Genomic DNA, 57,370 nt, shown 5'->3' with positions numbered 1-57,370 from the left:
TCCGAGCACGCTGCTCGATGCGGGGCTGGGACGGGGTCGCGCTAATGCTCTGCGCACATGCCTCGTCACCCGGGTGTCTCAGCCGCCGACGGCCCTGATCCGCTTCGTTCTCGGACCCGACGGCACCGTGGTGCCCGACTTGCGGGCCCGCTTGCCCGGCCGCGGCGCCTGGCTCACGCCGACCCGCGCCGTGGTCGACGCGGCGGTGAAGCGGCGCGCCTTCCAGCGCGCCTTCAGGACCAAGGACGCAGACGCGAGCGACCTCGCCGACAAGATCGCGGAGGGCCTTCGAGCCGACCTGCGCCAGTCGCTGTCGCTGGCCAACAAGGCCGGCTGCGTCGTGGCGGGCTTTGCCAAGGTCGAGTCCGCCATCGGCGACAAGGCGGGCGTGGCGGCGGTGATCCAGGCCTCCGACGGAAGCGCGGACGGCCGGCGCAAGATCGTCGCGGCATTGCACCGGCGGCATGGCAGTGCCATATCGTGCATACCCGTCATCGATGACCTATCCAACGAAGAATTGGACATGGCCTTGGGTCGGGATCATGTGATACATGCGGCTCTCGTCGCAGGAGTCGGAGCTTCCGGCTGCCTTGCGCGTTGGCGTCGGCTCCGCTCCTTCGAAGGTTTGGCGACGACGGCCGAGGAGGCCGGCTCCGCCCGCAATGGGCAGGCCGTTTCCGATCTGCACGACGATTGAAGTGACGGATCTACCCGGCGCACAGCAGTTTGCCGGTTCACGGGACGATGGAAACCCTCAGGGTTTGGACTGAATGAGCGATACGAACAATCCGGGCGACAAGACGCAGGCGAGACCCCCTTCGAAGCCGCTGTCCTTGAAGCGTCCGATCGAGCAGGGAACGGTGCGTCAGAGCTTCTCCCATGGCCGCTCCAAGCAGGTCGTGGTCGAGACGGTGAAGCGCCGTGTCATCGGCGCGGCTCCGGCCACCCCCGCGCGGGAGACGACGCCGGTTGCCCCTGCGACGCGGGTGGCTCCGCCCCCGCCGCCGGCCGCGCCGCGGCAGGCTCAGCGGTCCGCCAGCGGCGTCGTGCTGCGCACCTTGAGCGAGCAGGAGAGCAACGCCCGCGCGGCCGCCCTCGCCGACGCCAAGCGCCGTGAGGCCGAGGCGCAGAAGCGTGCCGAGGCGGAAGCCGCCGCCGAGCGCGAGCGCCTGGCCGCCGAGCAGCGCGAGCGCGAAGCCGCCGAGGCGAAGAAGCGCGAGGAAGACGCCCGCCGCCGCAAGGAGGAAGAGGAGCGCCGCACCGCCGAGGAGGCGCGCCGCGCAGCCGAGGCCGCCGCGCAGGATGCGGCGAAGGCCGAGGCTGCACCGGCTGCCGCTCCGACCGTGTCGAAGACTGCCCCGATGCCGGCGGCCCCGACCATCGTCCGCTCGGCGCCCCCCGTCGCCGCCGAGCCCGCCGCGGAGCGCCCCGCTCCGGCCGCCGCACCGGCCCGGCCTGCCGCTCCCGCGGCGCCGGCCCGTCCGGCTGCGCGTCCGCCGCTGACGGCACGGCCCGCCACGGCTGAGCCGCGCAAGACCATCACGGCCGACGTGCGCAAGCCGCGCGACCTGAACTTCATGGCTCGTCCTGCTCCGGCGCCAGAGCCGGAGCCCACCGCACCGACCGCGGCCACCGCCGCGCGTCCGGCCGGCGGCGCCGCGCCGGCCCGCACCGCCGGCCGGCCGCAGGCTGCCGAGGAGGAGAGCGAGCAGAAGCGCGTCATCCGCCGTCCCGGCATGCCGCTCAAGATCATCACGCCGCCCAAGACCCCGAAGCAGCCGGGCGGCGACCGCAACCGCGGCCGTCTCACGATCGCTACCGCCACCTCGGGCGAGGACGAGCGCACGCGCTCCGTCGCCTCGTTCCGCCGCCGCCAGCAGCGCATGAGCGGCAACCGACAGGTGGAGCAGAAGGAGAAGCTCTCCCGCGAGGTCACGATCCCGGAGACGATCACGATCCAGGAGCTCGCCAACCGCATGTCGGAGCGGGCGGTGGACGTCATCCGTCTGCTGATGAAGCAGGGCCAGATCCACAAGATCACCGACGTGATCGATTCGGATTCGGCGCAGCTCATCGCCGAGGAACTCGGCCATACCGTGCGCCGCGTCGCGGAGTCGGACGTCGAGGAAGGCCTGTTCAGCGACGAGCCGGAGCTGGAGGAGGATCTCGATCCGCGTCCCCCGGTCGTCACGATCATGGGCCACGTCGACCACGGCAAGACCTCGCTCCTCGACGCGATCCGCAAGACCACCGTGGTCTCCGGCGAGGCCGGCGGCATCACGCAGCACATCGGCGCCTACCAGGTCGCGGCGCCCAGCGGCGACATGGTCACCTTCATCGACACCCCAGGCCACGCCGCCTTCACCTCCATGCGCGCCCGCGGCGCCAAGGTGACGGATATCGTCGTGCTCGTGGTGGCGGCCGATGACGGCGTCATGCCCCAGACGGTCGAGGCGATTTCCCACGCCAAGGCCGCCGGTGTGCCGCTGATCCTGGCGATCAACAAGATCGACAAGCCCGAGGCGAACCCCCAGCGGGTCCGCACCGAGCTTCTGCAGCACGATATCCAGGTCGAGTCCATGGGCGGCGAGACCCTCGAGTTCGAGGTTTCGGCCAAGACGGGTGACGGTCTCGAGGAACTGCTCGACGGCTTGCAGCTCCAGGCAGAGATCATGAACCTGCGCGCCAACGAGACGCGCGACGGCGAGGGCACGGTCATCGAGGCCAAGCTCGATCGCGGTCGCGGCCCGGTGGCCACGGTCCTGGTCCAGCGCGGCACCCTGTTCACCGGCGACATCGTGGTCGCCGGCGCCGAGTGGGGCCGCGTGCGCGCCCTCATCGACGACAAGGGCGAGAACGTGCCCTACGCCGGGCCGTCGGTCCCGGTCGAGGTGCTCGGCTTCAACGGCACCCCGGATGCGGGCGACCGCGTCGTGGTCGTTCCGAACGAGGCCCGAGCCCGCGAGGTCACGGAGTATCGTGCCCGCCAGAAGCGCGAGCGCATCGCCGCCCGCACCGGCGGCGCGAACCGCTCGCTCGTGGACATGATGCGCGACCTCAAGGAGGGCGCCGGCCGCAAGGAACTGGCTCTCGTCGTCAAGGGCGACGTGCAGGGCTCGGTCGAGGCCATCAACGGCGCGCTGGAGAAGCTCGGCAACGACGAGGTGTCGGCGCGCATCCTGCTCGCGGGCGTCGGCGGCATCACCGAGTCCGACATCACCCTGGCGGAGGCATCGAAGGCCGTCGTCATCGGCTTCAACGTGCGGGCCCACAAGGAAGCGCGCGAGTCGGCCGAGCGGAACGGTGTCGAGATCCGCTACTACAACATCATCTACGACCTCGTGGATGACATTAAGTCGACCCTGTCGGGCATGCTTCCGCCGACGCTGCGCGAGGAGCGTCTCGGCGAAGCCCAGATCCTGCAGATCTTCGACGTGTCGAAGGTCGGCAAGATCGCCGGCTGCCGCATCACCGACGGTGTGGTCCAGCGCGGTGCCCATGTCCGCCTGATTCGCGACAGCGTGGTCATCCACGAGGGCAAGCTCGCCCAGCTGAAGCGCCTGAAGGACGATGCGAAGGAAGTCACCGCCGGCTACGAGTGCGGCATGTCCTTCGAGAACTTCCAGGACATGCGGGCCGGCGACACCATCGAGTGCTACCGGGTCGAGGAGATCCGCCGGACGCTCTGAGCGGATGATTCGGTTCGGAATACCAGCGGGGTCGCGACGAGGTCGCGGCCCCGCTCCCGTTTCGGCGTGGTGGTGCGCCTGCGGACGGACACCGATCGGGGTAAAACCCGCACGACAGGCCTATGTCCCGGCGGACGATCTGCGCTAAGAGGGTCGCCTTCGACGTCCGCTTCGTTCCCGCCGGCCCGGCGTCTCGCGTGCGGCGGACCCTCGATGTTCCAACTCAGCGACGTCTCGTCCGCGGCTCCGGCGCGCGGGTGCCGAACCGCTTCGCCGACAAGACGATCAGAATTCTTCATGGCCCAGAAACAGACCTCCACCGGACCCTCGCAGCGCCAGCAGCGCGTCGCCGAGCTGATCCGCCACGCCATCGCCGAGGTTCTCCAGCGCGGAGACATCCAGGACGCGGTGCTGAGCGCGCACGTCATCACGGTGCCGGAGGTGCGGATGTCGCCGGACCTGAAGCTCGCCACCGCCTACATCATGCCGCTCGGCGGCCTCGACGAGGCGCCGGTCCTCGCGGCCTTGGCGCGCAACAAGAAGGCGCTGCGCCAGGAGGTCGCCCGCCGGGTGAACCTGAAATACGCGCCCGACCTGCGCTTCCTGCGCGACGAGACCTTCGACGAGGCCGACCGGATCGACGCCCTGCTGCGGACTGATAAGGTGCGCCGTGATCTCGAATCACCGGCCGTGGAGACAGAGGACGGCGCGTCGGACCCCGACGCGGCCTGACGCCCACCGCGCGGAAGCGGTGCAGACTCTCCGGCCCGAGGCGGCGGAGACATCGAACAGCGTACCCCGAACGGGACGGAGGACGGCGCAGGCGTGCCGCCCGGCCCCTATGATCATCGACCGAGGACCCCCATGATCAACGAACCGACCGTCGAGCGCACCGAGGGCTCAGCGCCGCCGAACCCGGCGGACCGACCCGTGGCCGCCGAGGGCCGTCGTCCGCCGCGGGGCGCGCCGCGCCCGGACCGGCCGAAGCGCCGCGACGTCAACGGCTGGGTGATCCTCGACAAGGGCGTCGGCATGACCTCGACCCACGCGGTCGCGGTGGTGAAGCGCGCCTTCAACGCCAAGAAGGCGGGCCATGCCGGCACCCTCGACCCGCTGGCCTCCGGCATCCTGCCGATCGCCCTCGGCGAGGCGACCAAGACGGTCCCCTTCGTGATGGACGGGCGCAAGGCCTACGTCTTCACGGTGACCTGGGGCATCGAGACCGACACCGACGACGCCGAGGGCCGGCCGGTGGCCACCAGCGAGGCGCGCCCGACCCGGGAGGCCGTGGAGGCGGCGCTGCCGACCTTCATCGGTGCCATCGAGCAGGTGCCGCCGCGCTACTCGGCGATCAAGATCGCGGGCGAGCGCGCCTACGACCTCGCCCGCGACGGCGAGGAGGTGGTGTTGGTGGCCCGCCCGGTGCAGATCGACCATCTCGCGGTGGTCGAGCACAGTCCCGAGCGCACCGTGATCGAGGCCGCCTGCGGCAAGGGCACCTATGTCCGCGCCATCGCCCGCGACCTCGGCCGCCTGCTCGGCTGCTACGGCCACGTCTCGGCCCTGCGCCGCACCCGCGTCGGCCCCTTCACGGAGGCCGATTCCTGCCAGGTCGCCGCCCTCGAGGAAGCCGGGCCGGACGGCAATGCCGGCCATCTCCATCCGGTCGAGACCGCCCTCGACGCGGTGCCGTCGGTGCCGGTCTCCCGCGACATGGCCCTGCGCCTGATGCGCGGCCAGCCGGTGATCCTGCGCGGACGGGACGCCCCGGTGGAGGGCAAGGCCTTCGCCACCTGCGGCGGCATCCTGGTGGCGGTGGGCGACGTCGAGCGCGGCGAACTGGTGCCGCACCGGGTGTTCCATCTCGGCGGAACGGCCAACCGCCCGGCCTGATTTCCCCCTGTGTCTGAGGTCATGAATCTCCGGCTCTTGGATTTGGAGTCCAAGAGCCTCGATACGGCCAAGCAACCGAAGCGGAAGATCTCGGATCCGCTTCGGTTGTTACTCACGCTGAATCCGGCATCTTCTGAGAGCTCATCTTAAGCGTTTTGTAAATTTTCGACGCCACAGGTCGTGGCATGCTTCAGCCCACGACTCGTTCGCGCTGCAACATCTTCCGACGCTTCCGCGATGACCGAAACGGTGCCATCGCGCTGATCTTCGCTCTCGCCGCGATCCCGCTCCTGATGTTCGCCGGCACCGTGATCGACTTCGGCGTGAAGTCGATGAACCGTCAGGCGGCGCAGGACGTCACCGACGCGACGGTTCTCTCGCTTGCCAAGCTGCCGACGACATCGACCGACGCGGAGCTGGCGAGCAAGGCCGATGCGCAGGTGCGGGCCGCCCTGAAGAAGACCCCCATCGACGACCTCCTGGTCCGGGCGAGGCGCAACGGGGACGACATCACCGTCACGGCCACCGGCACCTCGCCGACGAGCCTGACCCGGCTGGTCGGGCTCACCGGCATGCCAATCTCGGTGAGCAGCACCGGGCGCCGCGCCTCGGGCAATCTGGAGATCGCCCTCGTCCTCGACAACACGGGCTCGATGGAAGGCGCGAAGCTCACGAACCTCAAGGCCGCGGCCAAGGACCTCGTCTCGACCCTGTTCAAGGAGGTCGATCCGGCGAAGCCGAACGCCCTGCGGATCGGCATCGTCCCGTTCTCGATGACGGTGAATGTCGGCCCGGGCAACGCGGGCGCGGCCTGGATCGACAAGGACGCCCGGTCCTCGGTCCATTCGCAGATCTTCGTCTCGGCGGCGAACCGGCTGACCCTGTTCCAGCAGATGGGCGTCGCCTGGGGCGGCTGCGTCGAGGGCCGGCCGATGCCCTACGACGTGCAGGAGACGCCGCCGAGCGCGAGTTCGCCCGACACGCTGTTCGTGCCCTACTTCGCCCCGGACGAGGCCGACACGGAATCGTCCCGGACGCCGATGTGGAACAGCTACATGGCGGACGGCGTGAGTTCGGGCACCCTGCGCAACCGTCAGGGTCAGGTGTCCAAGTACCGGACCGGCGGGATCCAGCGGACGGGCCGGATCGACAAGGACAGCGACAACTATCTCTACGGTCCGAATTCGGGGTGCGAGCTGCAGCCGATCACCCGCCTGACGACGTCCCAGTCCGGCCTCAACGCCGCGGTCGACGCGATGACGGTCCGGGGCGACACCAACATCCCGATCGGGCTGGTCTGGGGCTGGCACGTCCTCTCGCCCAGCGGTCCCTTCGCGGAAGGGGCGGCCTACACCGACAGGACCACCCGCAAGTTCGTGGTGCTGATGACCGATGGACAGAACCAGTCGGCGACCCGCTCCTACAGCTCGAACGCCTCGTATTACTCGGGCATCGGCTACATCTGGCAGAACCGGATCGGCACGACCTCGGACGATTCCACGGCGCGGCGCAACGCGATCGATGGCCGGCTCGCGACGCTCTGCACCAACATGAAGAGCGCGGGCATCGCGATCTTCACCGTCCGCGTCGAGGTCTCCGAGGGCACCAGCGACATCCTGAAGAACTGCGCCTCCGGCAGCGACAAGTTCTACGACGTCCAGAACGCCTCCGACCTGACGGACGCCTTCAAGGCCATAGCCGCCCAGATCAGCGAATTGCGGATCGCGCGATGAGGCCGGGCGCGGAACATCGCTTCGCGACGCTGCGCCGGCTCGGGACGCTGCGCCGGCTCGGGCGGGACACGCGCGGGGTCGCGGCGGTGGAGTTCGGCCTCGTGGCGGTGCCCTTCATGCTGCTCCTCGGCGCGATCATCGAGGCGGCCCTGCTGATCCTGGCCCAGCAGCTCCTCGACGACGCCCTCGACCGGGGCGGCCGGGCGGTCTTCACCGGCGTGTACCAGGACGGGGCCGGCACCAAGCCCCCGGCCGCCCGGCTGGTGGCGGAGATGTGCAACGGCCCGGTGCTGTTCGACTGCACGAAGCTGAAGGTCGAGATGACCACCGCCGCGACCTTCAGCGCGAACTCCGCCGCCGCGCCCTACGACCCGAAGACCGGCGCGGCCTCGCCGAGCTTCGGCACGCGCTTCGCCTGCCCGCAGGGCAGCGACATCGTCACCATCCGCGCCGCGGTGGTGATCCCCCGCTTCTTCGGCTTCACGGGGCTCGCGGCGGCGCCGATCTCGGCGAGCGAGCAGATGATCACCGCGACCACGGTGTTCCGGGCGGAGCCCTATCCGGCGGGGACATGCTAAGGCTGCGCCGCCCCCTGCGCGCCTTCGCGCGGGACCGCCGCGGCGTCAGCGCGGTGGAATTCGCGCTCGTGGCGCCGATCATGATCGTCGTCTTCATGGGCACGATCGAGCTGCCGCGCGCCTACGCGACGAAGCAGCGCCTCGTCCGCGCGACCCGCGCCATGGCCGACCTGATCTCGCGGGGCAGCCTGACCAGCGTCGACGACATCTACGCGGCGGGCCGGGCGGTGATGTACCCGACGGATGCGAGCGGGTCCGGCATCGTCCTGACGGCGGCGGGCGTCTACCAGCTCTCCAACAAGGCCTACCAGGCGCGGGTCTGCTCCAGCACCGCCGACAAGGCGACGAGGCGCGCGGTCAATTCGATCCTCGGCGACCCGCCGCCCTCGGAGGCCGCGGTCAACGCGCGCTACATGATGGCGGAGATGACCGTGCGCTACGTGCCGGTCTTCAACCTGTTCCCGGCCCTGACCAACCTGACCCTGTCCCAGACCACGACCTGGCCGGTCCGCTCGGTGACCGGCGCAGCGGTGATCCTGCCCGGCGGCGCGGCCTGCCCGTGAGCCGCGGGCAGGCCTAGTCGCGGATCGGCAGACCGGTCTCGATCACCCGCGCCCAGAGGGAGGCCCCGTAGGGCGCGGCGGCGTCGTTGAAGTCGTAGTCGGGGTGGTGCAGGCCGGCGCTGTCGCCGTTGCCGAGGAAGATGTAGGCGCCGGGGCGGTGGGCGAGCATGTAGGAGAAATCCTCGGCCGCCATCAGGGGCGCCACGGCCCGGTCGATGCCGGCCTCGCCGACGAGTTCCGCCGCCACGCCGGCGATGAAGTCCGTCTCCGCCGGATGGTTCTCGGTGACGGGGTAGCCGCTGTTGAAGTCGATGGTGCCCGCGGCGCCGAAGCCCCGCGGGACATGGGTGACGATCGCGGTGATCCGGTCCTGGATCAGGCTGCGCATCGGCTTCGAGAGCGCCCGCATGGTGCCCCGCAGGACCACGCATTGCGGCAGCACGTTGAAGGCCTCCCCCGCCTCCAGGGCGCAGACCGAGACCACCGCGCTCTCCAGGGGATCGACGGCGCGCGACACCACCGATTGCAGCGCCGTGATCACGTGGCTCGCCACCAGCACGCTGTCGACGGCGTTGTGCGGCTGGGCGGCGTGCCCGCCCCGGCCCGCGATGGTGATGGTGAAGCGGTCGGTGGAGGCCATGATCGGGCCCGGCCGGATGGCGAAGGTCCCCAGGGCCTGGCCCGGGATGTTGTGCATGCCGTAGACGGTCTCGACGCCGAAGCGCTCCATCAGCCCGTCCCGGACCATGGCCTCGCCGCCGCCGCCGCCCTCCTCGGCCGGCTGGAAGATCAGCACCGCCGTGCCGTCGAAGTCGCGGGTCTCGGCGAGATACTTCGCGGCCCCCAGCAGCATCGCGGTGTGCCCGTCATGCCCGCAGGCATGCATCTTCCCCGGCACCGTCGAGCGGTAGGGCAGGTCGCGCGCCTCGTGGATCGGCAGGGCGTCCATGTCGGCCCGCAGGCCGATGGCCCGGTTCGAGCCGTGGGCGCAGCCCCGGATCACGCCGACGACGCCGGTGCGGCCGATGCCGGTGGCGACCGTGTCGCAGCCGAAGGCCCGCAGCTTGTCGGCGACGAAGCCGGCGGTGCGGTGGACGTCGTATTGCAGTTCCGGGTGCGCGTGGAGATCGTGGCGCCAGGCGGCGATCTCGTCCGCGAAGGCGGCGATCCGGTCGAGGACGGGCATGGACAGCGACTTTCGAGAGGCGACGGCTCTCAAGGGGACGCGCCGGGGTTGCGACGCCGCTCGCGCAGCAAACAAGAGGCCAGGGACGCGGTCAACGCTCGCCGCGCGGCGAAGGCGACGCTTCGGGATCGTGCTCCCCCTGCCGCGGTGTCGCGGCGGACGCGTCCTGGGGACCGGATGGCGCGTCCGGTCGACCGGCGGCGAGATCGTCGAGGATCGGGCAGTCGGGCCGGGCATCGCCGCCGCAATGGGCGGCGAGATCCTCCAGAATGCGCGCCATGCCCTCCAGCGCGTCGATCCGGCGGCGCAGGTCCGCCACGTGGTCGAGGGCGAGACGCCGCACCTGGGCGCTCGCCCGCGCGCGGTCGTGCCAGAGGGCGAGCAGGGCGCGGATGTCCTCCAGGGTGAAGCCGAGGTCGCGGGCCCGGCGCACGAAGCGCAGGGCGTGCAGGTCGGCCGCGGTGTAGAGGCGATAGCCGCCCGCGGTGCGCCCGGCCGGCGCCAGCAGGCCGGTCTCCTCGTAGTAGCGGATCATCTTGGCCGAGACGCCGGTGGCGCGGGCGGCCTCGCCGATGGTGACGGCGCCCGCGCTCACGTCGCTGCCCGCGCTGCGCCGCCGGCCCGGCGCAGGCGCAGGGCGTTGGCGAGGACGAAGACGCTCGACAGCGCCATGGCGCCGGCCGCGAGCACCGGCGAGAGCAGCGGGCCGCCCAACGCGTGGAGCAGGCCCGCCGCCACCGGGATCAGTGCCACGTTGTAGGCGAAGGCCCAGAACAGGTTCTGGCGGATGTTGCGCATCACCGCCCGCGAGAGCCGGATGGCGGCGACGAGGCCCGAGAGCGCCCCCGACATCAGCACCACGTCGGCCGATTCCACCGCGATGTCGGTCCCGGTGCCGATGGCGATCCCGACATCCGCCTCGGCGAGGGCGGGGGCGTCGTTGATGCCGTCGCCCACGAAGGCCGCCGCGCCGTGGCGGGCGCGCAGGGCCTGCACCGCCGCGACCTTGCCGCCGGGCAGGATCTCGGCGGACACGGTGGCGATGCCCAGGCTCCGCGCCACCGCCTCGGCCGCCGCGCGGCCGTCGCCGGTGACCATGGCCACCGCGAGGCCGCGGGCCTGCAGGGCCGCCACGGCCTCCGCCGCCCCGGGCTTGACCGGATCCGCCACCGCGACCAGGGCGGCGAGGCGCCCGTCGACGGCGATGCAGAGCGGCGTGCGGCCCTCCCGGCCGAGGCGGGCCGCCTCGGCGTCGAGCGCCCCGGCGGGGATTCCGAGGCGGTCGAGGAAGCGGCGCGCGCCGACGACGACGGCGCGGCCGTCGACGGTGCCGGCGATGCCGTAGCCGGGCGCCGCCTCGAAGTCCGTCACGGCCCCGAGCGCCAGGCCCCTGTCCGCGGCCGCCGCCACGATGCTGCGGGCGACGGGGTGCTCGGAGCGCGATTCGAGGCTCGCGGCGAGGCGCAGGGCCTCGTCCGCCGCGCAGCCCGGCGCGGCGACGAGGTCGGTCAGGGTCGGGCGGCCCAGGGTCAGCGTGCCGGTCTTGTCGAGGGCGACGACGCGCACCGCGCGCAGGCGCTGGAGCGCGCCGCCGTCGCGGAACAGCACGCCGAGCTCGGCCGCGCGGCCGGTGCCGACCATGATCGAGGTCGGGGTGGCGAGGCCCATGGCGCAGGGACAGGCGATGATCAGCACCGCGATGGCGTTGACCAGGGCGAGGCCGAGGGACGGGCTCGGGCCGAAGGCGAGCCAGCCCGCGAAGGTCGCCGAGGCCGCCGCGATGACGGCGGGCACGAACCAGCCCGTCACCCGGTCGACCAGGGCCTGGATCGGCAGCTTGGCGCCCTGCGCCGCCTCGACCATGCGGACGATCCGGGCCAGCACCGTGTCGCCCCCGACGGAGGACACCCGCAGGTCGAAGCTGCCATGGGTGTTCAGGGTGCCGCCCACCGCCCCGTCGCCGGGCGCCTTGGCCACCGGCACCGGCTCGCCGGTGATCATGCTCTCGTCGACGTAGCTCGACCCGGAGACCAGGATCCCGTCGGCGGCGATGCGCTCGCCCGGGCGCACCCGGACCACGTCCCCGATCCGCAGGCTGGCCTGCGCCACCTCCGTCTCGGCGCCGTCGCGGATCACCCGGGCGGTGGCGGGGGCGAGACCGATCAGGCGCGCGATGGCCTCGCCGGTGCGCCCCTTGGCGCGGGCCTCCAGGGTCCGGCCGAGGAGGATCAGCGTGACGATGAGGGTCGCGGCCTCGAAGTAGAGATGCGCCGTGCCGGGCGGGAGCCGGTCCGGTGCCAGGACGGAGACGAGGGAGTAGAGGTAGGCGGCGCCCGACCCGAGGGCCACGAGGGCGTTCATGTCCGGATGGAAGCGGACCAGGGCGGGCAGGCCCTGACGGAAGAAGCGGGCGCCGGGTCCGGCGAGCACCAGGGTGGCGAGCCCGGCCTGGAGCCATCCGGCCCAGGCCCCGAGCGCGCCGTGGACCGCGTGCGCGAAGGCCGGCACGAGGTGCCCGCCCATGTCGAGGACGACGACCGGTGCCGACAGCACGGCCGCCGCGACGAGGTCGCGCCGCAGGGCCTCGCCCTCCCGCGCCCGGCGGGTCTCGCCGGCCGCGGCCGGCGCTTCGGCCGGGGCCTGCACGGCGTAGCCGACCTTCGCCACGGCCGCTTCCAGCTCGGCCCGCGCGACCAGCCCCTCGGGGTGACGCACGTCGGCCCGGCCGGTGGCGAGGTTGACCGTGGCCGCCGTGACGGCCGGGACGGCCGCGAGGGCGCGCTCGACCCGCCCGACGCAGGAGGCGCAGGACAATCCGTCGATCGCCAGGGTGGTGACCGCCTCCGGCACGCCGTAGCCCGCCCGCGCGACGGCCTCGACCGCCGCTTCGCCCGGTCCCGGAAGCCGCAGCTCGGCCCGCCCGGTGGCGAGGTTGACCGAGACCTCCGAGGCTCCGGGCAGCGCCCGGAGCGCGCGCTCGACCCGCCCGACGCAGGCGGCGCAGGACAGCCCCTCCACCGGAAAGCCGAGGCGGCGGCCGGGTGCGGGGAGCGTGGCGTCGAGGGTCGGGCGCTTGTCCATGTCCCCCATGTGGGGCTTCCCATGGTGGGAAGGTCAAGGGGGTCGGCGGAGGCATTCCGGGCCGGTCCCGGGCCTCGCGCCACCGCGGCGAGACGAACGGCCGCTAGGCCGAAGCGCGCGACGACAGGTTCAGGTCCCGGTACCAGGCGTCCATGCGATCGACCCTCAGATCCTGCGCGTTCGTGCCGGCCGCTCCGCGAAGTTCGCCCCGAAGCCGGTTCGGCGCGACACCGTAGAAATCCTTGAAGACGCGCGAGCAGTGACTCATGCTCGCAAAGCCGAAATCGAAAGCCAGGGCCTTCATCGGGCGTCCCTCATACGGCGTCAGGAGCGCCGACCTCAGCCGGGCGACGCGGCGCCGAATGATCTCGCGCTCGATCCCTCCGGACCTCTGGAACGTCCGATACAAGGCACTCCGCGACAGGCCGATGCCGCGCGCCACGGCCTCCACGTCGAGGTCCTGGCGGCCCAGGTTGGCGTCGATGAACAGTTCCGCCCGGAGCCGCCGGGATCGGTCCATCTCACCTTCGTCGACGCGCCCCTGGCCGGTCAGCCCGGTGGTTCCGACCAATCCTGCCAGCAGATCCGCGATCATCAGCGCGCTCTCGGCGCTCGGATCGACCCCGAGGCCGGACGCCTGGCGCGCCAGGGACAGGACGGCCGCCCCCAGGGGGCCGGAATCCCGCGGCAGGATCCGCCCGTGCAGGCGTCGGGCGTCGGGGAGCACGGCATCGAGGAGTTCACGCGGCAGGGTCACGGTGACGTAATCGGCATCCTCCACCAAGGTCCGTTGCGGCAGTGTCGCATCGAACAGGATGGCGTCCCCCGGCGCGAGCTTGCGCTCCTCGGCCAAGGGGCCGCCGGCCATGCGGCCCGACCGTAGAACCTGCAGGTGGAAGTGCTCGAAACCGTCGCGCCGGATCTGCGCGGGGTCGCGTCGGTGCTCGACCCCGATCAGCTGACGGTCGAACAGCGTGCAGCGGGGAAAGCTGTAGGCCGTCACCGCGGATTGGAACGTGTCGCCCAGCCGGTAGGTGGTCGAGCCGCTTGCCCGGACGAGGTCGTGGTAGGTCCCGAAGGCGTTTGGAACGTCCTTCATCAGAACCGTCCGGTGCGGCACGATCGGGACGGCAGCCTCTGGAATCGACCTGTCTTCCCTGATCAAAACGTCCGCCCCCCGCAGATCCGCACGGAACCGCCTGCGAGATGCGACCCACATCCGTTCGCGAGTGAGCCTCGAGATAGGCCATCGACGGCGCGGTGCAACCACGGGACCGAAACTCAGGCCCGCTGGCGCACAGCCTCCCCCTACCGCCGCCGGCCCCAGATGCCGGCGCGCTCGGAGCGGGCCTGCTCCTCGGCGGCGAGGAGGTCGGCCGGCGCGTCCTCCGCGGCGCGGGCGCCGCCGGCCGTGAGGATCAGGGAGGCGAGGTCGTCGCCGTCGATCTGGCAGCGGAGTTGCTCGGCGGCGGCATCGGCCCCGGCCGGCGGCGCGCAGGTCACCTCGCGGCGGCGCAGGTAGCGGGCGAGCTGCCGGGCCAGCGCCCCGCCCTCCCCCTCCACCCCGAGGAGGCGGACGGTGCGGCCCCGGAAGGCCAGGGTGCCGGTATCGACCACCTCCGGCACGCCGCGCAGGCCGGGGGCCGCGGCGTTGGTGGCGACCTCGCGGGCGGGCGCCGGCTCGGCCCTGGCGGCGGAGGGGCGCTTGCGGCCCTTGGCCAGCTGCGCCGTCGCCCGCTGGACGAAGTCGTGGAAGATGCTCGCCGGAAGGTCGCCGCCGCCGACCCGGTTCATGGAGGCATTGTCGTCGTTGCCGACCCAGACGCCGACGACGAGGTCCGGGGTCATGCCGATGAACCAGGCATCGCGATAATCCTGGGTCGTCCCGGTCTTGCCGCCCACCGGCAGGCCGGCGACCCGCGCACCCTTGCCGGTGCCGCCATCCACCACGGCCTGGAGGGAATCGAGCATCATCGCGCGGGCCTCGGTGGGAATCGCGGTGCCGCCCTTCGTCTCGGCGCGGAGGTAGAGCGGCTGCGGCTGGGCGCCCCGGATGGCGTGGACGCTGTGCGCGTCCACCGGGGCGGCCCCGGCCAGCACCCCCGCATAGGCGCGGGTCATCTCCAGGAGCGTCACCTCGGCCGAGCCCAGGGCCAGGCTCGGCACGTTGGGCAGGTCCGAGGTCACGCCCATCCGGTGGGCGGTGGCGATCACGGCCGGGATGCCGACCTCGTCGGCGAGCTGGGCCGCCACGGTGTTGATCGACTGCGCGAAGGCGCTGCGCAGGGGCACCGCGCCCTTGAACCGGCCGGTGGAATTCTGCGGCTCCCAGTCGCCGATCTGGATCGGCCGGTCGACCAGCACCGTGTCGGGGTTGAAGCCGTTCTCGTAGGCCGTCAGGTAGACGAAGAGCTTGAACAGCGAGCCGGGCTGGCGCTTGGCCTGGGTGGCGCGGTTGAACTGGCTGTCCTCGTAGTCGCGCCCGCCCACCATGGCGAGGATCGCACCCTCCTTGTTGAGCACCACCATGGCGCCCTGCCCGGCCTTCTTCTTGGCCCCTTCGGCATCGAGGCGGCGGGCGACGACCCCCTCGGCGAGGCTCTGCAGGTCGAGGTTGAGGGTGGTGCGCACGGTGACGTCGCCCGGCGCGTCGGCGAGCTTCTTCGATTCCGCCGAGACCATGTCGAGGAAGTAGTTGGTGCCCGGCGGGGTCTCGGGGGGCGTGCGCAGCGTGATGGTCTGGGCGCGGGCCTTGTCGGCCTCGGCCGCGGTGATGGCGCCGGTCTCGACCATGGCCTGCAGCACCACGTCGGCCCGTTCCTTGGCGCCGCCGAAGTTCCGGGTCGGGGCGAGCTGCGAGGGCGCGCGCACGAGGCCGGCCAGCATCGCGGCCTCGGGCAGGGTCAGGGCCTTCGCGCCCTTCCCGAAATAGCGCCGTGCGGCGGCGTCGACGCCGTAGGCCCCGGCCCCGAAATAGGCGGTGTTGAGGTAGCCGAGCAGGATCTCGTCCTTCGACATCGTCGCCTCGACGCGCAGGGCCAGGAACGCCTCCTGGATCTTGCGGCGCAGGGACTTCTCCTGGTTCAGGGAGATCAGCCGGGCATATTGCTGGGTGATGGTGGAGCCGCCCTCGCGCACGCCCCCGCCGACGGCGTTGCGGTAGACGGCGCGCAGGAGGCCGCGCGGGTCGATGCCCCAGTGCGACCGGAAGCGCCGGTCCTCGATGGCGATGATGGCCTGTCCCAGATGGGGCGGCATCTCCGCCGCCGTCAGCTTCTGGCCCTGGAACGCCCCGCGGGTCGCGAAGACCCGGCCGTCATCGGCCTCGACGGTCAGCGCCCGCTGGCCCGCCTCCGGCGCCACGCCGCCCAGGGGCGGCAGGGTGGCGAAGCTGTAGAGGACGAGCCCGGCCAGGAACAGCGTCGGCAGCAGGACGGCCGCCAGGGCGGCGGCCAGCCAGGGATGGCGGCGCAGGCGCGCCGGCAGGCCGGTGGCACGCGGTGCGGCCCCGCCCGTGATCCCGCCGGCGGGCATCGGCCCCTCCGCGGACGGCGCGGGCGCGGGCGCGTCGGTCGGCGCGCGTGGGCGGATGCGGGCGGCCCAGCCCTGCCAGGCGGGTCCCGCCGCCCGCGCCGCGCCGGCGGCCCGGCGCCCGGCCCCCCGCGCCGCCCCCAGGGCGAGCACGCCGAGCTGGCGCCCGAGGATCCGGGCCGCCGCCGCGGCTTCCCGCGCCGCGGCGCGCGTGTCCTCGGTATCCGGCCCGCCGGCGGGCCGTGGCTCGGGGGCCGGCTGGGGCGGGTCGACCCGCTCGGGGCGCGGGCGGTCCGGGTCGGGGGAGGTCATCGCGGGCCATGGTCACGGGGGGCGGCGCTCAGCAGGCGAGCGCCGCGCGGTGTCCGATCGGTTCTAGACCATCTCCCGCGGGCAAAGCTACGCCGTTCCGGGACGCCCCAGGGGACCGGGCCGGCCCGCTTCCGCGTGGCGGCCGCGCAGGCGGAAGGCCAGGATCACCAGCAGGAGCCCGAAGACCATCGTGTAGCTGCCGACCCACCAGGCCAGGACCAGCGCCGACATCCCGGGATCGATCAGCAGCGCGATTCCCAGCAGGATCGAGACGCCGCCGCCGAGCACCAGCCACCAGCGCCCGTAATGGGCATGCAGGCGGAAGCCCGCCGCGACCATCAGGCCGCCGGTGACGAGGGCCCAGAACGCCACGAGGTAGACGAAGGCCCAGACGGCCGCCGCCGGCACGAGCACCGCCGCGACGCCGACGACGATGTCGAGGAGGCCTTCGAGGAGGAGGAAGCCCCAGCGCTCGTGGCGCTGCGCCGCCCGCACCGAGGCGACGATCCCGACGATGCCGTCGACCAGCATGTAGGCGGCGAAGAACAGCACCAGCGACAGCACGAAGGCCCCCGGCGCCACGAAGGCGATCACCCCGAACAGGATCGCGACCGCGCCGCGCAGGGCCATCAACCACCAGTTGCGGGCCAGCACCATGCTCATCGCGTCGAGGCGATCGATGCCGCCCGGACCGGCGGCACCCGGTGGGATCAGGGGAGAACCGGCCGACATACGCACCTCCTGTCGCTCGCGGACAGACCGGATCCCGTCCGGCACGCCCGAGAACGCGCAGCGGATTTCCGGCGTTCCGTCCGGCCGCGGAGGGTGCCCGCAAACGTGATCCACGCCGGGAACAATCGCCCGCGCTACTTCTTGTTGTCGCCGAGGCGGGAGTTTCGGGCGGCGCGGTCTCCGATCGCGCGGCCCCTGGATGCGTGCGGACGATCAGTCGATGCTTCAGGATCAGCAGACCGTGGGTCGCCGGACCGCACGCGATGATGCGGCGCGGCCCCTCGACCCCCAGGATCAGGTCCCCGCCGCGGAGGCCGAGTCTTCCGGCGACGGAACGTCCCCGGACGATCGGGGCTCGGACGGCCCGTCGGAGAAGAAGCCGAACGTCCTGCGCCGGCATCCGGTCTGGGCGCTCGGCATCGCGGTCGCGGTGGTCGCCGTGGCGGCCGGCGCCTACGTCTACTGGCTGACCCGCCTGCACCCCTTCGAATCCACCGACGACGCCTTCGTCGATGCGCGGCAATTCTCCATCGCGCCGAAGGTCGCCGGCTACATCGTCGACGTGCCGGTCACCGACAACCAGCATGTCGAGACCGGGGCGGTCCTGTTCCAGATCGACCGGCGCGACTACGAGGTGGCCCTGGCGCAGGCCCGGGCGCAGGTCGCCTCGGCCGAAGCCTCGATCCGCAACTTCGAGGCGCAGATCGAGGGCCAGAAGGCTCAGGTGGCCGCCTCCGAGGCGGAGGTGACGCAGGCCGAGGCGTCCCTGAAATTCGCCCGCGAGGACGCGGCCCGCTACCGGGACCTCGCCGAGAAGGGCGCCGGCACGATCCAGCGCTCGCAATCCTCGTCCTCGACCCTCGACCAGCAGCAGGCCGCCTACGACCGGGCGAAGGCGACGCTCGTCGCGGCGCGCACCCAGGTCGGCGCCCTGGCCGCGCAGAAGGCGGGCGCCGAGGCCAGCCTCGCCACCGGCCAGGCGCAGGTGGCGCAGGCCGAGCTCAACCTCGGCTACACCACCGTGACGGCGGCCCAACCGGGCCGGGTCGTGCAGCTCTCGGGCGCCAAGGGTCAGTTCGCCCAGGCCGGGCAGACGCTGTCGACCTTCGTGCCCGACGACATCTGGGTGATCGCGAACTACAAGGAGACGCAGATCACCGACATGCGGCCGGGCCAGCACGCCGACATCGAGATCGACGCCTACCCGGAGCGCAAGATCACCGGGCACGTGGATTCCGTGCAGCCCGGCTCCGGCACCGCCTTCAGCCTGCTCCCGGCCCAGAACGCCACCGGCAACTACGTGAAGGTGGTCCAGCGCATCCCGGTGAAGATCGTCGTCGACCAGTGGCCGACCGACGTCGCCATCGGACCCGGCATGTCGATCGTGCCCCGGGTGCACGTCCGGTGAGCGCCGCCGCCGCGAAGGCGCCGGGCGGGCACAATCCCTGGGCCATCGCCCTCGTCGTCTCGCTGGCGACCTTCATGGAGGTGCTCGACACCACCATCGCCAACGTGGCCCTGCGCTACATCTCCGGCGGCCTCGCGGTCGGCCCCGACGAGGCCGCCTGGGTGGTGACGAGCTACCTCGTCGCCAACGCCATCGTGCTCACCGCCTCGAGCTTCCTCGCCAAGCGATTCGGTCGCAAGGCCTTCTTCATGTGGAGCATCGCGCTCTTCACCGTGGCCTCGGTGCTGTGCGGCTTCGCCTGGAACCTCGAATCGCTCCTGGTCTTCCGGGTCCTCCAGGGCCTGGGCGGGGGCGGCATGGCGCCGCTGGCCCAGTCGATCCTGGCCGATTCGTTTCCGCCGGCGAAGCGGGGCCAGGCCTTCGCCCTCTACGGCCTCGCCGTGGTGGTGGCGCCCGTGATCGGGCCGACCCTCGGCGGCTGGCTCTCTGACAACGTCTCCTGGCACTGGTGCTTCCTCATCAACGGCCCGATAGGCCTGATCGCGCTCGGACTGATGCACGTGCTGCTGGAGGATCCGCCGGGAGCGGTAGCGGAGCGCCGGCGCCTGCGCCGCGAGGGCGTGCGCTTCGACCTGATCGGCTTCCTCCTCGTCGCCACCTTCCTCGGGTCGCTCGAGGTCGTCCTCGACGAGGGCCAGCGCAAGGACTGGTTCGGCTCGACCTTCATCATCGTGTTCGCGGTGATCTGCGCCGTCGCCTTCGTGGCGATGATCCCCTGGGAGCTCACCCGGAAGAACCCGGTGGTGGATCTCCGGCTCCTGGGCAGCCGCCAGTTCGGGGCGTGCTTCCTCGTGATGATGGCCACCGGCGCGATCCTGATCGCCACGACGCAGTTCGTGCCGCAGCTGGTGCAGGAATATTACGGCTACACCGCCACGCTGGCGGGCCTCGTCCTGGCGCCGGGGGGCCTCGTCACCGTCTTCATGATGCTGGTGATCGGCCGCATCTCGGGCAAGGTCCAGCCGAAATACCTGATCGCTCTCGGCGCCGCGATCGTCTCCGCGGCGATGTACGACCTCACCCGGCTCTACGGCGACACCAGCTTCTGGTTCTTCGCCTGGTCGCGCATCTACATCGGCATCGGCCTGCCGATGATCTTCATCTCCATCACCGCGGCCTCCTACGAGGGCATCGACAAGTCGCAGACCGACCAGGCCTCGGCGCTGATCAACGTCGCCCGCAACGTCGGCGGCTCGATGGGCGTGTGCCTCGCCCAGAACGTGCTGGCCTACCGGCAGCAATTCCACCAGAGCCGGCTCGGCGAGAGCATCTCCAGCGCCAACCCGAACTACCAGGAGACCCTGCGGGCGGCGACGCAGTACTTCCAGGCCCATGGGGCGTCCGGCGTCGAGGCGCAGAACCAGGCCATGGCCTGGATCGGCCAGCAGCTCCAGACCCAGGTGGCGTACTGGGGCTACATCGACGTGTTCTGGTCGCTCTGCCTCGTCTCGGGGGCGGCGGTGCCGCTCGCGATGATCCTCAGCAAGGTCAAGCTCGGCGGCGGCGCGCCGGCCGGGCACTGAGTCACTCGGCCGGGGCGGTCGCCTCGGTGACCTGGACGCGCCCGGCCTGCGCCGGGACGGGGGCCGCGTCGGTCTCGATCTCCGTGAGGGTGACCTCCGACTTCAGCTCCGGCGCCGCGAGGGCGGCGACGCCCTCGTACCGGTCGAGGCGACGGTCGATCATCCCGCCGATCTTCTCGCGGACCTCGGCGACGGTGAGGCTGCGGCGGCCCTTGCCGGCCTTCTCGGTGAACAGGCTGCGGTTCGCCTTGGCCGCGGCCTTGAAGACCTGCTTGGCGACCTGGCCCGGCTTCTCGGCGGTGAGCTCGAGGAAGCGGCCGGCGCTGGCGGTGCCGAGGAAATGCGCGAAGTAGAGCTCGGCGGTGGAGAGGTCCCGGCCGATGCGCTGCTCGATCCGGCCCTTGTCGCGGTTGATGAGCTCGCCCGCCATCAGGGCGGCCACGTAGGGATCCTGGCGCAGGCGGAGCACGCGGGTGCGCATCGCCTCGTCGGCGATCGTGATGGCGCTGCCGCGCCCCTTCACCGCTCCGGCTTCTTCCGCGAGCCCGTGGCGGGCGCCGTAGGTGCGGATGAGTTCGAACCAGGTGCCCGACAGGAACTGGAACAGGCCCTCGGCGGAGGAGGTGGACGCCTTCACCGTGGTGGAGAAGCTCGATTCCTTGTCGGCCAGCGCCATCATGTAGACCGGGTCGACGCCCGTTTCGGTGGCGGCGCGAAGGATGGTGTCGACGATCTCGCGCGGGACGGCCATGTCGCCGAAGCGCAGGCGCTCGGCGCCGGAGGCGTCGCGGCTCGGGGCGAGGGAGGCGAGGTCGCTCTCGATGAGCGACAGGGTCGCGGGCTCCTGCTCGACCACCGGAACCCCGGCCCAGTCGGACGCGTTGGGAATCTCGGAGATGGGCGCGGACTGATCCCGGACGAGGGCCTGCGCCGTCAGGGCGCGCTCGTCGATCCGGTCATGGGCCGCCGCGGCGGGCGCCAGGGCGTTCTGCGGCAGGGCGCCGCCCAGCAGCGCGCCCGTCACGAGGGTCGCGAGGGTGCGGCGGCGAAGGGTGGCGAAGGTCCGGCGCGTCCGGCGCTCGGTCCGCGGCAGCCACGCCACGGTCTGGTCTACGTCGAAGGTCTCGTTGGGCACGAGACGGCTCACGTCGTCGGCGCAGAGCGCCGGCTCCGGGAAAACCCCCATCATTGGTCCTTGTTCGTACCGCTGCCTTCGTCGGGCGCGGCTTCGTTGTCGTTCAGCGAGGGGACGTCTCGCCGGTCGCTGTGACCAGAATGGGACAGCTCCGTGATTCAACGATGGCAGGCTTAACGATGGGTTAAGCCATTGTATTTACGAAATTTTAACACTTCGTTCGGACGCCGTTCAGGCCCGCCGCGTCAAAAAGGCGTCCTGGCCAGGGTTGGAACGCAACCCCGGAAGCCCAGTTAGTGAGGGCTGAGCGGAACGGCCCCCAGGTTGGGACAGGCTCCCGTTCGCCTGAAGAAGGAAGCCGTTTTCCAATGAGCATGCAGACCGGTCGCCGAGTCGGCGTTGCGTTCGTTGGCATGGGAGGCGCAGTCGCCACCACCGCCATCGCAGGCATCGAGATGATCAAATCCGGCTCGAACCGCCTCGATGGCCTCCCCCTCGCGGGCGTCTCCGTCCCGGGAATGGCCGATTACAAGGACCTCGTGTTCGGCGGATGGGACCTGAACGACGATGACCTCGGCTCCGCCGCCACCGGTCACGGCGTCCTCACCGCCCAGGACATCGAGAACGGCGCCCAGGTCCTCAAGGGCATCAAGCCCTGGCCGGCCGTCGGCAGCGCCAAGTTCTGCAAGAACATCGAGGGTGCCAACCGCATCGTCGCCAAGGACCACCGCGAGGCGGTCTCGGTCATCGCCAACGACCTCCGGCGCTTCAAGGCCGAGAGCAACCTCGACGAGGTCGTGGTGATCAACCTCGCCTCCACCGAGCGCTGGCCCAACCTGTCCGACCCGACCCTGAACTCGACGGCCGCCTTCGAGAAGGGCCTGGACAGCAGCGACGAGTCGATCAGCCCGGCGATGCTCTACGCCTATGCGGCGATCAAGAGCGGCGTGCCCTACGCGAACTTCACCCCGAGCGTGGCCGCCGACGTGCCGGCCCTGCTGGAACTTGCCAGGGAGATGAACGTCCCCGTGGCGGGCAAGGACGGCAAGACCGGCCAGACCATGATGAAGACGGTGTTGGCCCCGGCGCTCAAGGCCCGCGCCCTGCACGTGGACGGCTGGTTCTCGACCAACATCCTCGGCAACCGCGACGGACTCGCCCTGAACGACAAGGACTCGCTCCAGTCCAAGCTGAACACCAAGGGCACGGTGCTCGACTCGATCCTCGGCTACCCGGTCGAGGACCACCTCGTGCACATCCACTATTACCGGCCGCGCGGTGACGACAAGGAAGCCTGGGACAACATCGACGTCACCGGCTTCCTGGGTCAGCGGATGCAGATCAAGGTCAACTTCCTCTGCAAGGACTCGATCCTGGCGGCTCCCCTCGTCATCGAGATCGCCCGCGTCCTCGATCTGGCCAAGAAGCGCGGCGACGGCGGCCCCCAGGAGCAGCTCTCGAGCTTCTTCAAGGCCCCGATGGTCAAGAACGGCCACGGCCCCGAGCACGATTTCGGCAAGCAGCAGACCATGCTGCTCGATTGGCTCGGCGGCACGCACTGATGTCGTCGCAGACGGAGGGCGCCGGTCCCGCGGCCCCGCTGGCGCTTCGCGCCCTCCTCGTCGAGGTCAACGACCTCAAGCGCGTGCACGCCGCCGGGCGGACCGGCTCCATCGCCGAGCGCCTGTTCGCACAAGGCTGGGGTGCCCTCACCGGGGGTGCCGCGCCCGAGGCCGTCGCCCTCGACATCACCGCCAAGGCGCTCGCCGCCGCCCGCCTCTGCGATCTCGACGCCGCGTTCCTCGCCGCCGCCGGGCTCGACGAGCGGACGACGGCCGACATCCTGGTCTCGGGCTTCGATGCCGTCTCCGACAGCGTCGAGCCCGGTCTGCGGGACCGGTTGCGCGCGGCCCTGCGCCGGCCGGCGACATTCGAGCCGGGTCCCCTGCCCGGCTTCGTCGCCGCCCTGGCGCATCAGCCCCGCGCGGGCGTCACCTGCCCCGGCAAGCCCCGGATCCTGCTGGAGCCGCCGGAGAACCACGCCGAGCATTGCCTGATGGTGGCGGTCTACGGCGCCGTGCTCAGCCCGTTCTACCGGGCCGATCCGACCCTGGTCTTCCTCGCCGCCATGGCGCACCACGTCCACAACGCGGCCATGCCGGATGCCGGCTTCACCGGCGAGATGCTGCTCGGCGACCACCTCCTGCCGATCATGGCGCGCACCACGCAATGGGCGCTCGACGAACTCGACCCGGTCCTGCGCGAGACGGTGGAGCGGGCACGCGCCGTCCTGCCCGACGACGCCACGGCGGAGGGCCGGGCCTTCCATGCCGCCGACTGCATCGACCGCGTGCTCCAGATCGCCCAGCACCTGCGGGCCGCGACCCTGACCATGGGCACCGTCCTCGACGAGATGGAGCTCGTGCATGCGGGTCCGGTGAAGGGCTTCCACGACCGCGTGCTCAAGGACATGCAGATCCCGTGAACCCACCTCGCGACCGCGCGGGCGCCCCGTCATGATCCCCTTCGATCTTCGCTCGCCGGAGACCGGCGAGCCCCTCAAGGCCGACACCGCGCATTCGCTCCGCGAGGCCCAGAGCGGTGCGCGCTGGCCGGTGATCGACGGCATTCCCTACCTGCGGACCAACCGCGCCGACCTCGTCGGGCAGACGCTCAAGCTGCTGGATTCCGGCCAGGCGGACCTCGCCCTCGAAGGGCTCCTCGCCGACCAGGACGATTGGTGGACCGGCCCGTCGGCCGACCCCCTCGCGCTGCACGAACTCGTGCGCGAGCGGGACAGGCGCACGCTGCGCGACGCGGTCCGGCTCCTCGGCTGGGGCCGGGTCGGCGACTACTTCCTGCATCGCTGGACCGATCCGACGTTCCTGGCCGGCCTCACCCTCCTCGAGGCACACTGGAACGACCCGATCTGCGTCTTCGAGTTCGCCTGCGGCATCGGCCACTACCTGCGCGAATTCCAGACGCGCGGCGTCAAGGTGGCGGGCGCGGACGTCGTCTTCGCCAAGCTCTGGGTCGCCCGGCACTGGGTGGTCGGCAAATCGGCGCAGCTCGTCTGCTTCGACGCCAATTCGCCCCATTGGCCGATCCCGGACGCGCCGGTCGACCTCGTCGTCTGCAACGACGCCTTCTACTTCCTCGACCGCAAGGCCGAGGTGCTGGAAAATCTGCGCCAGAACGCCGGCGACGACGGCTGGCTCGCCCTCAGCCACATCCACAACAGCGACTGCCCGGGCTTCTCGGCGGGGCGGGCCGTCTCGGCGGCCGAGATCGACGAACTCTTCCCCGACGGCCTCGTCTACGACGACGACGACCTGACCAGGGCGATGCTGGATCGGCGCGCGCCCTCCCCCCGCAAGCCCCACGACCTGACGCGCTGCGAGGCCTTCTCGGTGGTGGCGGGCCCCGGCATGCGCCCGGCCCCCCGCCCCGTGATCGACGGCATCACCGTGCCGCGCCCCGGCCGGATGCTCCGTCTCAACCCGCTCTACGTGACCGAGAGGAATGACCGGCACGCGATCCGCTGGCCGTCCGAGCGCTACGAGGCGGAATATGCGGGGCGGGCCACCTATCCGCCGAGCTTCACCGGGCCGGGCACCCTCGACTGGAAGGGCGACCTCGACGCGCCCGAGGCCGACCGGGTCCGCGACCGGACCTATGTCGACCTGCCGGAGCGCTGGTGATGGCCCCGCCGGATCGGGCGCCCGTCGCCTGGGGCATCGTCGGCTACGGCTGGGTCGCACGCGACTACATGGCGCCGGGCATCCGCGCGGCGGGGCACCGGCTGGTCGCCGTCGCCGATCCGGGCGAGGCCTCGCGCGCGGCGGCGCAGGCCGAGGGCGCCCGGGCCTATGCGCGGCTCGCCGACCTCGTGGACGACCCGGAGGTCGAGGCGGTCTACGTCGCCACGCCGAACCACCTGCACCGGGAGGCGATCGAGGCACTGGCCGGCTCCGGCAAGGCGATCCTGTGCGAGAAGCCGATGGCGGCCTCCCTCGACGACGCCGAGGCGATGGTGGCGGCCCTGGCGCGCGGCGACAGCTTCTACGGCACCGCCTTCGACCAGCGCCATCACCCGGCCCACCGGGCCATGCGGGCCTTCATCCGCGCGGGGCGGCTCGGCACCGTCACGGCGATCCGCATCGTCTACGCCTGCTGGCTGCCGCGCGCCTGGACCTCGTTCAGTGGCCAGGACAACTGGCGGATCGACCCGGCCAAGGCCGGCGGCGGCGCCCTGATGGATCTCGCGCCGCACGGCCTCGACCTCGTCGACTTCCTCCTCGACGAATCGATCCACGATCTCGCCGCCCTGACCCAGACCCGGGCGCAGGACTACGCCGTCGACGACGGCGCCCTCCTGATCGGCCGCACGCCCTCCGGCATCCTCGCCAACCTGCACGTCGCCTACAATTGCCCCGACGCCCTGCCGCGGCGGCGTCTCGAAGTGACCGGCACGAAGGGCCTGCTCACGGCGGTCGACACGATGGGCCAGGTGGCCGGCGGCACCCTGTCGTTCACCGACGGGTCAACCGGCATATCGGACACTCTGCCCTTCGACGGGGAGGCCTCGCCCTTCCTCGAACAGGTGAAGGCCTTCGGCTCGGCGCTGCGCCGGCCGGCGGAGCGCGACGCCTACAGCGCGACGCGCGACCTTCACACCATGCGCTTGCTGGCCCGCGCCTACGCCGCGTTGCCCTGAGGAACGGAACACCACGACCGTGAACGAGCAGGACCAGGACGACCGCGCCCGCCACAGCCGGATCAAGGCGCCGCGCGCCTACACCCACGCCACCCCCCGCCGGATCGAGGGCCTGCCCTCCGCCCTGCCCGAGCCGGTGCGCGCCTATCTCGACATCCTGCCGGAGGGCCGCATCGTCGGCTTCCCTCTGGCGCCCCTCGACCGCACCGGCATCCCGGTCTGGTTCGTGTCCCTGTTCCTCGACGATCCGTTCTTCGTCGGCGCCATGCCGAGCGGGATCGGCTACGGCGCCACCGACGACGAGGCCCTCATCGGTGCGGTGGCGGAGATCGCCGAGAACCTGATGCCGTCGCTGGCGGTGATGCCGCGCAAGAAGGAGCGCGCCAGCTACGACGACCTCGTGCGGGTCTACGGCGCCGGCGCGGTCGCCGATCCCCTGACGCTGTGCCTGCCGGCCGGCAGCCCGGTGGGCCGTGCCACCACCCTCGAATGGACGCCGGCCATCCGCGCCCGCACCGGCGAGACGGTGCTGATGCCGCTCGACATCGCCGCCACCGACTATTTCGAGCTGTCGGAGGGCTACAAGCCCTTCACCAACCTCATCACCAACGGTCTCGGCGCCGGGCCGGACGTGGACTTCGCGCTCGGCCACGGCCTGCTCGAACTCCTGCAGCGGGACGGCAACGGCCTGCTGTTCCGCGCCCTCGACCAGGGGGTGACGCTCGACCTCTCGGAGGGGCTCGGCCCCGAGACGCGCGGCATGCTCGACCGGCTGGACTCCCTCGGGATCAAGGCCCTGCCGAAATTCGCCACCGACCAGTTCGGCCTGACCAACCTCTACGTCGTCGGCTACGACCGCAATCTCGCCGACACGCCGGTGCCGATCGCGCTCTCCGCTTGTGGCGAAGCCTGCGATCCGGACCGCGAGCGGGCGCTGCGCAAGGCGCTCCTCGAATTCCAGGCCGCCCGCGTGCGCAAGGCCTTCGGCCACGGCCCGCTGGCCTTCGCCGAACGGGTCACGCCCCCGGGCTACGTCAAGGCCTTCATCGACAAGGCGCTGCCGAGCCTCGATCTCGAGGAGAGCCGCGCCCTGAAGGCGATGCTCGAATGGATCGTGCAGCCGCCGGAGGGCATCGCCGCGACCTTGCGCGACACCGTCTATTCCGAGCGCTCCACCAAGCGCTTCTCGGAATTGCCGACCACGGACGCGCCGGACGGGCATGCCCGGGGCCGCATCGCCCGCGAAAGGCTGGAAGACGCCGGCTTCGACGTCCTCTACGTCGATTGCTCGCCGCCCGGCGGCTCCGTCGGCGTGGTCAAGGCCATCGTGCCGGGCCTCGAGGTCGAGACCATGAGCTATCACCGCATCGGCGAACGCAACACGCGGAAACTCATCGACCGCGACCATCCGCTGATCCGCTTCGGCGAGGCCACCGACACCCTGAAGCCCGTGCGCCTCACCCCCGAGGCGATCGAGCGCTTCGGCGGGCAGCCGCTGTTCGACACCGCGCTCGCCGACCGGATCGTCGGCTCGCACTACCCGCTCTACCGGGAGCCGGAATCGCACCACGCGCCGTTCCGTTTGGCGCAGCAGGGACGCGCCGCATGAGCCTGCGCTTCGCCTACAACACCAACGGCACCGCCAACCACCGCCTCGACGACGCGATCGACCTCATCGCTGAGGCCGGCTACCAGGGCGTGGCGCTGACCCTCGACATCCACCACCTCGACCCCTTCGCCGAGACCTGGCGGCAGGAGGCGCAGCGGGTGTCGAGCCGGCTGCAGCGCCTGGGCCTCGGCTCGGTGATCGAGACCGGCGCGCGCTTCCTCCTCGACCCCAAGGCCAAGCACGAGCCGACCCTGGTGAGCGCCGACGCCTCCGGCCGGGCGCGCCGGATCGGCTTTCTCAAGCGGGCGATCGACATCGCGGCGATCCTGCATTCCGAGGCGGTCTCGTTCTGGGCCGGCGTGCCGAAGCCCGGCATCGATGCCGGGGAGGCCCGGGGCTGGCTGCGCGAGGGCCTGGCCGAAATCGTCGCCTACGCCGCCGAGCAGAAGGTGGTCGCCTGCCTGGAGCCCGAGCCCGGCATGCTGATCGAGACCCTGGACGACTACGCCGCCCTCGACATGCCCGGCCTGAAGCTCGCCCTCGACACCGGCCACTGCCTCGTCACCGGCGAGCGCGACCCGGCCGCGGCCGTGACCGAGTTCGCCGACCGCATCGGCACCGTGGCCATCGAGGACATGGCGCGGGGCGTCCACATCCACCTGCCCTTCGGCGAGGGCGACATGGACGTGCCGGGCGTGCTCGCCGCCCTCGACGCGATCCGGTTCGACCGGCTGGTCTGCGTCGAGCTCTCGCGCGAGAGTCACCGGGCCGACCTGATGGTGCCGGCCTCGCTGCGATACCTGCGCGACTGCCGCAATCCGAACCCGGGAGCCTCCGCGTGAGGATCTGCTTCGTCTCGCGCCGCTACTTCCCGGCGATCTCCGGCATGAGCGTCTACGCGCAGAACCTCCTGCGCGAGCTCGTCGAGGCCGGCCACGACGTCACGATGATCTCCCAGTACCGCGGCGACGCCTTCGGCACCCGCGTCTATGGCGGCGGCCCGCCGCCCGCCGTGCCGGGCGTCACCGTCATCGGCCTGGAGCAGCTCGGCGAGCAGGAGAGCGGCGATTTCGAGCGCGACATCGACACGATGGTGGCGACGATCGAGGCTGAGCACGGCCGGAAGCCCTTCGACATCCTGCACGCGCAGTACGGCTATCCCACGGGCTGGGCGACGCTGCTGGCCTCGCGCCGGATCGGCGTGCCGAACGTGGTCTCGATCCAGGGCGGCGACGGCCACTGGGTCGGCTCGTGCTGCGAGACGCACCGGGTCGCCATGTGCGAGGTGCTGGCCCATGCCAACGCCCTGCTGATCGGCGGCGCCTCCTTCGTCGAGGAGGTCTGCGACCGGCTCGGCTCGGACCCCGCGCGCTTCACCATCGTACCCGGCGCCGTCGACACCGCGCGCTTCACGCCCGGCCCCGGCGACCATCCCGGCCCGGTGCGCCTGTTCTATCACGGCCGCGTCGACCGCCGGAAAGGCGTGCTCGACTTCATCGACGCCCTCGCGCGGGTGCGTGCCCGTGCCATCCCGTTCGAGGCGATCATCTCGGGCATCGGGCCGGACGTGGAGTCGTCGAAGGCCCGCGCGGCGGAACTGAACTTCTCCGAAGCCGAGATCCGCTTCACCGGCTACGCCGATTACGACACCGTGCCGGACCTCTACCGGGCGGCGGACGTCTTCGTGTCGCCGACCTACGCGGAAGGGTTCTCCAACACCATCCTGGAGGCGATGGCGGCCGGCCTCGCGGTGGTCTCGACCCACTCGGTCGGCGTCTCCGACTGCCTGCGCGACGGCGAGAACGGCCTCCTCGTCCAGCCGGGCGACGTGCCGGCCCTGGCCGACGCGCTGGCCCGGGTAATCGAGGACGTGCCCCTGCGGCGGCGCCTCGCCGCGGACGGCCTGGCCGAGTGCCGCCGGGTCTATTCCTGGCGCGCGGTCGGCCAGCAGATCATGGACGCCTACGCCGCCGTGGCCCAGGCGCGGCCCGCCACCGGCTTCCCGACGGTGCTGCCGCACGATCCGTCCTGCCGCTTCCGCGCCGAACCGCACCTGCTCTGAGCCGATGCCCACCGCGCTCGCCCTGTCGCCCCATCTCGACGACGCCGCCTTCTCCTGCGGCGGCTTCCTCCACGCCCTCGGCGCGGCGGGCTGGGACGTGGCGACCGTCACGGTGTTCACCGGCTCGGTGGCGAACCCGACCGGCTTCGCCCTCGCCTGCCAGACCGACAAGGGGCTGGGACCCGAGCTCGACTACATGGATCTGCGCCGGTCCGAGGACGCGGCGGCGATCCGGGCACTCGGGCTGGCGCCCCCGCGCCACCTGCCCTTCCGCGAGGCGCCCCATCGCGGCTACGCCTCGGCGGCGGAGCTCTTTCGCGATGTCCGGGCCGATGACGGGATCGTGCCCGACCTGACCGGCGCGTTCCGGGCGCTCCTGTCCGAGACGGCGCCCGACCTGATCCTGGCGCCCCAGGCCATCGGCGGCCATGTCGACCACGTCCAGGTGGTCCGCGCCCTCGATGCGGCCGGACCCACGGCGCCGATCCTGTGGTGGCGCGACTTTCCCTACACGGTACGCGACCAGAGCCCGAAGGAGCCCCTGCGCGCGCGCTTCGCCGACCTGCCGGAGGCGGAGATCTGCTGCGGCCCCGAGGGGCGCGCGGCCAAGGCCGTGGCCTGCGCCGCCTACGCGACGCAGCTCGGATTCCAGTTCGGCGGCCCGGAAGGCCTCGCCCGGCGCCTGGCGCAGGAGGGCGGCGTCGAGCGCTTCCGCCGGCAGGGCAGCCTGCCGGACAACCTGGGCCGCCTGTTCGCCGATGCCGGCTGAGGCGCCGCCCGCCGAACCGAAGAGCCTGCGCGACCCGGGCGTCCTCGCCGCGCGCAAGGCCCTGCTGGACAGCCCCCACATCGCTCCGATCCGCGCCCTCGCCCGGCAGATCGCGCAGGCCCGCGGCGCCGAGGTTCCCGATCCCGATCCCCTCGACGGCGGCATCGAGGCCCGCCTGCTGCTGCTCCTGGAGACACCGGGGCCGAGCATCCGCGGCACCGGCTTCGTCTCGCGCGACAACCCCACGGGGACCGCCGCCAACCTGTTCCGCTTCCTCGCCGAGGCCGGGATCGCCCGCCGCGACAGCCTGATCTGGAACACGATCCCGTGGGTGATCCACGCGCCTGGCGCCTCGAACCGCGCCCCGCGCCGGTCCGAGGTGACGCAGGCCTTGCCCTGCCTGGCACCGCTCCTCGCCTGCCTGCCGCGGCTCGGCGTCGTCGTGCTGTCCGGGCGGGTCGCCGGCCTGGCGCGGAATGCGCTGGAGACCCTGCGTCCGGACCTCACGGTGATCGCGGTGCCGCATCCGAGCCCGACCTATGTCTGCACCGCGCCGAGCGTCGCCGAGCGCATCCGGGCGGGCCTGGCCGAGGCGCAGGCTTGCATCGCCGGTGGGCATTGCGCCCCTCTCGCTGGCAATTGCCGGCCGATGCCCCTAAATGCGGGCGACGGGCCGTGGTCCGGCACAAGCTCGGGTTGACCCATGCCGCCGATGCGGCCGTACGCGGGGAGCCCGGCGGAGGCGGACGCCGACACGATGAACTTTGCGGGACAGCAGAAGCAGATCGAGACGGCCGAGGCGCTCGCGCCCGAGGCGTCTCCGATCGACGCGGCGGAGGCGGCACCGCCGAAATCCGGCCTGCGCGGACGCTACGCCTGGCTCGGCACCATCGCCAGCCTCGCCATCCTGGCGGGCTCGCTGTTCGTGCTGTGGAAGCTCGTCGAGACGGTGACCTGGGCCGAGATGCATGCCGCCTTCACCGGCGCATCGGCCGAACAGCTCACGTTCGCCTTCCTGTTCGTGGGGCTGAGCTACCTCTTCCTCACCTGCTACGACGCCCTGGCGCTCCGGCAGCTCAAGCTGAAGGTGCCCTATCGAACGACGGCCCTGGCCTCGTTCACCAGCTACGCGGTCAGCTTCACCCTCGGTTTCCCGCTCCTGACGGCCGGGACGATCCGCTACTGGATCTACTCCGGCAAGGGCCTGGGGCCGGCCAAGATCGCCGCCCTGACGGTGATCGCCGGCTTCACCTTCTGGCTCGGGATGGGCGTGGTCCTCGGCCTCAGCCTGATCGTGGAGGCGGGCCAGCTCGCCGCCCTCACCTTCACCAGCATCGCCCTGAACCAGGGCGTCGGCTTCGGGGCGCTTCTCGCCGTCGTGGCCTACTTGCTCTGGGTCTCGCTGAAGCGCCGCCACGTGCGGGTGAAGAGCTGGCGGCTCGAACTGCCCGGCGCCTCGGTCTCCCTGAGCCAGATGGTGGTGGGCATCGGCGACGTCTGCGCGGCGGCGGCCACGCTCTACGTGCTCCTGCCGGCGGGCACCTCCATCGCCTTCACCACCTTCGTGGCGATCTATGTCCTGGCGGCCATGCTGGGCATCGCCTCGAACGCGCCGGGCGGCATCGGGGTGTTCGAGGCGACGATCCTGCTCGCGCTGTCGAGCCTGCCCCGCGACCAGGTGCTCGGATCGCTGCTGCTGTTCCGGGTCTGCTACTACCTGGTGCCCTTTGTCATCGCACTGGTCATGTTGACCGTGTACGAGGTCGTCAAGCGCAGCCGGGGCGCCAGGACCTCGGGCGCGCCGTAGAGCCGGGAGGGTTCGCATGGCACGGGGCGCGCGCCGATCATCCTGGACCGCCGCCGCCGTCGCGACCCTGGGCCTCGGCGTGTTCGCCGCCGGCCGGGGCACCCTCGACGGCCCGATGATCGCGGCCTCCCTCGTCGTCCTCTGCCTCGGCGGCTTCATCGGCAGCCTCGGCCGCTCCCGCATCGTGCGCACGCCCGAGAGCCCCGGGACCGGCCGCCACTCCGTGGCGGAGGCCTTGCTCGCCAACATTCCCGACCCCGTCATCCTGGTCGATCGCCGCGCGGTGGTGATCGAGGTCAACCCCGCCGCCCGCGCCCTGCTGCCGACCCTGAAGCTGCGCCACCCGCTCTCCTTCGCCCTGCGCGCACCGGACGTCCTCGACGGGATCGAGGAAGTGCTGCGCACCGGCGCCGCGCTCAAGACCCTCTACACCACGCGCGTGCCCACCGAGCGTGCCTTCGAGGTGCAGATCGGCGCCCTGCCGATGCCGGACGGGGTCGTGGGCGGGCAGCCCAACGTCGTGCTGTTCCTGCGCGACCTCACCTCGGCGCGGCGCCTGGAGGCGATGCGCGTCGATTTCGTCGCCAATGCCAGCCACGAGCTGCGCACGCCGCTGGCTTCGCTCCTCGGCTTCATCGAGACGCTGCAGGGCCCCGCCCGCAACGATCCGCCGGCGCGCGAGCGCTTCCTCGGCATCATGAAGACCCAGGCGCAGCGGATGGCGCGCCTCGTGGACGACCTCCTGTCCCTGTCGCGGATCGAGCTGCGCGAGCACGTCCCGCCGACGCGGCCCGTCGACCTGACCCGGATCGCGCGGCAGATGGTGGACACGCAGGGGCCGCTGGCCCGCGACCGCGGGGTCGCCCTGAGCGTCGCGGCCGAGGGCGCCTTCCCCGTCCTCGGCGAGCGCGACGAGCTGCTGCGCGTGGTCGAGAACCTGATCGAGAACGCGGTGAAGTACGGCGGCAGCGGCGGGCGCGTGGAGGTCGCGCTTCGCCGCCAGACCGATGCCGCGAGCGGGCGGGCGGGCGTCGAACTCGCCGTGCGCGACTACGGGCCGGGCATCGCGGCCGAGCACATCCCGCGCCTGACCGAGCGGTTCTACCGGGTCGACGTCGCCTCGAGCCGCGACCAGGGCGGGACCGGCCTCGGCCTCGCCATCGTCAAGCACATCGTCAACCGGCACCGGGGCCGCCTGATCATCGAGAGCGTGCCCGACGCGGGCACCACCGTGCGGGCGATCTTTCCGGAATTCGAGACCGCCGGGACCCGGGAGGCCCTGGCCGAGCCGGCGTGACGGCGGGCCGCTACCGGAACGGCGGCTCGTCGAAGCTGCGCAGCTTGCGCGAATGCAGGCCGTGGCGCTCGGCGCGCAGGTTGTCGAGGGCGGCGAGCCCGATGAGCAGGTGCTCGGCCACCGCGCGCTCGTAGAACGCGTTGGCCGCGCCCGGCAGCTTGATCTCGCCGTGGAGCGGCTTGTCGGAGACGCAGAGCAGGGTGCCGTAGGGCACCCGCAGGCGGTAGCCCTGGGCCGCGATGGTGCCGCTCTCCATGTCGACGCCGATGGCGCGGGAGAGGTTGATGCGCCGCCGCTCCTGGCTGAAGCGGAGCTCCCAGTTGCGGTCGTCGTAGGTGACGACCGTGCCCGTCCGGAGGCGGCGCTTGAGGGCCTCGCTCTGCTCGCCGGTGACGTGGGCGGCCGCCGCCTGGAGGGCGAGCTGCACCTCGGCCAAAGCCGGCACCGGCACGTCGGGGGGCACCAACTCGTCGAGGATGCGGTCGCGGCGCAGGTAGCCGTGGGCGAGGACGTAGTCGCCGATGGTCTGCGACTGGCGCAGGCCGCCGCAATGGCCGACCATCAGCCAGCAATGCGGGCGCAGGACCGCGAGGTGGTCGGTGATCGTCTTCGCGTTGGAAGGACCGACGCCGATGTTCACCAGGGTGGTGCCCTGCTGGCTGCCGTCGGGTCCGCGCGCCACGAGGTGGTAGGCCGGCATCTGGTACTTGTGCCAGGGCGAGGCGGCGATCAGCGCCGCCGGATCGACGGAAGCCGCCTCCGCCCGCGAGACGGTGACGCCGCCCGGCAGGATCATCCGCTCGAAGCCTGCGTCGCCGCGCTTCAGGCGCTCGAGGCCGTGGCGGATGAAGCCGTCGACGTAGCGGTGGTAGTTCGTCAGCAGGATCCAGGGCTGCACGTCGCCCCAGTCGCTGCCCGTGTAGTGCACGAGGCGGCGCAGCGAGTAGTCGGTGCGGATCGCGTCGAAGAGGGCGAGCGGGCGCGGCGCGTCGGGCAGGTCGTGCCAGAGCCCGTCCGCGATCTCGTCGCCCACCACCGAGAGCAGCGGCACGGGGAAGTAGGTGGCGAGGTCCCGCGGGGTGACGCCGCTGCGGCCGAGATCGGCGCCCGGCTCGATGACGTAGGGATAGGGGATCTCCTGGGCGCTGAGGCCGACCTCGAGGGTGACGGCGTAGTCCCGCACCAGGGGGCGCAGCTGCTCCAGCAGGTAGCTGCGGAAATGGCCGGGCTGGGTCACGGTGGTGGCGTAGGCCCCCGGCGCCTGGAGCTTGGCCGTGGCGCGGGACACCTGCGGCATCGGCCCGGCGGGCTGGTAGGTGACGCGCAACTCCGGGTAGCGGAACTGCAGCCGCTCCGTCGCGTCCGGCGGCGGCCCGCCGTCGAGGTAGCGCGCGAGGGCCGAACGCAGCGCCTCGATCGCCCCCGCATGCAGGGCCGCCAGGCGGTCCACGGCGGTCTCGGGGTCGGAGACGGACTCCATCGGTCGCAACTCGTCGCGGATCACGGTGCCTCCTGGCCAAGTCCTCGGTCCCCAGCGTCTTACACCTCGGGAACCGGAGAGGCGAACCCGTGCGATCGGGGGCGTCCGGGGAGTCGCGCGGCGCCGGCCCTCCCGAATTCCCTGTCGGAATTGTCCCTCGGTTCCGATCAGGCCATTCCACTGCGCCTATGATTCCATTAACATATGCAAGGCATCCATTCCGTCCCACGAAAACGAAGACTGGGTCCACGGACTGGCATAAGCGACGACGACAGGGGAAACACAGCGTCGATGCTCACCGTCATGGGTTGTTTCCTTGCCGAGAATGACCCGTGGCTGATGGCGCTCGCCGGGATCATTTGCATCCTGGCAGCGACGTCTACGATCGCGCTCCTGCATCATGCGCGGCAGACCCGGGTCGGCTGGCGCGGCGGATGGGTCGCGGTCGCGGCGGTCGCCGGCGGCTCGGGCATCTGGGCCACGCATTTCCTCAGCATGCTGGCCTTCGATCCCGGCCTCGTCGCGGCCTACGCGGTCGGCCTGACCGTGCTGTCGCTGGTGCTCGCCATCCTGGTGAGCGGGGCCGGCCTCGCGACCGCGGTGTTCTGGGGCGCCCGCGGCGCCCCGCTGGCGGGCGGCGCCATCGTCGGGCTCGGCATCGCGGCGATGCACTACACCGGCATGGCGGCCTATCAGGTCGCCGGCCGCATGGATTGGCATCCCGGCCTGGTCGCGCTCTCCATCGTCGCCGGCATCGGGCTCGCCATGGCCGCCCTCGGGGTGGGCCTGACCAGCCGGCGGACGCCGGGCCGCATCGTCGGCGCAGCCCTCCTCGCCGCCGCGATCTGGGCCCACCATGTCCTCGGCATGACCGCCCTGACGATGGTGCCGGACCCGCGCGTGCTCGTTCCCGAGGAGACGGTTCCGCCGCTCTGGCTCGCCCTGCCGGTCGGGCTCGCGAGCCTCACCATCCTGGTCATGGCCTGTACCGCCCTGGTCCTCGATCTGCGCGAGCGCCAGCGGGCGGTCTATCGCGGACGCCTCCTCAGCCTCGCCAATGCCGCCGTGGAAGGCCTCGTGATCTGCCAGGATGGCGTCATCGTCAGCGCGAACGACAGCTTCGCCGCCCTCACGGGCACGGAGGCGCGGAGCCTCGACGGCGTGCCCCTGTCCCGCTTCATCCCGGATGCCGGGACGCTGCGGAGCCTGGAGGCGGGACGCGACGAGGCGGTCGAGGGCACCCTGTACCGGCTCGACGGGGCCGGCCTGCCGGTGGAGCTGATCATGCGGCCCGTCGCCTATGGACGCACGCCGCACGTCGCCCTCGCGGTGCGCGACCTGACCGCGCGTCGCCGGGCCGAGCGCCAGATCCAGTTCCTCGTCGGGCACGACCCGCTGACCGGCCTGCCCAACCGGCAGCACTTCCATTCGGGCCTGGATCAGGGCCTCCGGCGCGCCGCGGCCTCCGGGGGCCGCCTCGCCCTGCTCCACATCAACCTCGACGGGTTCAAGGAGATCAACGACCTGTTCGGCAACGCCATCGGCGACGGGTCGCTGGTGCGGGTCGCCCGACTCCTCGGCGGTCTCCTCGACCCGACGCAGATGGTCGCGCGCATCGGCGGCGACGAGTTCGCGGTGCTGACGCCCTGCTCCCACGCGGTGGCGGCGGGGCGCCTCGCGGAGGAGATCCGGGCCACCCTCCAGGCGGCGGCCGAGAGCGCGGCCCAGGGCGAGCCGGTCCCGGCGGCCACGATCGGCATCGCGGTGTTTCCCGACGATGCCCGCGACCGCAACGACCTCCTCAACGCGGCCGACACCGCCCTCCTCCTCGCCAAGGCGGAGGGACGGGGAAGCTACCGCTTCTTCGAGGCCTCGGTCGGACAGGACGTGCGCGAGCGCCGCCTCCTCGAGAAGCAGCTGCGCCGCGCCCTGGCGGAGGACCAGCTACGCCTCGTCTACCAGCCGCAGATCGAGACCCGCACCGGGGCGGTGCTCGGCTTCGAGGTCCTCCTGCGCTGGCACCAGCCCGCCCGCGGCTTCGTCTCGCCGGCGGTGTTCATCCCCATCGCCGAGGAGAGCGGGCTGATCCGGGAGATCGGCGCCTGGGTGCTGCGGGAGGCCTGCCAGGAGGCCGCCCGCTGGGAGGCCCCGCTGAGCGTCGCGGTGAACGTCTCGGGCGTGCAGGTCCACGATGCGGGCTTCGCGCCCGCGGTCCGGGTGATCCTGGCCGAGACCGGCCTCGACCCCGCGCGCCTCGAACTCGAGATCACCGAGACCGCCCTGATCCGCGATCCCGACCGGGCGCGGACCAACCTGCGCCAGCTGAAGGCCCTGGGTCTGCGCATCGCCATGGACGATTTCGGAACCGGCTACTCGTCGCTCTCGAACCTGCGGATGTTCCCGTTCGACACCATCAAGATCGACGGCTCCTTCATCGCGGCGGTCGACTCGAACCCGCAGGCGGCCGCCATCGTGCGCTCGGTGCTCGGACTCGGGGCGGGCCTCGGCCTGCCGGTCATCGCCGAAGGCGTCGAGACGGCCGAGGAGCTCGCCTTCCTGGTCGCCGAGAAGTGCCATGCGGCGCAGGGCTACTTCATCGGCCGGCCCGGGCCGATCGGCGGGTTCGAGCAGCATACGGGCCGGGCGCGCCGCCGGTCTCCGGTCGCCGCCTGACCCGCGCGGGCCGGCTTGCTCCCGCACGCGGCTTGCCCGAAACGGAAGGCCCGGCGCCTCGGCCCGCGCCGGAGGAGAGAGGCCGCCCATGCACGACGAGACCGGACATCGCCCCGGCGAGGCGGCGATCCCGCTGCCCGAGACCTTCGATGCCGGGCTGTACTTCATCGGCCGCATCCGCACCCCCTGGGCGACCCGCGGCGAATGCCCGAAGAACGGCCTGAAGACCGACGCGATCTGCACGCTCAGCGTCGACGCGCCCTTCTCCCGGGCGCTCCAGAACGTCGAGGGCGCGAGCCACCTCATCGTGCTCTACTGGATGGACGAGGCCGCCCGGGACCTCGCGCTCCAGCGCCCCCGCCACGCGGAGGGCAGCCGGGGCACCTTCTCCCTGCGCTCGCCGGTGCGCCCGAACCCCATCGCCCTGTCGGTGGTCGAGCTCCTCGCGCGGGACGGGGCGAGCCTGCGGGTGCGCGGCCTCGATTGCCGCGACGGCACCCCGCTCCTCGACATCAAGCCCTACTTCGCGACCACGGATTCACGCCCCGGCGCCACGGTGGACCGGGCCGGGACGGCGCCGCGCTGACGCGACGCCCCGGGGCTCGCGGATCAGCCCGCGGGCGCCGGCGCCTCGGCGCCGTGGACCTGCCCGTCCGCGCCGTGGACCCTGCGCGGGGTGCCCTTCGGCGGCGCCTTGATCCGGTACCAGCCGACATAGAGGGCGGGCAGGAAGAACAGCGTCAGGAAGGTGGCCGCCAGGATGCCGCCGATCATGGCGTAGGCCATCGGCCCCCAGAACACCTCGCGGGCGATGGGGATCAGGCCGAGGCTGGCCGCGGCGGCCGTGAGCAGGATCGGGCGCATGCGGTGGCAGGTGGCGTCCACCACCGCGTCCCAGGGGGGGAGGCCGTCGCGCTCGTACTCGTCGATCTGGGTCACCAGGATCACCGAGTTGCGCACGATGATGCCGATCAGGGCCAGCACGCCGAGGATCGCCACGAAGCCCATCGGCTTGTTGAAGGTGAGCAGCGCGATCGCCACGCCGATCAACCCCAGCGGCGCGACGCTCGCCACCAGGAAGAGCTTCTGGAAGCTCTGGAGCTGGATCATCAGGAACATCGCCATGGTGAGCAGCATCACCGGCGCCACGGCCGCGATCGGCCCCTGGCCCTTGGCGCTCTCCTCCACGGCGCCGCCCACCGCCAGGACGTAGCCGTCCGGCAGGCTCTTGCGGAACGCGGTGATCGTTTCGTCGAGCTGGCTCACCACCGTGGCGGGCTGGGTCTCGTCCGAGATCGAGGCGCGCACCGTGATGGTGGGCAGGCGGTCGCGGCGCCAGACGATGGGCTGCTCCAGCTCGTAGCCGATGGTCGCGAAGGCCAGCAGCGGCACCACGCTGCCGTTGGCCAGCGGCACCTGCAGGCTCTGGAGGGTGTCGAGGGAGTTGCGCTCCACCGCCTGCGCGCGGGCGACCACGTTGACGAGGTAGATCGAGTCCCGGACCTGGGTGATCGACCGGCCGCCGACGATGCCGTTGAGGAGCCCGGCGATGTCCTCCGAGGTCACGCCGAGCTGGCGCGCCTTGTCCTGGATGATGTCGACCTTGAGCACCTTGCCGGGCTCGTTCCAGTCGAAGGTCGGCACGTCGAGATGCGGGTTGGCGCCGACGATGTTGCCGAGGGTGAGCGCATGGGTCCGCAGGGTCTGCAGGTCGGGGCCGCTGAGGCGGTACTGCACCGGGCGTCCGACCGGCGGTCCGAGATCGAGGGAGTGGATGAGGAAGTCGGTGCCGACGAATTTCTCGCGGGCGAGCTTGTCGAGCTTGAGCTTCGTGCGCTCGCGGGCCTCGATCGACTTCGTCTCGATGACGATCTGGCCGAAGAAGGCGTTGCCGAGCTGCTGGTCGAGGGGCAGGTAGAAGCGCACCGCGCCCTGGCCCACGTAGGACGACCAGCGCACGATCTCGGGGTCGCCCACCAGGCTCGCCTCGAAGCGGTCCATCTGGCCCTTCGTCTCGGCGATGCTGGCGTTCTGCGGCAGCGTCATGTCGACGAGGAGCTCGGGCCGGTCGGAGGCCGGGAAGAACTGCTGCTGCACGAAGCCCATGCCGACGATCGAGGCGCCGAGCATGCCGACGCAGGCGATCACGGTGGTCCAGCGCCAGCGCATGGCGCCCAGCAGCATGCCGGTGAAGATCCGCATCGACCGGCTCGGGGCGCCGTGATCCTTGTGCTTCATCTGTTTCGGCAGGAGCTTCACGCCGATCAGGGGGGCGAACAGCACCGCCACCACCCAGGAGACGAGGAGCGAGGCCGCGATGACGACGAAGAGCGAGTAGGTGTACTCGCCCGCCGACGAGCCGTTGAAGCCGATGGGCAGGAAGCCCGCCACGGTGACCAGGGTGCCGGTGAGCATCGGGAAGGCGGTGGAGGTGTAGGCGAAGGTCGCCGCCTTCTTGAGGCTGTCGCCGACCTCCAGGCGCGCGACCATCATCTCCACCGTGATCATGGCGTCGTCGACGAGGAGGCCCAGCGCGATGATGAGCGCACCCAGCGAGATGCGCTGGAGCGTCACGCCCATGATCTGCATGACCACGAACACGATGGCGAGCACGAGCGGGATCGAGAGCGAGACCACCAGGCCGGCGCGCCAGCCGAGCGAGATGAAGCTCACCGCCAGCACGATCACCACGGCCTCGACGAGCGCCTTGGTGAAGCCGCCCACCGCCTCCTCGACGATTTTGGGCTGGTCCGAGACGAGGTGGATGCCGACGCCCACCGGCAGTTCGCCCTCGAGCTTGCGCATGCGCTCCTTCAGGTCGTGGCCGAAGGTGAGCAGGTTGCCCGAGGGCTGCATCGCGATGGCGAGGCCGATCGCCGGCTGCCCGTTGAAGCGGAACAGGTCGGTCGGCGGATCGGTGAAGCCGCGTGAGATCTCGGCGACGTCGGAGAGGCGGAAGAAGCGGTCGTTCACCCGCAGGTTCACGGCGCGCAGGCTCTCCTCGTTGACGAACTGGCCGCCGACCCGGACGGAGACCCGCTCCGGCCCCGCCTGGATCACCCCGGAGGGCGCGATGGCGTTCTGCGACTGCAGCGTGCGGATGACCGAGTTGGTGTCGAGGCCGAGGCCGGCGAGCTTGCGGGTGGAGAAGTCGAGGTAGATCACCTCGTCCTGAGCGCCGAGGAGCTGCATCTTGCCCGCGCTCGGAACCTTCTTCACCTCGGCGCGGACGCGCTCGACGTAGTCGCGCAGCTGTCGTGGCGTCACGCCGTCGGCCGTGAAGGCGTAGACGTTGCCGAAGACGTCGCCGAACTCGTCGTTGAAGAACGGACCCTGGATCCCCTGCGGGAACGTGTTCTGGATGTCGCCGATGCGCTTGCGGACCTGGTAGAAGATCGCCGGGATGGTCTTGGGCGGCGTCGTCTCGCGCAGCTGCACGAAGACGGTGGCCTGACCGGGCGTGGTGTAGCTGCGGCTGAAATCGACGGCATCGATCTGCTGCACCTCCTTCTCGATCCGCTCGGTGACCTGATCGAGGGTGTCGCCGATGGTGGCGCCGGGCCAGCGCGCCTGCACGATCATGGTCTTGATCGCGAAGGGCGGGTCCTCCTCGCGCCCGAGGCGCTCATAGGCCAGGAACCCGGCCACGACCGAGATCAGCATCAGGAACCAGACGAAGGAGCGGTGCTCCAGCGCCCATTCGGAGAGATTGAAGTTCTTCACGGGATTGCTCTCGCCTCACCGGGGTGGCGGCTGATGATGGACGGCGTCGGGCGCGCGGATCAGGGCGCCTGGTCGGGCAGACGCACGGCCTGCCCGTCCTTGAGCGAGTGGACGCCGGCCACGACCACGCGGTCGCCGGCATCCAGGCCCGCGCCGATGCTGACGCGCTCGGCGTCCCGGCGCGTGACGGTGACGGGCCGCTTCAGCACGCTCTTCCCGTCCGGCGCGACGACCCAGACCGCATCGCGGCCCTCCTCCGTCAGCACGACGGTGGCGGGCAGGTCGACGTGGGGCGGTTCGGCCCGCGCCAGGGTGACCGTGAGGGTCGAGCCCAGGCGGAAGGCCTCGGAGGGCTTGATCAGGGTCATGCGGACGCGCCGGGTGCGCGTGGTCTGGTCGGCGAAGGGCGCGATCTCGCGCACCCGCGCCGTCGCCGTCACGTCCGGGGCGCTCTGCAGCGACACCGTGAACTGGGCGTCGGTCGGCATCGTGCCGACGAGTTCCTCGGGAATGTCGACCACGGCCTCGCGCTCCTCGGGGCGGGCCAGGGTCGCGACGGCCTGGCCGGCGCTGAGGACCTGGCCGACCTCGGCGCTGCGCACCGTGACGACGCCGTCGAAATCCGCGTGCAGCTCGGTGTAACCCATCTGGTCCCGCGCCCGCTGCAGGCTCGCCTCGGCTTGGGAGACCCGGGCCTGGGCGGTGTCGCGGCTCGCCACCGCGGTGTCGAGCTGGGCCTGGGCGACGTTGCCGCCGGCGAGCAGCCGGCGGCGGCGCGCCTCCGTGGCGCTGGCATTCTCGGCCTGCGCCCTGGCGTCGGCGAGATCGGCCTCCGCGCGGGTCAGGGCGAAGCGCGTCACCACCGGATCGAGGGCGGCGATGCGCTGCCCCTTCTGGACGATATCGCCGACCGTGACGTCGCGGGCGATCATGCGGCCGGCGATCTGGAAGCCGATCTCCGACTGGTAGCGCGGCGCCACCACGCCCGCGAAGGGGCCGAAGACCTGAGCGGCCACCGGCTTCACGACCCGGACCAGCACCGGCCGTACGGGCGGCGGGGCAGCCTCCTGGGCGGCCTGGCAGGCGCCGAGCGGGACGACGAGCGCGAGGGCGCGCAGGCTCGGGCGGATCATCGCGTCGCCTCCAGGGTTTCGGCGACGGCGACGGCCTGCCCCGGACGAAGGAGCTGGATCCCCGCGATGACGACCTCCTCGCCGGGCTCGACCCCGCCCTTCAGCGCGATGGTGTTGGGTCCGTAGCGCTCGATCGTGACGGAGCGGGGCGTGACGGTGCCGCTGGCGGGGTCGCGCACCCAGACAGCCGGGCCGTTCTCCCAGCGATACAGGGCCGACCAGGGCAGCACGATCGCCTGGCGCGGCCGGAACTTGCCGGTGCCGATGACCACCGCGCCGAGGCTCATGGCCTTGGGCGTCTCGTCGAGCCCGACCTTGACCCGCACGGTCCCGGAGGCGGCGTCGACGCTGGGGGAGATCTCGCGCACCCGGCCGGTCGCCTTGACCCGCGGATCGGCCTGCAGCGTCACGTCGACCGTCCTGCTCCCGGGCGGGGCGGCGAGCACCGCCTCGAAGATGTTGAAGACGGCGTCGCGCGGGCCGTCCTGGGCCATCGCCAGGACGGTCTGGCCGGTCTGCACCACCTGTCCGACCTCGAAGGTCCGGCTGAGGACGATGCCGTCCACGCCGGCCTTCAGGTCCGTGTAGGAGAACTGCTCCTCGGCAGTGCCGAGGGCCGCCTTGGCGGAATCCACCGAGGCCTGCGTGGTGCGCAGCTGCTGCTCGGCGTCGTCGTAGCTCGGGCGGGTGGTGTAGCCGCTGGCCATGAGCTGCTCCTGGCGCTTGAAGTTCAGCTTGGCCTGGGTCAGCAGCGCCTCGGCCGAGGTGAGCGCGGCCTGGGCGTTGTTGAGATTGGCGCGCTGCTCCTGCGGGTCGAGCTTGGCCAGCACCTGATCGGCGGTGACGTGGTCGCCGACCTCCACGAGGCGCCTGGCGATCTTGCCGTTGGTCCGAAAGGCGACGTTGACCTGGGACTGCGCCTGGATGTCGCCGGTGAAGATCAGGTCGGAGGCGATCGTGGTGGCGCGGGCCACGGCGGTGCGCACCACCGCGACGGCGGGGCTCGCCGGCCGGATCGCCGCCTTGGCATCCCCGTCGGCGCCCCACGCGGAGGGGGCCGGGGCGGAACAGGCCATGAGCACCAGGGCCAGGCCCGCGCATCCGCGCGGCCCCATGGTCAGCCAACCCAACATCACGTCCTCGAACTCGGAAGCCCCCGCCTCGCGCCACCCTTACCGGCAATCCTACCGACCGTCCAGACGGTTGTTTTTTTCGCCGAACCGTCTTCCCGGCTCGCGCGTTCCCCGGTATCCCATTGAAGTGATCGGTCTTCTCGCAGGTTCAGGCGGCGGATCCTCCTCCCTCGAAAGCGCTGGCGGCCTGGCTGGATTGTCCATGATGAAGGCGCGTACCCGCCGCGAAGACCGACCCGTGGTGATCCTCGACGCCGCCGAACGCCTGATTCGGCGCATGGGCACGCGCACCCTCACCATCGACGCCGTCGCGGCCGAGGCCTCGCTCAGCAAGGGCGGCGTCCTGCACCATTATGCCTCGAAGGACGCGCTGATCTCGGCCCTGGCCGAGCGCAAGCTGCGGGAGATCCGCGAGAGCGTGGCGGCGCACGAAGCGGAACAGGGACCGGGTGCCGCCGCCCTCCCCCTCGCGCTGATCGCCCATGCGCGCCAGGTCTATGCCGACGAGGACGGGTTTCCCCGCGCGCTCCTGCTGGCCTCCGCAGAGAGTCCCGAGGCCTTCGCCGGATTCAACGCCTTCCTGACGCAGCGGCTCGCCCAGATGGAGGACGTGGCCCGCTGCCCGGGTGCCGGGGCGATGCTGACCTTCGCCACCCTGGGGCTCCTGCTGACCCGGACGCTGGGATTCCACTGCCTGGAGGGACCAGAACTGGAGAAGCTGTTCGATGCCATGGAGCACGCCGCCAAGAACCTGCCGACGCCGGGCGCACCGGCCTGACCGCGGCCGTCGGCGCGTGCCCGCTCGCGCATGACCAGGGGTGAGCGGCACCGACACCGCCTTCGCATCGCGACGATGGCCGTCGCCGGTTCCCGGCCCGACAGCGGGACCGATGTCACCGGGGCGGGGCGCGAGGCCGCCGGCTCGGGGCGGCCCGTTCGGTGCGGGACCGGACGGTCGCTGTACGATTCGGCGCGGCGGCGCTATGCCATGGCCATGCCAACCGGCCTCCCGAAATCGATCCGCCGAACAGCCGAGATGCCGAAGCGGAGCGATCGATCCGGATCGCACGGCGCGTGACCCGTTCCCTGGCGTTCCTCGACGCGGGCAGCGTCTCCGGCGCCGAGATCCGGATGCACGACTGGGCCGGGACGCCACTCGGCCCGCCGGAGGCCTGGCCGCCGGCCCTGCGCAACACGCTGGCCCTGATGCTCGCCTGTCCCCGGCCGATGTTCCTGGCCTGGGGGCCCGACCTGCTCTGCTTCTACAACGACCCCTACCGGCCGATCCTGGGCTATCGCCTGCCGCACGCCCTCGGCCGTCCGTTCCGCGAGGTCTGGGGCAGCATCTGGGACGAGATCGGCCCGCTGGTCGAGGCCACCCTCGCCGGCGAGTCCCGCACCCTCACCGACATGAAGCTCGACCTCGCGCGGGCGGGCCGGGCGGAGGAGAGCTGGTGGTCCTTCACCTACTCGCCGGTCTACGACGATGCCGGTGCGGTCAACGGATTGTTCTGCGTCACGGCGGAGACGACTGACCGTGTGCTCGGCGAAGCGGCCCTGCGCGAGAGCGAGGACCATTACCGGCACGCGGTCGAGCTGAATCCCCAGGTTCCCTGGACCTGCGATCCCGCCGGCAACATCACCTCCTACGCGACGCGCTGGCTCAGCCTGACGGGACAGGCCCCCGGCGAGCCCCTGGGCGACGGCTGGACCCGGGCGGTCCATTCCGAGGACCTGCCGCGGACCCTGGCCGTGTTCGGCGCCTGCCTCGCCTCCGGGGAGCCGGTGGACGTCGATTACCGCATCCGCCTCGCCACGGGCGAGCATCGCTGGATGCGCGCCCGGGCCTACCCGCGGCGCGCCGAGGACGGCACGATCCTGCGCTGGTACGGCGTGGTCGAGGACATCCACGACCGCAAGCGGGCCGAGATGCGCCTGCAGCGGCGCGAGGAGCAGCTGCGGCTGGCCACGGAGGCGGCGGAGGTCGGAACCTGGGACCTCGATCCGGTCGCGGACACGCTGATCTGGTCGGACCGGACGAAGGCGATGTTCGGCCTCCCCCCGGAAACGCCGGTGACCCTCGGCGACTTCGAGGCCGGCCTGCACCCGGAGGACCTCGCGGCCACCCGTGCGGCCTTCGCCTCGGCCCTCGATCCGGCCCTGCGCGCCAGCTACGACGTGGAGTACCGCACCGTCGGCCGCCACGACGGGGTGGTGCGCTGGGTGGCGGCGAAGGGCCGGGGCGTGTTCGACGAGACCGGGCGCTGCGTCCGGGCGCTCGGCACGGTCATCGACATCACCGCGCGCAAGGCCGCCGAGGGCCACCTGCTCTTCCAGATCGCCCTCGGGGACCGCCTGCGGAGGGCGGCCACGCCGCTGGAGATCACGATGATCGCCGCGGCCAGCCTCGGCGCGCATCTCGGCGCCGGACGGGCCGGCTACGGACATCTCCGGAGCGGGGGCGAGGTCGTCGCGGTCGAGCGCGACTGGAGCGACGGCCGGATGGCGTCGCTGGCCGGCGAGGCCCGGGTGATCGAGGCCTTCGGGCCCGCCTTGGTCGCGGAGCTGCGGCAGGGGCGGACCCTGGTGGTCGCGGATTGTCGGACGGATCCCCGGACCGCGCAGGCGGGGTTCCAGGACACCTGGGACAGCATCGGCACGCGGGCGCTGATCGTGGCTCCGATGATGCGGGGCGAGGAATCCGGCGTCGTGTCCCTCGGCGGCGTGTTCTACGTGCACGCCGCCGAGCCGCGCCACTGGACCGACGCGGAGGTGCGGCTGACCACGGAGGTCGCGGCGCGGACCTGGTCGGCTCATGCGCAGGCGGAGGCGGAGGCTGCCCTGCGCGAGTTGAACGCGACCCTCGAGGAGCGCGTCGCCGGGCGCACGGCGGAGCTGGAGCAGACCCACGAGGCCCTGCGCCAGGCGCAGAAGATGGAGGCGGTGGGTCAGCTCACCGGCGGGGTCGCCCACGACTTCAACAACCTTCTCACCATCATCCGCTCCTCCGTCGATTTCCTGCGCAGGCCGGACCTGCCCGAGGCGCGCCGGAGCCGCTACCTCGACGCGGTGTCCGAGACCGTCGACCGGGCCGCCCGGCTGACCGGGCAGTTGCTCGCCTTCGCGCGGCGGCAGGCACTCAAGCCCGAGGTGTTCGATGTCCGGGCGCGGCTCGTGCGCGTCGCGGAGCTGCTGGAGACGGTGGCGGGCGCCCGCATCCGCATCGTCACCGAGCTGCCCGACGAGACCTGTCACATCCGCGCCGATCTCGGCCAGTTCGAGACCGCCCTGATCAACATGGCCGTCAATGCCCGCGACGCCATGGAGGAGCGGGGCACCCTGACCATCCGGCTCGAATGCCGTGCCTCCCTGCCGCACCCGCGCAAGCCCGGCGGCAGCGCCGGCCGGTTCGCGGCGATCTCCCTCACCGACACGGGGAGCGGAATCCCGGCGGACCATCTCGACCGGATCTTCGAGCCCTTCTTCACCACCAAGGCGGTGGGCAAGGGCACCGGCCTCGGATTGTCCCAGGTCTTCGGCTTCGCCAAGCAGTCGGGCGGCGACATCGCGGTGACGAGCACGGTGGGCGCCGGAACGACCTTCACGCTCTACCTGCCGGCCGTCGCGGCGCATCGATCGGCGCCGACGGTCTCCGCCGTCGAGCGTCCCGCCGTGTCCGGGCACGGGCTGCGCGTGCTCCTCGTCGAGGACAACCTCGAGGTCGGACGCTTCGCGCGGCAGATCCTGGAGGATTTCGGCTACCTGCCGATCTGGCACACCGATGCCGAGAGCGCGCTGGCGGACATCGAGGGCGCTGCCGCGCCCTTCGACATCGTGGTCTCGGACGTGGTCATGCCCGGCATGGGGGGCGTCGCCCTGGCGCAGGAGTTGCGGCGGCGCCGGCCGGACCTGCCGGTGCTGCTCGCCTCCGGATACAGCCACATCCTCGCCCAGGAGGACGCGCACGGCTTCGAGCTCCTGCACAAGCCCTATTCCGCCGAGCAGCTCGGCCAGATGATCAACCGGATCGTCGCGCGTCACGCGGCGCTGCCGGACTCCTAGCGGCGGGCCGGACCGACCGGATCGCCAGGGCTGTCGGTCAGGTCGCCCGCTCGGCCATGGCGGAGAAGACCAGGGCGTGGCGGGCCGCGAGGGCGTCGATGTCGGTGGAGTAGCCGCCGCCGATGACCCCGACGAACGGAATGCCGCGCCGGTGCGCCTCGCCGACGACGAAGCGGTCGCGCGCCAGCAGGCCCGCATCGGTGAGGTCGAGGCGCCCGAGCCGGTCGTCGCGGTGGGGATCGACCCCGGCATTGTAGAACACGATGTCGGGGCGCAGCGCGTCGAGCAGCGGCCCGACATGGGCGGCCAGCACCGCAAGGTATCCGGCATCGTCGACGCCGTCGGGCAGCCCGACATCCCGGTCGCCGGCGATCTTGCGCGTCGGGTAGTTCTTCTCGGCATGGATCGACAGGGTGAAGAGGTCGGGCGTCCCGCTCAGGCAATCGGCGGTGCCGTCGCCCTGGTGGACGTCGCAATCGACCACGAGCGCGCGCGCGATGGTGCCCTCCGCATGCAGGGTGCGGGCGGCCACCGCGACGTCGTTGAAGATGCAGAAGCCGGCACCGGACTCGCGCCGGGCATGGTGGCTGCCGCCGGCGGTGCTCCCGGCGAGGCCGTGGGCCAGGGCCAGGCGGGCCGCCAGCAGGGTTCCGCCCACCGAGGCGCAGGAACGGGCGACGACGGAGGCGCCCACCGGCAGGCCGATGTTGCGCTCGATCTCGCGCGCGACGTCGAGGGCGAGCACGGCCTCCACGTAGGCGCGGTCATGGGCGGCGGCGAGAAGGTCGGCCCCGGCGGGCTCGGGCCGCGCGAAGCCGTCCGGGGCCAGCCCCTGTTCGGCCAGGAGCTCGGCCAGGCGCCCGTACTTGCGCATGGGAAAGCGGTGTCCCTCCGGCAGGGACGCCTCGTAGGCCGGATGGAAGACGATGGGCAGGCTCATGTTGACGGGCTCATCGTGATGCGCTCAGGCCAGATCCGCGATCAGCCGCTCCGCCAGGGCGAGCCCGCTGTCGTAGGCGGCCTCGATCCGCGGCCCGAGGCAGCCGTCGCCGGCATAGCCGAGGCGCTGGACCGGATCGTAGAGGCAGGGCGCGCCGCAGGTCTCCTCGACGAGGGCGTAGCGCCAGCGATGGGCGCGGGCCTGGAGGGGCGTGACGGGGCCGCCGAAGAGCTCGCCGAGGGCCGCGAGGAGGCTCGCCCGCACCGCCTCGGGGGTTTCCTCGAGATGGGCCTTCGACCAGGCGGGCGTGGCGTGGATGGTGTAGGCCGGCGGCGCCTCCGGACGTCCGGGCTTCACGCCCTCGCGGAACAGCGCGGCGATGGGTCCGGTCGCGGGGCGCAGGACGTCGCCCGGGACGGACGGCTCCGCCGCGCAGGCCAGCATTAGCGACCAGCAGGGCGCGTAGCGCGCCCGCTCGACGCCGGACAGCGCGCACCCGCTCGCCGCGAGGAGGCGCAGGGCCTGCGGGCCGGGCACCGTCAGGACCACCGCGTCGAACACCCTGTCCGCCTCCGCTTCCGCCAGGGCGACCCGCCAGCCGTGCTCCGTCCGGGCCAGGGCGGTGACGGTCCGGCCAGCGCGGACGTCGAGGCCGGCGAGAAGGTCGCGCACCGGCGCGGTCATGTCGGGCACGGCCGTGACGGTGCCGTCCGTGTCGAAGGGCGCCACGAGGCCGCGGGACTTCCAGTCGTCGAGGCGGCGGCGGAAGGCGGGGCCGTGCGCCCGCATCACCTGCGCGCCGTGGTCGAAGCTGAGACCGGTCTCGCGGTCTCGGCGGTTCGCCATGCGGCCGCCGGGCTGCCGGCCCTTGTCGAACACCGCGACGGAGAGGCCGGCCTCGTGGAGCCGGCGCGCCGCGCTCGCCCCCGCCATCCCGGCCCCCACGATCGCCACCTGCGCCGGTCCCGCCACGCACGTCCCCCTCGTCGTCCGAGGCTGTCATACGACTGAAGCAGCGCGGCTGTTAGGGGCGCTGTGCAGCCGGAGACGCGACGCGGTGTCCAACCCGCGTCCGGCGGCGTTCTTGGAGCCTCGCGAGCGGGAGACGTCGCGAATGTGGGATCAGGCGTTGCGGGAGCTGTCGGAGCCGGGCGCCGCCGTTGCCCTGGGGCTGTGCGTCGCCCTGACGCTGGTCAACCTCGTCGGCATCATGGTGGCGGCCCTGCGGATCGGACGGCGCAACGGCGCGTCGGTCTTCCCGAAGGACGCCCCGGTCTCCCTGGTGCGGCCGGTCTGCGGCATCGAGGCCTTCAGCGAGGAACTGCTGACCCGCGGCTTCCAGCTGGCCCATCCCCGTTACGAGCTGATCTTCTGCGTGGCCGACGGGGCCGATCCCATCGTTCCCCTCCTGGAGCGCCTGATGGCGGCGCATCCGCGGGTGCCCGCCCGCCTGATCGTCGGCGACGAGCGGATCAGCGACAACCCCAAGCTCAACAACTGCGTGCGTGGCTGGGAGGCGGCCCGTCACGACTGGGTGGTGCTCGCCGACTCGAACGTCGCGATGCCGCCGGACTACCTGCAGCAATTGCAGGCGGCCTGGCGCCCCGATACCGGCCTCGTCTGCTCGACGCCGATCGGCGCGCGTCCCTCCGGCCTGTTCGCCGTGGTGGAATGCGCCTTCCTCAACACCCTGCAGGCGCGCTGGCAATATACCGGCGAGGCCCTCGGCCTCGGCTTCGCCCAGGGCAAGAGCATGCTCTGGCACAAGCCCTTCCTGGAGGCGCGCGGCGGCATCCGGGCGCTGGCGGCCGAGATCGCCGAGGATGCCGCGGCGACCAAGCTCGTGCGCACGGCGGGCGCCCGGGTCCACCTCGTGGCCGCGCCCTTCGACCAGCCCCTCGGACGCCGCACGCTGTCCGAAATCTGGTCGCGGCAACTGCGCTGGGCGCGGCTCCGGCGGGTCACCTTCCCGCTGTTCTTCGCCCCCGAGATCGGCTGCGGACCGCTCCTGCCCTTCGCCCTCGCCCTCGCGGCCGCGCCCTCCCTCGCACTGGCGGTCCTTCTCCTGGGGCTCACGGGACTGTGGTACGGGGCGGAGATCGTCTTGGCCGCCCGGGCGCGCTGGTACCGGCATCCCCGGCTCCTCCTCGCCTTCCTGATCCGTGACGCGCTGATCCCGTTCCTCTGGATCGGCGCCTGGATGCGCGGCGCCATCGTCTGGCGCGGCAATCCGATGGACATCCGGACGAAGGCGCCCGAGCCCGCTGCCCGCAAACCCTGGCGCCGCCTGCGGCCGCGCGCCAGCACCGCCTGATCGCAACGCCGGGCGGACCGGCCTCGGCTTCCCCTGCGCCCTCCTCACGCGGCAGCGCCGGGGTGTGGCGGAGACCTGCTTCGTCACCGCGATCCCGATGACCCTGCCGCGCCGCGCGAGCCCCTTCGCCGTCAGAGACCCGGCGCCTTCGGGAGCGGCCCGAAATCGGGTTCGGGCGGGAGCGGGCTTCGGCCTGGCGGCGCGCGCCATTTCCAAAACGAGACCGACGATCCAGAATGCCGAGGGGGCTAAACGGGCCAGCGCATCTCCCGGAGCCACGACCGCCATGAGCGACGGACCGATCAAGGGACCCGCCTCCTACTTCCCGTCGATCGAGAAGACATACGGGCGACCGGTCGCGGAATGGCAGGAACTGCTGCGAAAGCGGCTTCCCGCCAAGCACATGGACTTGGTCGCCATGCTCAAGACCGATCATGCGATGGGCCATGGCCATGCCAATGCGCTCGTGGCGCACACCCTGGCGGCCCTTAAGGGGTAGGCGATCGACGGTCGCGACCGGGGCTGCGACGGCCGGCCTCCGGACTCGGCGTGTCGGCGAGCCGACGTTCCGCGAACCGCCTCGACGGACGCTCGCGCCAGGCCCGGAGGCCCGATGTCCACCCGACCCGGATGCCGCCCATGAGAATCGCGATCCTCGAAGCCGGCACCCCGCCGGAGCGGCTCGCCGGCCGCTACCCGGGCTATGGCCGGATGACGGCCGACCGCCTCGGTTCCGGGCCCGATCTCACGGTGTTTTCGGTCAATCGCGGTGACTGGCCCGCCGATCCGGACGCCTTCGACGCCACCCTCGTCACCGGTTCGCCCGCCGGGGTCTACGATCCTCTGCCCTGGATCGGCACGCTGATCGCGTACCTGCGCGGCCTCGATCCGGAGAAGCCCCTCGTGGGGATCTGCTTCGGGCATCAGGTCATGGCGACCGCCTTCGGCGGGCGGGTCGAGAAGTCGGACAAGGGCTGGGGGATCGGCCTGCATGTCTATCGCATCGCGCATACGGCGGATTGGATGGATGCGGATCCGGAGGTCGCCGCGCCCGCCATCCACCAGGACCAGGTGATCGAGGCGCCGCCGGCGAGCCGGACGCTGGCGGGCAACGGCTTCACGCCGCACGGCATCCTCGCCTATTCCGACCGGCGCGCCGTCTCGTTCCAGTTTCATCCGGAATTCGAACGCGACTACGCCCGCGCCCTCGTCGCGGGCCACCGCCCGGGCGAACTCGACGAGGCCCTGCGCGCGCGGGCCCTCGCCTCCCTCGATGCGCCGAGCGACGGCGCGCGGGTCGGCGGATGGATCCGGCGCTTCCTCGCGGGGCGATCCCGGCCGGGCTAGGCTAATCCCCGCACGTCGATCTAGCCTCGGGCGAATCGGATCGCGGGAGTCCCCCATGCAGCGCAGCGCTCAGTTCTCCATCGCCCCCGACAAGCTCTGGCAATCGATCAATCCGTGGACGTTCTACCAGCAGGGCGCGCAGGTCGGCCTGGTCAACATCGACCTCGGCCACACGCCGAATCCTGAACTGGAGCAGAAGATCTTCGACGACGTGGGCAGCTACGGCCGCCAGCTGGGTCGGATCGGCGATGCGCTCGAGGTTCTGCTGCGCCACATCCGTCTGGATCACCTCACCCCCGCGGAGGAGGACGCCCTCCTGATCCTGCGCAGGCAGCTCGCGGAAGTCCGGCGGGTCAAGGAGCGCCAGGGGGCGGCGAGCCGCGACTGACGATCAGGCGTAGGCGCCGATCAGGCTCAGGGAAGGAGGGATGGTGCGGGCGGTCGGAATCGAACCGACACTCCTTGCGGAACCGGATTTTGAGTCCGGCGCGTCTACCAGTTCCACCACGCCCGCAGCGTTCGCGTCATCGCACACCTTCCCGGATTCGGCCAGTGGCGTTTTCTTCGCACTGCGATATGCGGGCGCTCGCCAGGGACGGCCACGTATGATCAAAGGGCTCGGCCCTGCCTTCCCGCCTTCCAGCCTTCCCGGACCCTTCATGATCCGTCGCCTCTACGAGTGGATCCTCGCGCTCGCGGGCAAGCCCTCCGCGCCCTACGCCCTCGGGGCCGTGGCCTTCGCCGAGAGCTCGTTCTTCCCGGTGCCGCCGGACGTGATGCTGGTGCCGATGGCCGTGAGCCGGCCGGACCGGGTCTGGTTCTACGCCCTCATCACCACGCTGGCCTCCGTCGCCGGCGGCCTCGTCGGCTACGCCATCGGGGCCCTGCTCTTCGACTCGGTCGGGCAATGGGTGTTCCGGGTCTACGGCCTCTCCGACAAGGCCGAGACCTTCCAGGCGTCCTATGCCCAGTACGGGCACTGGGTGATCCTGCTGAAGGGCCTGACGCCGATCCCGTTCAAGCTCGTGACCATCACCTCGGGCTTCGCCCATTACGACCTGTTCTGGTTCGTGGTGCTGTCGCTGCTGACGCGGGGCGCCCGATTCTTCATCCTGGCGGGACTTCTCGGCCGCTACGGCGTTCAGATCCGGGGGGTGCTCGACCGGCACCTCAACGTGGTGGCGGCGATCTCCGTCGCGGTGATCGTCCTCGGCTTCGTGCTGTTCAAGGTGCTCCTGTAGACAAGGTGCTTTTCTGGCATGGACTACGCTTCGCTCCTGCGCCTGCGCCGCGCCGCCCTTCTCGTCCTCGTCGGGTCCCTGTTGACGCTCGCCGGAGCCTGGACCTTCCAGTGGGGCCTCGGCTACGTGCCGTGCAAGCTCTGCCTGCAGGAGCGGATTCCCTACTACGCGGCGGTTCCGCTGGCCCTGCTCGGCCTGTTCCTGCCGGCCTGGAGCGCGCGCCTCGTCCTCGGCCTCGCCGCCCTCGGCCTGCTCTACGGGGCCGGCCTCAGCGTCTATCACGCCGGTGCGGAATGGAGCCTGTGGGCCGGTCCCACCGATTGCGGCGGCGGCACGGGTGCCAACCCGGCCGATGTCGGCGATTTCCTGAACGCTCTCCAGACCACGCGGGTGGCCGATTGCTCCACCGCGGCGTGGCGCCTGTTCGGCATCTCCCTCGCGGGCTGGAACGCGCTCATCGGCTTCCTGCTCGCGTCGATCGCCGGCACGGCCGCGCTGAAGCGCTGAGGCTCAGTGCCGGTCGTCGGAGGCCGGCGGCAGGGGGGCCACCGCGATGCCTTCGTCGACGAGGGCGCGGGCCTCCTCCAGGCTCGCCTCGCCGTAGATCGCGCGGATCTCGGTCTCGCCATAGTGGATCCGGCGCGCCTCCTCGGGGAAGCGCGTCCCGACGTCGTCGGCGTTTCGCGTGGCTTCCGCGCGCAAGGCTCGCATCAGGGCGCGCAGGCGCCGCTCGGGCTCGGTGGGCACCAGCTGCGGCATGGGTTGCGGTATGGGCTGCAGGGCGACGGCGGGAAGGCTGGCCGTCGACGCCGCCTCGGCCGGCGCCGGCGGCGCACGGTTCCCGCGATCCGTGCGGGCGACGGAGGGCGCCATCATGCTCTTGCCGACCTGGGCCGAGCCGCAGACCGGACAGGCCACGAGGCCGCGCGCGGCCTGCGCGTCGAAGGAATCGCTCGACGGGAACCAGCTCTCGAAGCCGTGCCGGGCCTCACAGACGAGGGTGTAGCGGATCATGGGACAGGGGTTTCGCGACGGTTGCGCGGGCGGGATCAGGCGGGGCGGCCCACCCGCTCGATCGTGAAGGGCCGGGCGTGCTGCAGGGTCGGGATGCGGGCGCGGGCGTCGGCGACGCGGGAAAGGTCGATCTCGGCCAGGATCACGCCCGGCTCGGCCCCGTCCGCGTCGGCCAGGACCCGGCCCCAGGGATCGACGATGAGGGAGTGCCCGTAGGTGTCGCGCCCATCCTCGTGGTGGCCGCCCTGTGCCGCCGAGATCATGAACGAGCCGGTCTCGATGGCGCGGGCCCGGTGCAGCACGTGCCAGTGCGCCTCGCCCGTCTGCTTGGTGAAGCAGGCCGGGGCGGTCAGGAGGGTGGCGCCCGCCTCGGCCAGCGCCCGGTACAGGGCGGGAAAGCGGATGTCGTAGCAGATGGCGAGGCCGATGGGCGCCCACGGCGTCTCGGCGACGACGGCGCAGGCGCCGCCGGTATAGGTCGCGGATTCGCGCCAGCGCTCGCCGTTCGGCAGGTCGACGTCGTAGAGGTGAAGCTTGTCGTAGGAGGCCGTGATCACGCCCTCGGCATCGATCAGGAAGGCGCGGTTGGCGACCTTGTCGCCGTTGCGCACGGCGAGCGACCCGATCTGGATCACGATGCCGCGCTCGCGCGCGACCTCGCGCAGGGCCGCCAGCGTGGGGTCGTCGTCCTGCGACGTCACCTTCTCGAACAGGCTCGCCTTGCTGCGCTCCACCAGGGAGGTCATCTCGGGCGTCTGGACGTAGTGCGCCCCGGCGCTCGCCGCCTCGCGCACCAGTGCCACGGCGGCGTCGCGGTTGGCGAGGGGATCGCGGCCCGAGCGCATCTGGACGCAGGCGGCGGTGAAGGTGGGTGCGTCGCTCATGCGGCGACCAGCGCGTCGAGCTTGCCGGCACCGTTGAGGGCGTAGAGGTCGTCGCAGCCGCCCACATGGGCGTCACCCACGAAGATCTGCGGCACGCTCGTGCGGCCGCCGGCACGCTGGACCATGGCGGTGCGCGAGCCGGCCGTCTTCTCGACGTCGATCTCGGTGAAAGCGATGCCCTTGTCGCGCAGCAGGCTCTTGGCCGCCGAGCAGTACGGGCACCACGCGGTTGTATAGATCGTGACCGGCTTCATCGTCGTCGCGCCCCATCCCAATCCCATCAGCATATAGGCGAGCCGGCGGGCTCTTCCTACTGCCTCGATTCGGCGGGGGCGGCGGGCGTTACGCTCAGGCGGCCAGGAGCTTCTCGACCTCGTTGACGAGATCACGCAGGTGGAACGGCTTCGACAGCACCTTGGCGTCCTTCGGAGCCTTCGAATCCGGGTTCAGGGCCACGGCGGCGAAGCCGGTGATGAACATCACCTTGATGTCGGGGTCGAGCTCGGTGGCGCGCCGCGCCAGCTCGATCCCGTCCATCTCGGGCATCACGATATCGGTCAGGAGCAGCTCGAAGGGCTCCTCGCGCAGGCGATTATAGGCCGAGAGGCCGTTGTCGAACGACAGGACGTCGTAGCCCGCGTTCTGCAGCGCCTTGGCCAGGAAGCGGCGCATGTCGTTGTCGTCTTCCGCCAGGAGGATCTTCATCGAGCAGCGTCCCGTACCTTTGATTCGATGTGTTCTTTCCACAAAGCACCGGCTTGGTAAACAGAACGTTGCCGGCCCGTCCGGGCCAGGTGTCCCACGGCACCACCGGGGGCCTCCCGAGGCGCTCGAGATGCTGGACAGGCCAGTCGGCAAAACGCAAAGTGAGCGGATGCGTTGTCCCGTCCGCACCGAGGCGCCCGCGCCGCGATGACAGAGCCGTTCCAGACCCCCGACGCGACCGGAGCGGCCGCCTTCGATCCACCCTTCACGGTGGACGAGCCGACGGCGCACACCCTCCCCTTCGTCTTCAACACGCCGCATTCCGGCGCGGTCTATCCGCCGGCCTTCCTCGCCGCCTCGCGCCTCGACGGGCTCGCACTGCGGCGCTCGGAGGACGCGCATGTCGACCGGCTGTTCGCACCGGTGGTCGACCTCGGGGCGCCCCTGATGCGGGCGCATTTTCCCCGGGCCTTCCTCGACGTGAACCGCGAGCCCTACGAACTCGACCCGCGCATGTTCGACGGGCGCCTGCCGGCCTTCGCCAACACCCGCTCCATGCGGGTGGCCGGGGGCCTCGGCACCATCCCGCGCCTCGTCGCCGACGGGCAGGAGATCTATCGCGGACGCCTGCCGTTGGAGGCCGCGGTCGAGCGGATCGAGACCCTCTACAAGCCCTATCACCGCACCCTGCGCGGCCTGATCCAGCGCACGGCGCGCCAGTTCGGTCACGCCATCCTGATCGACTGCCACTCGATGCCCTCGTCGAGCCTCGGGCGCGACGAGGCGGCGCGGGCCGACATCGTCCTGGGCGACCGCTTCGGCACCGCCTGCGCGCCGATCCTGATCGACGCCTTCGAGCACCACCTGCGCGCCCGCGGTTACCGCGTCCTGCGCAACAAGCCCTACGCGGGCGGCTTCATCACCGAGCATTACGGCGAGCCGAACGTCGAGCGGCACGCCCTGCAGATCGAGATCAACCGGGGCCTGTACATGAACGAGGCGACCCTCGCGATCACCCCGGGCTTCTCGGAACTGG

Annotated in this window: 48 protein-coding genes and 1 tRNA gene (2 of these 49 only partly in view); 31 read left to right on the top strand and 18 right to left on the bottom strand. The window is 71.7% G+C overall.

What is annotated here, in order from left to right:
• The 7 genes from ASF49_RS02085 to ASF49_RS02055 all read left to right on the top strand — a co-directional run.
• Positions 1-697, top strand: partial view of an RNA-binding protein gene (locus ASF49_RS02085; protein WP_056466873.1) — the 3' portion only. 47 nt of this gene lie to the left of the window's left edge; the window shows 697 of its 744 coding nt (coding positions 48-744); the start codon falls outside the window, past its left edge; it ends in the stop codon at positions 695-697.
• Positions 698-770: 73 nt separating this feature from the next.
• Positions 771-3,689, top strand: coding sequence for a translation initiation factor IF-2 (gene infB / locus ASF49_RS02080; RefSeq protein WP_056466870.1), 2,919 nt, complete (start codon positions 771-773; stop codon positions 3,687-3,689).
• A 297-nt stretch (positions 3,690-3,986) separates the two neighbouring features.
• Positions 3,987-4,421 carry a 30S ribosome-binding factor RbfA gene (gene rbfA, locus ASF49_RS02075; RefSeq protein ID WP_056466867.1) on the top strand — a complete coding sequence of 145 codons (435 nt, stop codon included), beginning with the start codon at positions 3,987-3,989 and terminating at the stop codon, positions 4,419-4,421.
• 132 nt (positions 4,422-4,553) lie between these two features.
• Complete coding sequence (gene truB, locus ASF49_RS02070; RefSeq protein ID WP_056466864.1) at positions 4,554-5,582, top strand: tRNA pseudouridine(55) synthase TruB; 1,029 nt, start codon at positions 4,554-4,556, stop codon at positions 5,580-5,582.
• Between the two features lie 185 nt (positions 5,583-5,767).
• Positions 5,768-7,315 (top strand): TadE/TadG family type IV pilus assembly protein, encoded by a 1,548-nt coding sequence (locus ASF49_RS02065; protein WP_056466862.1) that lies wholly within the window; start codon positions 5,768-5,770, stop codon positions 7,313-7,315.
• Positions 7,312-7,893 (top strand): TadE/TadG family type IV pilus assembly protein, encoded by a 582-nt coding sequence (locus ASF49_RS02060; protein ID WP_056466859.1) that lies wholly within the window; start codon positions 7,312-7,314, stop codon positions 7,891-7,893. Before ASF49_RS02065 ends, ASF49_RS02060 begins: the two co-directional genes overlap by 4 nt.
• The gene (locus ASF49_RS02055; protein WP_056466856.1) at positions 7,887-8,456 is read left to right on the top strand and encodes a TadE/TadG family type IV pilus assembly protein; all 570 of its coding nucleotides are present in this window, start codon (positions 7,887-7,889) and stop codon (positions 8,454-8,456) included. The genes ASF49_RS02060 and ASF49_RS02055 overlap by 7 nt, the downstream gene beginning before the upstream one ends.
• Positions 8,457-8,469: 13 nt before the next feature.
• Here ASF49_RS02055 and ASF49_RS02050 read toward each other — a convergent pair whose 3' ends face one another.
• From ASF49_RS02050 to ASF49_RS02025, 6 genes are all read right to left on the bottom strand, one after another.
• On the bottom strand, positions 8,470-9,642 hold the full coding sequence (locus ASF49_RS02050; RefSeq protein ID WP_056466853.1) for a M20 aminoacylase family protein: 1,173 nt from the start codon (positions 9,640-9,642) through the stop codon (positions 8,470-8,472).
• 91 nt (positions 9,643-9,733) lie between these two features.
• Positions 9,734-10,177 (bottom strand): MerR family DNA-binding protein, encoded by a 444-nt coding sequence (locus ASF49_RS02045; RefSeq protein ID WP_431739881.1) that lies wholly within the window; start codon positions 10,175-10,177, stop codon positions 9,734-9,736.
• A 56-nt stretch (positions 10,178-10,233) separates the two neighbouring features.
• Positions 10,234-12,723, bottom strand: coding sequence for a heavy metal translocating P-type ATPase (locus ASF49_RS02040; RefSeq protein ID WP_056467950.1), 2,490 nt, complete (start codon positions 12,721-12,723; stop codon positions 10,234-10,236).
• 103 nt (positions 12,724-12,826) lie between these two features.
• Entirely contained in the window at positions 12,827-13,822 is a 996-nt protein-coding gene (locus ASF49_RS02035; protein WP_056466849.1) for a helix-turn-helix domain-containing protein, read from the bottom strand.
• Positions 13,823-14,031: 209 nt separating this feature from the next.
• A complete protein-coding gene (locus ASF49_RS02030; RefSeq protein ID WP_056466846.1) occupies positions 14,032-16,566 on the bottom strand; it encodes a PBP1A family penicillin-binding protein in 2,535 nt (844 codons plus the stop codon).
• 87 nt (positions 16,567-16,653) lie between these two features.
• Entirely contained in the window at positions 16,654-17,298 is a 645-nt protein-coding gene (locus ASF49_RS02025) for an HdeD family acid-resistance protein (protein WP_056466843.1), read from the bottom strand.
• 220 nt (positions 17,299-17,518) lie between these two features.
• Between ASF49_RS02025 and ASF49_RS02020 the strand changes: the two genes are divergently transcribed.
• Complete coding sequence (locus ASF49_RS02020) at positions 17,519-18,706, top strand: HlyD family secretion protein (RefSeq protein WP_082510816.1); 1,188 nt, start codon at positions 17,519-17,521, stop codon at positions 18,704-18,706.
• The gene (locus ASF49_RS02015) at positions 18,703-20,289 is read left to right on the top strand and encodes a DHA2 family efflux MFS transporter permease subunit (RefSeq protein ID WP_056466840.1); all 1,587 of its coding nucleotides are present in this window, start codon (positions 18,703-18,705) and stop codon (positions 20,287-20,289) included. Before ASF49_RS02020 ends, ASF49_RS02015 begins: the two co-directional genes overlap by 4 nt.
• Before the next feature lies 1 nt (position 20,290).
• On the opposite strand, the gene ASF49_RS02010 is transcribed toward ASF49_RS02015, so the two are convergent.
• Positions 20,291-21,478, bottom strand: a complete 1,188-nt coding sequence (locus ASF49_RS02010) for a transglycosylase SLT domain-containing protein (protein WP_082510744.1) — start codon at positions 21,476-21,478, stop codon at positions 20,291-20,293.
• A 314-nt stretch (positions 21,479-21,792) separates the two neighbouring features.
• Here ASF49_RS02010 and ASF49_RS02005 point away from each other — a divergent pair, with 314 nt between their 5' ends.
• Genes ASF49_RS02005 through ASF49_RS01955 form a run of 11 tightly spaced genes read left to right on the top strand, consistent with a single transcriptional unit; the run spans position 21,793 to position 33,685 of the window.
• A complete protein-coding gene (locus tag ASF49_RS02005; RefSeq protein ID WP_056466837.1) occupies positions 21,793-22,986 on the top strand; it encodes an inositol-3-phosphate synthase in 1,194 nt (397 codons plus the stop codon).
• Positions 22,986-23,909 (top strand): hypothetical protein, encoded by a 924-nt coding sequence (locus tag ASF49_RS02000; RefSeq protein ID WP_056466834.1) that lies wholly within the window; start codon positions 22,986-22,988, stop codon positions 23,907-23,909. The genes ASF49_RS02005 and ASF49_RS02000 overlap by 1 nt, the downstream gene beginning before the upstream one ends.
• 31 nt (positions 23,910-23,940) lie before the next feature.
• Positions 23,941-25,125: a class I SAM-dependent methyltransferase gene (locus tag ASF49_RS01995; protein ID WP_056466831.1), complete on the top strand. Its 1,185-nt coding sequence runs from the start codon at positions 23,941-23,943 to the stop codon at positions 25,123-25,125.
• The gene (locus ASF49_RS01990; RefSeq protein ID WP_056466827.1) at positions 25,125-26,141 is read left to right on the top strand and encodes a Gfo/Idh/MocA family protein; all 1,017 of its coding nucleotides are present in this window, start codon (positions 25,125-25,127) and stop codon (positions 26,139-26,141) included. Before ASF49_RS01995 ends, ASF49_RS01990 begins: the two co-directional genes overlap by 1 nt.
• Before the next feature lie 19 nt (positions 26,142-26,160).
• Positions 26,161-27,750: a YcaO-like family protein gene (locus ASF49_RS01985; RefSeq protein ID WP_056466824.1), complete on the top strand. Its 1,590-nt coding sequence runs from the start codon at positions 26,161-26,163 to the stop codon at positions 27,748-27,750.
• A complete protein-coding gene (locus ASF49_RS01980) occupies positions 27,747-28,592 on the top strand; it encodes a sugar phosphate isomerase/epimerase family protein (RefSeq protein WP_056466822.1) in 846 nt (281 codons plus the stop codon). Before ASF49_RS01985 ends, ASF49_RS01980 begins: the two co-directional genes overlap by 4 nt.
• Complete coding sequence (locus tag ASF49_RS01975) at positions 28,589-29,812, top strand: glycosyltransferase family 4 protein (protein WP_056466819.1); 1,224 nt, start codon at positions 28,589-28,591, stop codon at positions 29,810-29,812. Before ASF49_RS01980 ends, ASF49_RS01975 begins: the two co-directional genes overlap by 4 nt.
• Before the next feature lie 4 nt (positions 29,813-29,816).
• Positions 29,817-30,581: a PIG-L deacetylase family protein gene (locus ASF49_RS01970; RefSeq protein ID WP_056466816.1), complete on the top strand. Its 765-nt coding sequence runs from the start codon at positions 29,817-29,819 to the stop codon at positions 30,579-30,581.
• Positions 30,571-31,281, top strand: coding sequence for a uracil-DNA glycosylase (locus ASF49_RS01965; protein ID WP_082510742.1), 711 nt, complete (start codon positions 30,571-30,573; stop codon positions 31,279-31,281). The genes ASF49_RS01970 and ASF49_RS01965 overlap by 11 nt, the downstream gene beginning before the upstream one ends.
• A 57-nt stretch (positions 31,282-31,338) precedes the next feature.
• Complete coding sequence (locus tag ASF49_RS01960; protein ID WP_056467942.1) at positions 31,339-32,388, top strand: lysylphosphatidylglycerol synthase domain-containing protein; 1,050 nt, start codon at positions 31,339-31,341, stop codon at positions 32,386-32,388.
• 16 nt (positions 32,389-32,404) lie between these two features.
• Positions 32,405-33,685 (top strand): ATP-binding protein, encoded by a 1,281-nt coding sequence (locus ASF49_RS01955; protein ID WP_056466813.1) that lies wholly within the window; start codon positions 32,405-32,407, stop codon positions 33,683-33,685.
• Between the two features lie 10 nt (positions 33,686-33,695).
• On the opposite strand, the gene ASF49_RS01950 is transcribed toward ASF49_RS01955, so the two are convergent.
• Positions 33,696-35,189, bottom strand: a complete 1,494-nt coding sequence (locus tag ASF49_RS01950) for an AMP nucleosidase (RefSeq protein WP_056466810.1) — start codon at positions 35,187-35,189, stop codon at positions 33,696-33,698.
• A 267-nt stretch (positions 35,190-35,456) separates the two neighbouring features.
• On the opposite strand from ASF49_RS01950, the gene ASF49_RS01945 reads away from it, so the two are divergent.
• Entirely contained in the window at positions 35,457-37,838 is a 2,382-nt protein-coding gene (locus tag ASF49_RS01945; protein ID WP_056466807.1) for a bifunctional diguanylate cyclase/phosphodiesterase, read from the top strand.
• A gap of 88 nt (positions 37,839-37,926) precedes the next feature.
• Positions 37,927-38,424, top strand: a complete 498-nt coding sequence (tsaA, locus tag ASF49_RS01940; protein WP_056466804.1) for a tRNA (N6-threonylcarbamoyladenosine(37)-N6)-methyltransferase TrmO — start codon at positions 37,927-37,929, stop codon at positions 38,422-38,424.
• Between the two features lie 23 nt (positions 38,425-38,447).
• Here tsaA and ASF49_RS01935 read toward each other — a convergent pair whose 3' ends face one another.
• The 3 genes from ASF49_RS01935 to ASF49_RS01925 are packed head-to-tail and all read right to left on the bottom strand — an operon-like array spanning position 38,448 to position 43,827.
• Positions 38,448-41,561: an efflux RND transporter permease subunit gene (locus ASF49_RS01935; RefSeq protein WP_056466801.1), complete on the bottom strand. Its 3,114-nt coding sequence runs from the start codon at positions 41,559-41,561 to the stop codon at positions 38,448-38,450.
• 59 nt (positions 41,562-41,620) lie between these two features.
• Positions 41,621-42,694, bottom strand: coding sequence for an efflux RND transporter periplasmic adaptor subunit (locus ASF49_RS01930; RefSeq protein ID WP_082510740.1), 1,074 nt, complete (start codon positions 42,692-42,694; stop codon positions 41,621-41,623).
• A complete protein-coding gene (locus ASF49_RS01925) occupies positions 42,691-43,827 on the bottom strand; it encodes an efflux RND transporter periplasmic adaptor subunit (RefSeq protein WP_431739877.1) in 1,137 nt (378 codons plus the stop codon). The genes ASF49_RS01930 and ASF49_RS01925 overlap by 4 nt, the downstream gene beginning before the upstream one ends.
• A 202-nt stretch (positions 43,828-44,029) precedes the next feature.
• Here ASF49_RS01925 and ASF49_RS01920 point away from each other — a divergent pair, with 202 nt between their 5' ends.
• Both ASF49_RS01920 and ASF49_RS23450 read left to right on the top strand, forming a co-directional pair.
• The gene (locus ASF49_RS01920; protein WP_056466798.1) at positions 44,030-44,605 is read left to right on the top strand and encodes a TetR/AcrR family transcriptional regulator; all 576 of its coding nucleotides are present in this window, start codon (positions 44,030-44,032) and stop codon (positions 44,603-44,605) included.
• 296 nt (positions 44,606-44,901) lie between these two features.
• Positions 44,902-47,889 carry a PAS domain-containing protein gene (locus tag ASF49_RS23450; RefSeq protein WP_056466795.1) on the top strand — a complete coding sequence of 996 codons (2,988 nt, stop codon included), beginning with the start codon at positions 44,902-44,904 and terminating at the stop codon, positions 47,887-47,889.
• 37 nt (positions 47,890-47,926) lie between these two features.
• On the opposite strand, the gene ASF49_RS01910 is transcribed toward ASF49_RS23450, so the two are convergent.
• Both ASF49_RS01910 and ASF49_RS01905 read right to left on the bottom strand, forming a co-directional pair.
• Entirely contained in the window at positions 47,927-48,829 is a 903-nt protein-coding gene (locus ASF49_RS01910; RefSeq protein ID WP_056466792.1) for a histone deacetylase family protein, read from the bottom strand.
• Positions 48,830-48,853: 24 nt separating this feature from the next.
• Positions 48,854-49,801, bottom strand: a complete 948-nt coding sequence (locus ASF49_RS01905; RefSeq protein ID WP_243214327.1) for an NAD(P)/FAD-dependent oxidoreductase — start codon at positions 49,799-49,801, stop codon at positions 48,854-48,856.
• A 157-nt stretch (positions 49,802-49,958) separates the two neighbouring features.
• On the opposite strand from ASF49_RS01905, the gene ASF49_RS01900 reads away from it, so the two are divergent.
• From ASF49_RS01900 to ASF49_RS01885, 4 genes are all read left to right on the top strand, one after another.
• Positions 49,959-51,143, top strand: coding sequence for a ceramide glucosyltransferase (locus tag ASF49_RS01900; RefSeq protein WP_243214329.1), 1,185 nt, complete (start codon positions 49,959-49,961; stop codon positions 51,141-51,143).
• A gap of 286 nt (positions 51,144-51,429) precedes the next feature.
• Positions 51,430-51,642 carry a DUF4287 domain-containing protein gene (locus ASF49_RS01895; RefSeq protein WP_056466787.1) on the top strand — a complete coding sequence of 71 codons (213 nt, stop codon included), beginning with the start codon at positions 51,430-51,432 and terminating at the stop codon, positions 51,640-51,642.
• 140 nt (positions 51,643-51,782) lie between these two features.
• Positions 51,783-52,490, top strand: coding sequence for a glutamine amidotransferase-related protein (locus ASF49_RS01890; protein WP_056466784.1), 708 nt, complete (start codon positions 51,783-51,785; stop codon positions 52,488-52,490).
• 55 nt (positions 52,491-52,545) lie between these two features.
• Positions 52,546-52,878 (top strand): hypothetical protein, encoded by a 333-nt coding sequence (locus ASF49_RS01885; RefSeq protein WP_056466781.1) that lies wholly within the window; start codon positions 52,546-52,548, stop codon positions 52,876-52,878.
• Positions 52,879-52,919: 41 nt separating this feature from the next.
• Here the strand turns inward: ASF49_RS01885 and ASF49_RS01880 are convergent.
• Positions 52,920-53,004, bottom strand: a tRNA-Leu gene (locus ASF49_RS01880).
• A 145-nt stretch (positions 53,005-53,149) separates the two neighbouring features.
• Here ASF49_RS01880 and ASF49_RS01875 point away from each other — a divergent pair.
• The gene (locus ASF49_RS01875; protein ID WP_056466778.1) at positions 53,150-53,731 is read left to right on the top strand and encodes a YqaA family protein; all 582 of its coding nucleotides are present in this window, start codon (positions 53,150-53,152) and stop codon (positions 53,729-53,731) included.
• A gap of 18 nt (positions 53,732-53,749) precedes the next feature.
• The gene (locus ASF49_RS01870; protein ID WP_056466775.1) at positions 53,750-54,238 is read left to right on the top strand and encodes a disulfide bond formation protein B; all 489 of its coding nucleotides are present in this window, start codon (positions 53,750-53,752) and stop codon (positions 54,236-54,238) included.
• A gap of 3 nt (positions 54,239-54,241) precedes the next feature.
• On the opposite strand, the gene ASF49_RS01865 is transcribed toward ASF49_RS01870, so the two are convergent.
• The 4 genes from ASF49_RS01865 to cpdR all read right to left on the bottom strand — a co-directional run bounded on the left by ASF49_RS01865 (position 54,242) and on the right by cpdR (position 56,334).
• Positions 54,242-54,745 (bottom strand): DUF1178 family protein, encoded by a 504-nt coding sequence (locus ASF49_RS01865; protein WP_056466773.1) that lies wholly within the window; start codon positions 54,743-54,745, stop codon positions 54,242-54,244.
• A 35-nt stretch (positions 54,746-54,780) separates the two neighbouring features.
• A complete protein-coding gene (locus tag ASF49_RS01860; protein WP_056466769.1) occupies positions 54,781-55,629 on the bottom strand; it encodes a carbon-nitrogen hydrolase family protein in 849 nt (282 codons plus the stop codon).
• Positions 55,626-55,883 (bottom strand): glutaredoxin 3, encoded by a 258-nt coding sequence (grxC, locus tag ASF49_RS01855; protein ID WP_056466766.1) that lies wholly within the window; start codon positions 55,881-55,883, stop codon positions 55,626-55,628. Before grxC ends, ASF49_RS01860 begins: the two co-directional genes overlap by 4 nt.
• Positions 55,884-55,977: 94 nt before the next feature.
• Positions 55,978-56,334, bottom strand: coding sequence for a cell cycle two-component system response regulator CpdR (gene cpdR, locus ASF49_RS01850; RefSeq protein WP_003603128.1), 357 nt, complete (start codon positions 56,332-56,334; stop codon positions 55,978-55,980).
• Positions 56,335-56,541: 207 nt separating this feature from the next.
• Between cpdR and ASF49_RS01845 the strand changes: the two genes are divergently transcribed.
• On the top strand, positions 56,542-57,370 hold the 5' portion of the coding sequence (locus ASF49_RS01845) for an N-formylglutamate amidohydrolase (protein WP_056466763.1). The gene runs 80 nt beyond the window's last position; only the first 829 of its 909 coding nucleotides appear in the window; the start codon lies at positions 56,542-56,544; its stop codon lies off the right edge, out of view.

The sequence above is a fragment of the Methylobacterium sp. Leaf104 genome, assembly GCF_001422885.1.
In the GTDB taxonomy this organism is placed as follows: domain Bacteria; phylum Pseudomonadota; class Alphaproteobacteria; order Rhizobiales; family Beijerinckiaceae; genus Methylobacterium.
Note: the sequence above shows the minus strand (reverse complement) of the source record. Positions and strands in the feature narration are given on the sequence as shown.

Bases quoted from the DNA above. Each gene is read 5' to 3' on its own strand.
- infB (WP_056466870.1), top strand. From the start codon at position 771: ATGAGCGATACGAACAATCCGGGCGACAAGACGCAGGCGAGACCCCCT.
- rbfA (WP_056466867.1), top strand. From the start codon at position 3,987: ATGGCCCAGAAACAGACCTCCACCGGACCCTCGCAGCGCCAGCAGCGC.
- truB (WP_056466864.1), top strand. From the start codon at position 4,554: ATGATCAACGAACCGACCGTCGAGCGCACCGAGGGCTCAGCGCCGCCG.
- ASF49_RS02065 (WP_056466862.1), top strand. From the start codon at position 5,768: ATGCTTCAGCCCACGACTCGTTCGCGCTGCAACATCTTCCGACGCTTC.
- ASF49_RS02060 (WP_056466859.1), top strand. From the start codon at position 7,312: ATGAGGCCGGGCGCGGAACATCGCTTCGCGACGCTGCGCCGGCTCGGG.
- ASF49_RS02055 (WP_056466856.1), top strand. From the start codon at position 7,887: ATGCTAAGGCTGCGCCGCCCCCTGCGCGCCTTCGCGCGGGACCGCCGC.
- ASF49_RS02050 (WP_056466853.1), bottom strand. From the start codon at position 9,642: ATGCCCGTCCTCGACCGGATCGCCGCCTTCGCGGACGAGATCGCCGCC.
- ASF49_RS02045 (WP_431739881.1), bottom strand. From the start codon at position 10,177: ATGATCCGCTACTACGAGGAGACCGGCCTGCTGGCGCCGGCCGGGCGC.
- ASF49_RS02040 (WP_056467950.1), bottom strand. From the start codon at position 12,723: ATGGACAAGCGCCCGACCCTCGACGCCACGCTCCCCGCACCCGGCCGC.
- ASF49_RS02035 (WP_056466849.1), bottom strand. From the start codon at position 13,822: ATGAAGGACGTTCCAAACGCCTTCGGGACCTACCACGACCTCGTCCGG.
- ASF49_RS02030 (WP_056466846.1), bottom strand. From the start codon at position 16,566: ATGACCTCCCCCGACCCGGACCGCCCGCGCCCCGAGCGGGTCGACCCG.
- ASF49_RS02025 (WP_056466843.1), bottom strand. From the start codon at position 17,298: ATGTCGGCCGGTTCTCCCCTGATCCCACCGGGTGCCGCCGGTCCGGGC.
- ASF49_RS02020 (WP_082510816.1), top strand. From the start codon at position 17,519: ATGCTTCAGGATCAGCAGACCGTGGGTCGCCGGACCGCACGCGATGAT.
- ASF49_RS02010 (WP_082510744.1), bottom strand. From the start codon at position 21,478: ATGATGGGGGTTTTCCCGGAGCCGGCGCTCTGCGCCGACGACGTGAGC.
- ASF49_RS02005 (WP_056466837.1), top strand. From the start codon at position 21,793: ATGAGCATGCAGACCGGTCGCCGAGTCGGCGTTGCGTTCGTTGGCATG.
- ASF49_RS02000 (WP_056466834.1), top strand. From the start codon at position 22,986: ATGTCGTCGCAGACGGAGGGCGCCGGTCCCGCGGCCCCGCTGGCGCTT.
- ASF49_RS01995 (WP_056466831.1), top strand. From the start codon at position 23,941: ATGATCCCCTTCGATCTTCGCTCGCCGGAGACCGGCGAGCCCCTCAAG.
- ASF49_RS01990 (WP_056466827.1), top strand. From the start codon at position 25,125: ATGGCCCCGCCGGATCGGGCGCCCGTCGCCTGGGGCATCGTCGGCTAC.
- ASF49_RS01980 (WP_056466822.1), top strand. From the start codon at position 27,747: ATGAGCCTGCGCTTCGCCTACAACACCAACGGCACCGCCAACCACCGC.
- ASF49_RS01970 (WP_056466816.1), top strand. From the start codon at position 29,817: ATGCCCACCGCGCTCGCCCTGTCGCCCCATCTCGACGACGCCGCCTTC.
- ASF49_RS01965 (WP_082510742.1), top strand. From the start codon at position 30,571: ATGCCGGCTGAGGCGCCGCCCGCCGAACCGAAGAGCCTGCGCGACCCG.
- ASF49_RS01960 (WP_056467942.1), top strand. From the start codon at position 31,339: ATGAACTTTGCGGGACAGCAGAAGCAGATCGAGACGGCCGAGGCGCTC.
- ASF49_RS01955 (WP_056466813.1), top strand. From the start codon at position 32,405: ATGGCACGGGGCGCGCGCCGATCATCCTGGACCGCCGCCGCCGTCGCG.
- ASF49_RS01945 (WP_056466807.1), top strand. From the start codon at position 35,457: ATGCTCACCGTCATGGGTTGTTTCCTTGCCGAGAATGACCCGTGGCTG.
- tsaA (WP_056466804.1), top strand. From the start codon at position 37,927: ATGCACGACGAGACCGGACATCGCCCCGGCGAGGCGGCGATCCCGCTG.
- ASF49_RS01930 (WP_082510740.1), bottom strand. From the start codon at position 42,694: ATGATCCGCCCGAGCCTGCGCGCCCTCGCGCTCGTCGTCCCGCTCGGC.
- ASF49_RS01925 (WP_431739877.1), bottom strand. From the start codon at position 43,827: ATGTTGGGTTGGCTGACCATGGGGCCGCGCGGATGCGCGGGCCTGGCC.
- ASF49_RS01920 (WP_056466798.1), top strand. From the start codon at position 44,030: ATGATGAAGGCGCGTACCCGCCGCGAAGACCGACCCGTGGTGATCCTC.
- ASF49_RS01910 (WP_056466792.1), bottom strand. From the start codon at position 48,829: ATGAGCCTGCCCATCGTCTTCCATCCGGCCTACGAGGCGTCCCTGCCG.
- ASF49_RS01895 (WP_056466787.1), top strand. From the start codon at position 51,430: ATGAGCGACGGACCGATCAAGGGACCCGCCTCCTACTTCCCGTCGATC.
- ASF49_RS01890 (WP_056466784.1), top strand. From the start codon at position 51,783: ATGAGAATCGCGATCCTCGAAGCCGGCACCCCGCCGGAGCGGCTCGCC.
- ASF49_RS01885 (WP_056466781.1), top strand. From the start codon at position 52,546: ATGCAGCGCAGCGCTCAGTTCTCCATCGCCCCCGACAAGCTCTGGCAA.
- ASF49_RS01875 (WP_056466778.1), top strand. From the start codon at position 53,150: ATGATCCGTCGCCTCTACGAGTGGATCCTCGCGCTCGCGGGCAAGCCC.
- ASF49_RS01870 (WP_056466775.1), top strand. From the start codon at position 53,750: ATGGACTACGCTTCGCTCCTGCGCCTGCGCCGCGCCGCCCTTCTCGTC.
- ASF49_RS01865 (WP_056466773.1), bottom strand. From the start codon at position 54,745: ATGATCCGCTACACCCTCGTCTGTGAGGCCCGGCACGGCTTCGAGAGC.
- ASF49_RS01860 (WP_056466769.1), bottom strand. From the start codon at position 55,629: ATGAGCGACGCACCCACCTTCACCGCCGCCTGCGTCCAGATGCGCTCG.
- grxC (WP_056466766.1), bottom strand. From the start codon at position 55,883: ATGAAGCCGGTCACGATCTATACAACCGCGTGGTGCCCGTACTGCTCG.
- cpdR (WP_003603128.1), bottom strand. From the start codon at position 56,334: ATGAAGATCCTCCTGGCGGAAGACGACAACGACATGCGCCGCTTCCTG.